The 57,671-nt window shown below is 59.7% G+C and carries 44 protein-coding genes and 2 riboswitches (1 of these 46 running past the window's edge); of the genes, 28 read left to right on the top strand and 16 right to left on the bottom strand.

Translation table 11 applies throughout. The annotated features are described in order from the left end of the window. A protein-coding gene (gene cobW, locus GBC55_RS21430; RefSeq protein WP_162439334.1) for a cobalamin biosynthesis protein CobW crosses the window boundary here: on the bottom strand, nt 1-779 show its 5' portion. 283 nt of this gene lie to the left of the window's left edge; the window shows 779 of its 1,062 coding nt (coding positions 1-779); its start codon is at nt 777-779; its stop codon lies beyond the left edge, outside the window. 97 nt (nt 780-876) lie between these two features. Then, a riboswitch (cobalamin riboswitch) is annotated at nt 877-1,092 on the bottom strand. Between the two features lie 237 nt (nt 1,093-1,329). Beyond that, nucleotides 1,330-1,557: riboswitch (cobalamin riboswitch) on the top strand. A gap of 118 nt (nt 1,558-1,675) precedes the next feature. On the opposite strand from cobW, the gene GBC55_RS21425 reads away from it, so the two are divergent. The 4 genes from GBC55_RS21425 (at nt 1,676) to cobM (ending at nt 3,824) form a co-directional block, all read left to right on the top strand. Then, complete coding sequence (locus GBC55_RS21425) at nt 1,676-1,867, top strand: CbtB-domain containing protein (protein WP_162439333.1); 192 nt, start codon at nt 1,676-1,678, stop codon at nt 1,865-1,867. Between the two features lie 11 nt (nt 1,868-1,878). Beyond that, on the top strand, nt 1,879-2,586 hold the full coding sequence (locus GBC55_RS21420; RefSeq protein WP_162439332.1) for a CbtA family protein: 708 nt from the start codon (nt 1,879-1,881) through the stop codon (nt 2,584-2,586). Then, nucleotides 2,583-2,996 carry a cobalamin biosynthesis protein gene (locus GBC55_RS21415; RefSeq protein WP_162439331.1) on the top strand — a complete coding sequence of 138 codons (414 nt, stop codon included), beginning with the start codon at nt 2,583-2,585 and terminating at the stop codon, nt 2,994-2,996. Before GBC55_RS21420 ends, GBC55_RS21415 begins: the two co-directional genes overlap by 4 nt. Nucleotides 2,997-3,077: 81 nt before the next feature. Next, a complete protein-coding gene (gene cobM / locus GBC55_RS21410) occupies nt 3,078-3,824 on the top strand; it encodes a precorrin-4 C(11)-methyltransferase (RefSeq protein WP_162439330.1) in 747 nt (248 codons plus the stop codon). A gap of 138 nt (nt 3,825-3,962) precedes the next feature. On the opposite strand, the gene nfuA is transcribed toward cobM, so the two are convergent. From nfuA to GBC55_RS21395, 3 genes are all read right to left on the bottom strand, one after another. Then, nucleotides 3,963-4,547, bottom strand: a complete 585-nt coding sequence (gene nfuA / locus GBC55_RS21405; protein WP_045057579.1) for a Fe-S biogenesis protein NfuA — start codon at nt 4,545-4,547, stop codon at nt 3,963-3,965. A 57-nt stretch (nt 4,548-4,604) separates the two neighbouring features. Next, on the bottom strand, nt 4,605-5,639 hold the full coding sequence (locus GBC55_RS21400) for an acyltransferase (protein WP_162439329.1): 1,035 nt from the start codon (nt 5,637-5,639) through the stop codon (nt 4,605-4,607). A 114-nt stretch (nt 5,640-5,753) separates the two neighbouring features. Continuing rightward, on the bottom strand, nt 5,754-8,066 hold the full coding sequence (locus tag GBC55_RS21395; protein WP_162439328.1) for a fatty acid cis/trans isomerase: 2,313 nt from the start codon (nt 8,064-8,066) through the stop codon (nt 5,754-5,756). Nucleotides 8,067-8,221: 155 nt separating this feature from the next. Here GBC55_RS21395 and metH point away from each other — a divergent pair, with 155 nt between their 5' ends. After that, the gene (metH, locus tag GBC55_RS21390) at nt 8,222-11,932 is read left to right on the top strand and encodes a methionine synthase (protein WP_162439327.1); all 3,711 of its coding nucleotides are present in this window, start codon (nt 8,222-8,224) and stop codon (nt 11,930-11,932) included. 139 nt (nt 11,933-12,071) lie between these two features. On the opposite strand, the gene GBC55_RS21385 is transcribed toward metH, so the two are convergent. Continuing rightward, complete coding sequence (locus tag GBC55_RS21385) at nt 12,072-19,301, bottom strand: NEL-type E3 ubiquitin ligase domain-containing protein (protein ID WP_162439326.1); 7,230 nt, start codon at nt 19,299-19,301, stop codon at nt 12,072-12,074. A 149-nt stretch (nt 19,302-19,450) separates the two neighbouring features. Here GBC55_RS21385 and GBC55_RS21380 point away from each other — a divergent pair, with 149 nt between their 5' ends. Then, the gene (locus GBC55_RS21380; RefSeq protein ID WP_162439339.1) at nt 19,451-19,669 is read left to right on the top strand and encodes a DUF2970 domain-containing protein; all 219 of its coding nucleotides are present in this window, start codon (nt 19,451-19,453) and stop codon (nt 19,667-19,669) included. A 7-nt stretch (nt 19,670-19,676) separates the two neighbouring features. Here GBC55_RS21380 and GBC55_RS21375 read toward each other — a convergent pair whose 3' ends face one another. Beyond that, entirely contained in the window at nt 19,677-20,750 is a 1,074-nt protein-coding gene (locus GBC55_RS21375) for an ABC transporter substrate-binding protein (protein ID WP_162439325.1), read from the bottom strand. A gap of 522 nt (nt 20,751-21,272) precedes the next feature. On the opposite strand from GBC55_RS21375, the gene GBC55_RS21370 reads away from it, so the two are divergent. Next, complete coding sequence (locus tag GBC55_RS21370; RefSeq protein ID WP_162439324.1) at nt 21,273-22,931, top strand: nitrite/sulfite reductase; 1,659 nt, start codon at nt 21,273-21,275, stop codon at nt 22,929-22,931. Next, the gene (locus GBC55_RS21365) at nt 22,915-23,409 is read left to right on the top strand and encodes a DUF934 domain-containing protein (RefSeq protein ID WP_162439323.1); all 495 of its coding nucleotides are present in this window, start codon (nt 22,915-22,917) and stop codon (nt 23,407-23,409) included. Before GBC55_RS21370 ends, GBC55_RS21365 begins: the two co-directional genes overlap by 17 nt. 41 nt (nt 23,410-23,450) lie before the next feature. On the opposite strand, the gene GBC55_RS21360 is transcribed toward GBC55_RS21365, so the two are convergent. Next, a complete protein-coding gene (locus GBC55_RS21360; RefSeq protein WP_162439322.1) occupies nt 23,451-27,314 on the bottom strand; it encodes a DUF6543 domain-containing protein in 3,864 nt (1,287 codons plus the stop codon). A gap of 235 nt (nt 27,315-27,549) precedes the next feature. After that, nucleotides 27,550-28,572, bottom strand: coding sequence for a protease SohB (gene sohB, locus GBC55_RS21355; protein ID WP_162439321.1), 1,023 nt, complete (start codon nt 28,570-28,572; stop codon nt 27,550-27,552). A 203-nt stretch (nt 28,573-28,775) separates the two neighbouring features. On the opposite strand from sohB, the gene GBC55_RS21350 reads away from it, so the two are divergent. From GBC55_RS21350 to GBC55_RS21340, 3 genes are all read left to right on the top strand, one after another. Next, nucleotides 28,776-29,486 carry a histidine phosphatase family protein gene (locus tag GBC55_RS21350; RefSeq protein ID WP_162439320.1) on the top strand — a complete coding sequence of 237 codons (711 nt, stop codon included), beginning with the start codon at nt 28,776-28,778 and terminating at the stop codon, nt 29,484-29,486. Nucleotides 29,487-29,550: 64 nt separating this feature from the next. Further along, entirely contained in the window at nt 29,551-29,865 is a 315-nt protein-coding gene (locus tag GBC55_RS21345; protein WP_162439319.1) for an SCP2 sterol-binding domain-containing protein, read from the top strand. Between the two features lie 293 nt (nt 29,866-30,158). Next, on the top strand, nt 30,159-32,006 hold the full coding sequence (locus GBC55_RS21340) for an amidohydrolase (RefSeq protein ID WP_162439338.1): 1,848 nt from the start codon (nt 30,159-30,161) through the stop codon (nt 32,004-32,006). A gap of 151 nt (nt 32,007-32,157) precedes the next feature. Here the strand turns inward: GBC55_RS21340 and GBC55_RS21335 are convergent, their stop codons facing one another. Beyond that, nucleotides 32,158-32,370 (bottom strand): hypothetical protein, encoded by a 213-nt coding sequence (locus GBC55_RS21335; RefSeq protein ID WP_162439297.1) that lies wholly within the window; start codon nt 32,368-32,370, stop codon nt 32,158-32,160. 34 nt (nt 32,371-32,404) lie between these two features. Here GBC55_RS21335 and GBC55_RS21330 point away from each other — a divergent pair, with 34 nt between their 5' ends. The 3 genes from GBC55_RS21330 to GBC55_RS21320 all read left to right on the top strand — a co-directional run bounded on the left by GBC55_RS21330 (nt 32,405) and on the right by GBC55_RS21320 (nt 35,609). Beyond that, the gene (locus GBC55_RS21330) at nt 32,405-33,268 is read left to right on the top strand and encodes a LysR family transcriptional regulator (protein ID WP_162439318.1); all 864 of its coding nucleotides are present in this window, start codon (nt 32,405-32,407) and stop codon (nt 33,266-33,268) included. 107 nt (nt 33,269-33,375) lie between these two features. After that, nucleotides 33,376-34,521, top strand: coding sequence for an SRPBCC family protein (locus GBC55_RS21325; RefSeq protein ID WP_162439317.1), 1,146 nt, complete (start codon nt 33,376-33,378; stop codon nt 34,519-34,521). After that, nucleotides 34,518-35,609 (top strand): SMP-30/gluconolactonase/LRE family protein, encoded by a 1,092-nt coding sequence (locus GBC55_RS21320; protein ID WP_162439316.1) that lies wholly within the window; start codon nt 34,518-34,520, stop codon nt 35,607-35,609. Before GBC55_RS21325 ends, GBC55_RS21320 begins: the two co-directional genes overlap by 4 nt. 234 nt (nt 35,610-35,843) lie before the next feature. On the opposite strand, the gene GBC55_RS21315 is transcribed toward GBC55_RS21320, so the two are convergent. Beyond that, a complete protein-coding gene (locus tag GBC55_RS21315; protein ID WP_162439315.1) occupies nt 35,844-36,086 on the bottom strand; it encodes a hypothetical protein in 243 nt (80 codons plus the stop codon). Nucleotides 36,087-36,195: 109 nt separating this feature from the next. Continuing rightward, nucleotides 36,196-36,438, bottom strand: coding sequence for a YdcH family protein (locus GBC55_RS21310; protein ID WP_162439314.1), 243 nt, complete (start codon nt 36,436-36,438; stop codon nt 36,196-36,198). A 206-nt stretch (nt 36,439-36,644) separates the two neighbouring features. Between GBC55_RS21310 and GBC55_RS21305 the strand changes: the two genes are divergently transcribed. Continuing rightward, nucleotides 36,645-37,166, top strand: coding sequence for a DUF4142 domain-containing protein (locus tag GBC55_RS21305; RefSeq protein ID WP_162439313.1), 522 nt, complete (start codon nt 36,645-36,647; stop codon nt 37,164-37,166). A 69-nt stretch (nt 37,167-37,235) separates the two neighbouring features. On the opposite strand, the gene GBC55_RS21300 is transcribed toward GBC55_RS21305, so the two are convergent. Next, complete coding sequence (locus GBC55_RS21300) at nt 37,236-37,496, bottom strand: hypothetical protein (protein ID WP_162439312.1); 261 nt, start codon at nt 37,494-37,496, stop codon at nt 37,236-37,238. A gap of 261 nt (nt 37,497-37,757) precedes the next feature. Between GBC55_RS21300 and GBC55_RS21295 the strand changes: the two genes are divergently transcribed. Genes GBC55_RS21295 through GBC55_RS21270 form a run of 6 tightly spaced genes read left to right on the top strand, consistent with a single transcriptional unit; the run spans nt 37,758 to nt 43,185 of the window. Beyond that, nucleotides 37,758-38,609, top strand: a complete 852-nt coding sequence (locus GBC55_RS21295; RefSeq protein ID WP_162439311.1) for an STAS domain-containing protein — start codon at nt 37,758-37,760, stop codon at nt 38,607-38,609. Between the two features lie 4 nt (nt 38,610-38,613). Then, complete coding sequence (locus GBC55_RS21290; RefSeq protein ID WP_162439310.1) at nt 38,614-38,976, top strand: STAS domain-containing protein; 363 nt, start codon at nt 38,614-38,616, stop codon at nt 38,974-38,976. Then, nucleotides 38,973-39,377, top strand: coding sequence for an anti-sigma regulatory factor (locus GBC55_RS21285; RefSeq protein ID WP_162439309.1), 405 nt, complete (start codon nt 38,973-38,975; stop codon nt 39,375-39,377). Before GBC55_RS21290 ends, GBC55_RS21285 begins: the two co-directional genes overlap by 4 nt. Further along, nucleotides 39,374-40,384: an ATP-binding protein gene (locus GBC55_RS21280; protein ID WP_162439337.1), complete on the top strand. Its 1,011-nt coding sequence runs from the start codon at nt 39,374-39,376 to the stop codon at nt 40,382-40,384. Before GBC55_RS21285 ends, GBC55_RS21280 begins: the two co-directional genes overlap by 4 nt. Further along, complete coding sequence (locus GBC55_RS21275; protein ID WP_162439308.1) at nt 40,377-41,252, top strand: ATP-binding protein; 876 nt, start codon at nt 40,377-40,379, stop codon at nt 41,250-41,252. The genes GBC55_RS21280 and GBC55_RS21275 overlap by 8 nt, the downstream gene beginning before the upstream one ends. Continuing rightward, nucleotides 41,242-43,185 (top strand): response regulator, encoded by a 1,944-nt coding sequence (locus GBC55_RS21270; RefSeq protein WP_162439307.1) that lies wholly within the window; start codon nt 41,242-41,244, stop codon nt 43,183-43,185. The genes GBC55_RS21275 and GBC55_RS21270 overlap by 11 nt, the downstream gene beginning before the upstream one ends. A gap of 255 nt (nt 43,186-43,440) precedes the next feature. Here GBC55_RS21270 and GBC55_RS21265 read toward each other — a convergent pair whose 3' ends face one another. The 3 genes from GBC55_RS21265 to GBC55_RS21255 form a co-directional block, all read right to left on the bottom strand. After that, nucleotides 43,441-46,062 (bottom strand): excinuclease ABC subunit UvrA, encoded by a 2,622-nt coding sequence (locus GBC55_RS21265; RefSeq protein WP_162439306.1) that lies wholly within the window; start codon nt 46,060-46,062, stop codon nt 43,441-43,443. A 142-nt stretch (nt 46,063-46,204) separates the two neighbouring features. Then, nucleotides 46,205-48,316, bottom strand: coding sequence for an ATP-binding protein (locus tag GBC55_RS21260; protein ID WP_162439305.1), 2,112 nt, complete (start codon nt 48,314-48,316; stop codon nt 46,205-46,207). Between the two features lie 300 nt (nt 48,317-48,616). Then, the gene (locus tag GBC55_RS21255) at nt 48,617-49,306 is read right to left on the bottom strand and encodes a GntR family transcriptional regulator (RefSeq protein WP_162439304.1); all 690 of its coding nucleotides are present in this window, start codon (nt 49,304-49,306) and stop codon (nt 48,617-48,619) included. Nucleotides 49,307-49,446: 140 nt separating this feature from the next. Between GBC55_RS21255 and GBC55_RS21250 the strand changes: the two genes are divergently transcribed. The 7 genes from GBC55_RS21250 to GBC55_RS21220 all read left to right on the top strand — a co-directional run bounded on the left by GBC55_RS21250 (nt 49,447) and on the right by GBC55_RS21220 (nt 56,900). Continuing rightward, nucleotides 49,447-50,532: an ABC transporter ATP-binding protein gene (locus GBC55_RS21250; protein WP_162439303.1), complete on the top strand. Its 1,086-nt coding sequence runs from the start codon at nt 49,447-49,449 to the stop codon at nt 50,530-50,532. Between the two features lies 1 nt (nt 50,533). Then, the gene (locus tag GBC55_RS21245) at nt 50,534-51,451 is read left to right on the top strand and encodes an ABC transporter permease (RefSeq protein WP_162439302.1); all 918 of its coding nucleotides are present in this window, start codon (nt 50,534-50,536) and stop codon (nt 51,449-51,451) included. After that, a complete protein-coding gene (locus GBC55_RS21240) occupies nt 51,448-52,236 on the top strand; it encodes an ABC transporter permease (protein ID WP_008031524.1) in 789 nt (262 codons plus the stop codon). The genes GBC55_RS21245 and GBC55_RS21240 overlap by 4 nt, the downstream gene beginning before the upstream one ends. A 26-nt stretch (nt 52,237-52,262) precedes the next feature. Further along, the gene (locus GBC55_RS21235) at nt 52,263-53,324 is read left to right on the top strand and encodes an extracellular solute-binding protein (RefSeq protein WP_162439301.1); all 1,062 of its coding nucleotides are present in this window, start codon (nt 52,263-52,265) and stop codon (nt 53,322-53,324) included. 205 nt (nt 53,325-53,529) lie between these two features. Next, entirely contained in the window at nt 53,530-54,726 is a 1,197-nt protein-coding gene (locus GBC55_RS21230; RefSeq protein WP_162439300.1) for an amidohydrolase family protein, read from the top strand. Beyond that, nucleotides 54,723-56,225 (top strand): amidohydrolase family protein, encoded by a 1,503-nt coding sequence (locus GBC55_RS21225; protein WP_162439299.1) that lies wholly within the window; start codon nt 54,723-54,725, stop codon nt 56,223-56,225. Before GBC55_RS21230 ends, GBC55_RS21225 begins: the two co-directional genes overlap by 4 nt. Nucleotides 56,226-56,237: 12 nt before the next feature. Next, nucleotides 56,238-56,900, top strand: a complete 663-nt coding sequence (locus GBC55_RS21220; RefSeq protein ID WP_162439298.1) for a flavin reductase family protein — start codon at nt 56,238-56,240, stop codon at nt 56,898-56,900. Between the two features lie 331 nt (nt 56,901-57,231). On the opposite strand, the gene GBC55_RS21215 is transcribed toward GBC55_RS21220, so the two are convergent. Then, nucleotides 57,232-57,671, bottom strand: a 440-nt coding sequence (locus GBC55_RS21215) for an OB-fold nucleic acid binding domain-containing protein (protein WP_247266963.1), incomplete at its 5' end; no start/stop codon positions are given.

Here is a 57,671-nt window from a genome sequence, read left to right as displayed (position 1 = left end):
AAGGCGTCGTGATCGTGGTCGTCTTCACCTTCATGGTGGTGATCGTGATGGCTGTGGCGGCTGTCGATGTGTTCTTCGGAACCGGCGCCGAGGCCAATCAGCACGTCCAGAGGCACGCGACCGCTGCTGGCTTCGATGACCTTGACTGCAGGCGGCAGTTCTTCGGCGACTTCGAGGCGCACACGGGCAAGGTCTTCAGGGCTGATCAGGTCAGCCTTGTTGAGGATCACCAGGTCGGCGCTGGCCAGTTGGTCGGCGAACAGTTCGTGCAGCGGGGACTCGTGATCCAGGTTCGGGTCGAGTTTGCGCTGGGCGTCGACCTGGTCCGGGAAAGCGGCAAAGGTGCCGGCCGCCACGGCCGGGCTGTCGACCACGGTGATCACCGCGTCAACGGTGCAGGCGCTGCGGATTTCCGGCCACTGGAAGGCTTGCACCAATGGCTTGGGCAGTGCCAGGCCGGAGGTTTCAATAAGGATGTGGTCGAGGTCACCACGACGGGCAACCAATTCGCGCATGACCGGGAAAAATTCTTCCTGGACGGTGCAGCACAGGCAACCGTTGGCCAGTTCATAGACGCGGCCGTTGGCTTCTTCTTCGGTGCAGCCGATGGCGCACTGCTTGAGAATTTCACCGTCAATGCCCAGCTCGCCAAACTCGTTGACGATGACGGCGATGCGCCGGCCCTGAGCGTTGTCGAGCATGTGCCGCAGCAAGGTGGTCTTGCCCGAGCCGAGGAAGCCGGTAACGATGGTGACGGGGAGTTTGGCCAGTGTTTTCATCGGATGCCCTTTGGCAAGGTGGCGGGCATGCGGGACGACAATCGCTGCGACAGGCGCGCGCGGAAGAGTTCGCCACCGGATCACCCCGCCCGGTTGTAGTGAGAATCTGTTTCGAGGCAGGTCTCCTGGCTGACGGGGTGCCTGGCGGTTTCGCCTGGCATTCGCTGCGCCTTCCCGCGAACCCGTTGGACAGGGCTTGCAGTGGCGTGGCAGCGAACATCACCGTTCACAGTTGCGGGGGCAGCCGCGGCTTGAACCGCGTTCCCTTCTTAGCTTCGGCTAATGCCGAAGAACCTCGAATGCGCAAGGCTACGCATGGTCTTGGGGCCGGTCAATGTTCGTGAGGCAACACGGCCCCTGTGGCGAGGGAGTTTACTCCCGCTCGGCGGCGAAGCCGACGCCATACCTGCTGGCGAAGTATGCCTGCAGAATTGTCGGGGTCGCTTCGCAACCCAGCGGGAGTAAACTCCCTCGCCACAGGTAAACCCCTCTCATTCGATACCAAGTTGAGAACCCTTGCCAATTGACGCCAAACCCCCGCCCATGCTCTCCTACACGCCTTGTTACGGGTGCCCTTCACAGGGTGAAACGGGAAACCGGTGAATCATGTGCTTTACTCAAGGCCATGTCAGTCCGGTGCTGCCCCCGCAACGGTAAGCGAGTGAAGAATCGAATCCACTGTGCCAGCAGTTCGGCATGGGAAGGTGATTCTTGCAGGTTGAGGCGAAGCCCCAGCCCCTCGTGAGCCCGGAGACCGGCCCGCAACACACAGTGATTTTCACCTTCACTGAATAACAAACCCGCGGTGGGCGGGCGCTGTTGCATCTCTGCGTGCCCGATTCGCAGGGATCTTCCATGCGCTCTATTCACCCGCTGACAGACCAGAGGGAAGCGCCATGTCGACCATCAGCACCACCGGCAGCAACACCGCCAGCAGCACCACGACCCTGACTCAACGCCTGACCGCCGCCTTGTGTGCGTCGATTCTGGGCGCATGCCTTGTGTACTTTGCCGGGTTCTCCCACATCGAAGCGGTGCACAACGCCGCCCACGATACCCGTCACAGCTCCGCATTCCCGTGCCATTGAGACCTGCCGACATGATCAAGCGTATTGCGCAAACCGCAGGTTTCACCGGGCTGCTGGCCGCCCTGCTGCTGACCCTGCTGCAGAGCTTCTGGGTAGCTCCGCTGATTATGCAGGCCGAGACCTACGAAAAATCAGAGCCTGCCGCCGTTGAGATCCATGAGCATACCGGCACCGCCATGGCCGCTCATGCCCACGATGCCGAAGCCTGGGAGCCGGAAGACGGCTGGCAGCGCGTGCTGTCCACCACCGGTGGCAACCTGGTTGTAGCGGTTGGTTTCGCCTTGATGCTCGCTGGCCTCTACACTCTGCGTGCGCCCAAGAGCACCGCGCAAGGCTTGCTGTGGGGCCTGGCCGGTTACGCCACGTTCGTGCTCGCGCCAACCCTGGGCCTGCCGCCTGAATTGCCCGGCACAGCCGCTGCCGACCTGGCGCAACGCCAGATCTGGTGGATCGGCACCGCCGCCTCTACCGCCGTCGGTATCGCATTGATCGTGTTCAGCCGTCACTGGCTGATGAAAGTCCTGGGCGTGGCGATCCTGGCCGTTCCCCACGTGATCGGCGCACCGCAACCGGAAGTGCACTCTATGCTCGCCCCGGAAGCGCTGGAAGCTCAATTCAAAATCGCTTCGCAGTTGACCAACGTCGCATTCTGGCTGGCCCTGGGCCTGATCAGCGCCTGGTTGTTCCGCCGCAAAGGTGAAGGCCAATACCGCGCATGACCCATGCCAGCACAGCGCCGACGCTCGTGGTCGGCCTGGGCTGCCAACGCGGCTGCCCTGTCAGCACGTTGCGGGCGCTGCTCGATCAGGCTCTGCAGGCTCATCAGATTGAATTTCACCAGATCAAGGCACTTGCCAGCATCGACCTGAAACGTGATGAACCGGGCCTGATCGCACTCGCCGAACAGCTGGAGCTACCGATCGTGTACTTCAGCAGTGAGCAGTTGGCGGGTTATCACGGACAGCTCAGCCATCATTCGGACATCGCCTTTGAGCGCACGGGTTGCTATGGCATCGCCGAAAGCGCCGCCCTGGCCCTCGCCGAACAGCTGGCTGACGCACCGGCAAAGCTGCTGATTTCGCGGCAAAAATACGCTCAGGCGACCCTCGCATTGGCGTGTGCCGCTTAAAATCTTCGATAATCCCCACCCCGATCATGAGCAATCTTCATCTGAAGGTGTGCCTCGCCCCTTTTTTCACAGGATACGACGATGACCGTCTTCTTCATTGGCGCAGGCCCCGGCGACCCGGAACTGATCACCGTCAAAGGCCAGCGGCTGATTCGCAGCTGTCCTGTAATCATCTATGCAGGGTCTCTGGTCCCCGCTGCAGTCTTGGAGGGGCATCACGCCGAAACGGTGGTGAACAGCGCCGAACTGCATCTGGAACAGATCATTGAATTGATCAAAACCGCCCATAGAGAAGGCAAGGATGTGGCGCGGGTGCATTCCGGTGATCCGAGCCTGTACGGCGCGATTGGCGAGCAGATCCGCTACTTGCGGGAGCTCGACATCCCGTTTGAAATCATTCCCGGCGTGACCGCAACCGCGGCTTGCGCAGCGCTGTTGGGGGCTGAACTGACGCTGCCGGATATCTCCCAAAGCGTGATTCTGACCCGTTATGCCGACAAGACCGTGATGCCCGCTGGCGAAGAACTCGCCAGCCTGGCGCAGCACAAGGCGACCATGGCGATCCATTTGGGGGTCAATCACCTTGAAAAAATCCTCGCCGAATTGCTTCCCCATTACGGCGCCGACTGCCCGATCGCGGTGATCCATCGCGCGACATGGCCGGATCAGGATTGGGTGGTGGGGACGATTGAGGACATTGCCGGGAAGGTTGAGGCGAAGGGGTTCAGGCGTACGGCATTGATTCTGGTGGGTCGGGTGCTGGGGAGTGATCAGTTCAGCGAGTCATCGCTATACCGTGCGGGGCATGCACATTTGTATCGCCCCTAAGATCAAAACATCGCAGCCTTCGGCAGCTCCTACAGGAGAGCTCATTCCCCTGTAGCTGCCGAAGGCTGCGATCTTTTAGCTTTACCCATAAAAAAACGGCACTCACGGGTGCCGTTTTTTCATTTCGCAGCGAACGCCTTAGTAGTAGGCGTTTTCTTTCTGCGTGTGGTCGGTCACGTCCCGCACACCTTTGAGCTCGGGAACGCGCTCGAGCAAGGTGCGCTCAATGCCTTCACGCAGGGTAACGTCCGCCTGGCCACAGCCCTGGCAACCGCCGCCGAATTTGAGAACGGCGATACCGTCGTCAACCACGTCTATCAGGCTGACCTGACCGCCGTGGCTGGCAAGCCCCGGGTTGATCTCGGTCTGCAGGTAATAGTTGATCCGCTCGTTGATCGGGCTGTCGGCGTTGACCATTGGTACTTTGGCGTTTGGCGCCTTGATGGTCAGTTGGCCGCCCATACGGTCGGTGGCGTAGTCGACAACCGCATCATCCAGGAAGGCTTCGCTGAACGAATCGATGTAGGCCGTGAAGCTTTTCAGCCCCAGAGCGGTGTCTTCAGGCTTTTCTTCGCCCGGCTTGCAGTAAGCAATGCAGGTTTCGGCGTACTGGGTGCCAGGCTGGGTGATAAAGACGCGGATGCCGATACCCGGGGTGTTCTGCTTGGACAGCAGATCGGCCAGGTAATCGTGTGCGGCGTCGGTGATGGTAATAGCGGTCATGGAAACTCCTCGCAGGCTTGGGCGCAGTTTACGCCAATCAACGCGCCGCACAAAGTCCTAGTATTTTTGTCGGGAAAGCGTCGGGGCCGTCTCTGGGGCTGTCGAGTCATCAATTCGGGCTTTAAGCCACCGATAGCTGCGTTTTTCCACCCATTCGTAACTGGCCCATGAACCCACGCCGATGGCCAGCACGCACATGGCAAACATCACATAAGGGTTCACGCCATAACGTTGCGCAACGAAACCACCGGCGGACAGCACCAGCACGTGCATCAGGTACACCGAGTAGGAACAATCGCCCAGCAGTTTCAGCACCCGATTGTGTTCGAAGTACCGTTCCAGCGACATGCTCGCCATCACCAGTACCGCGCTGGGCAGGCCCCAGGTCAACAATCGGGGTTGCGGTGCAAGGTGATAGATCGCCAGCAATGCGCCCCCAATACTTAACAGCGGCAACCACAAGCCGGGTTTGATCCAGCCACGACGGTAGATCATGCCGATGGCGATCCCCAGCAAAAACTCATAGACGATGTCTGAACGATAGAACTCACTGATCCAGCCATACCCCGTCCACGCCTGGCACACCGCAAACAGCAGCGCCGCAACGATCATCAACCTGACTTGCAAGCGAAACAACAACGCCCAGGCAAACACCACGTAAAAGAGCATTTCGAAGTTCAGCGTCCAGCCGACATTCAGCGTCGGATAAATCCCGTAGCCGCCGGGGTTTTCGGTAGGAATGAACAACAGCGACAGCAGGAAGTGCGACCAGTCGACCGTCTGATCCGGCAACACAGGCTGCGCGAACACCACCACCAGTGCCATGAGCACCGTGTATAGCCAGTACGCCGGAACAATGCGAAACAGCCGATACAGCAGGAATCGACCTGGCGGCAGCGATTTGCCCTCGGTGGACAGAAAAATCACCAGACCACTGATAACGAAAAACACATCCACGCCCACGGCGCCCTTGTCGATGAAAAACTGCCCCACCGGGCCGCGGGCCTGGAAGTCGAAGAAAATCTGCATGAAATGGTGGCCGACCACCGCCCAGGCCGCGAGTGCTCGCAATGCCTGCACTGAAATCAACATTGATGGCCCTCCGATCTAAAAATCCACCACCTCCCTGTTGCAGGAGCAAAGCTTGCTCCTGCAGGGATCAGCGGTGCTTGATAGATCGGACACCCGCCACCGCTCAAAGGTCGATCAAAGATTCTCGTACCGATTCATATCCAGCACGCCCTCCTCCAGCGGATCGGTTTCGTGCACGTAGCGGCTCAGATCGTGGAAGTAGAACCAGAACTGCGGATGGCTGCGACGAATCCCCCAACGCTCGACGATTTTCTCGAAGCGATTGGCGTCCTTGGCGTTTTCCATGGCGGCAACGAACGCCGGCACCTGATCGGCGGGAATGTTGAACATGAAATTCGGATAGCTGCTGAGCACGCCCGGGTAGATAGTCAGCGTATCGAGCCCCGGCTGATAGCGCAGCGATTCCCCCAGCAGAAACGCCACATTGCTGTGCGCCCGGTTGCGCAGCAGGCTGTAAACCGCACGTTTGCCACTCGCGGTTTCGATACGCAGCATCGTCGCCTCCGGCAATTGATCGATCACCCTCAACCCCGCCGCCGGACGGGACGTCAGGTTACTCAAGGCCTGTTCGGCATTCTGTAAATCAGGATCGATGTTGGGGCGCGAGCAATACGCACCGTCGCAGCGATTGATCGGATCGGGGCTGGCATTGAGGTCGCCGTACCGGGCCAGCAACTGCATGGAAAAATCGCGCTTGGGGTCTTTTGCGTCAAGCTTCAGCGCGGTGTCTTTGTCATTGTCGATGGACTCGTAATCCAGCCACATCTTGATTTTGCCGCCGTTCTGATACCAGTCATCCAGGTAACCCTCCCGGGAATCGGCCGGCATCAAGCGCAGGAAGTTCTGCTCCGCACCGTTACGAATCAAGTCGAAATACAGCCGCGTCTGCGCCTGATGGCTGACATTGCCGAATACGTCAAAGTTAACCGCCAGCTGATAATAGGTGCGCTCCAGCAACGGGAAGTCGAACAGCCACATTGTCTGAGGCACTTCGCCGATCAGGCCTTTGTTCACCGAAGCGCTGTCGAAATGCCGGAAGATACTCAGCAATGCATTGTCGTTTCCGGCCCACAAGGTCGACCAACTCGGCGCCGGCGCGTCGGCGTAGCTGTCACGGCGCAGTGCCTCGTACTCGTTACGCTTGTTGCGGTAGTCATGCCACAGGGTCAACACGCTACCGACGTCATCGTTCTGCCCCGGCATTGCCAGTAAAGGCGTGGCCTGGCCGCGATAATTCGGGTCGGTGATGTAGAGGTCGTGTTCGGGGGCCTGGAACAATGCCCAGAAGTTATCGCGAATCACGTCGGTGGCGATCTGGCCACGACAAACCGGCCCACGAATGAACGTGCGCACAAAGTATTCAGCGTTATCGAGCATGAACTGATAGCGCGCCTGCGCCGGAATCGCATCGAAAGTGGAGAACGGATTGGCTCGACGTTTCGGCCCGTAACCCGGCAATGCATTGACCTGCCAGTCACCGCTGTAGAAAAGGGTTTTGACCCGCGCCATCTTCGCCGCACTCAACGGATAGGTGATGTGGGTTTTTTGCACAATGACGCCCTGCACAGGCCACAGGCGGTAATACACCTGAGTCCCTGGATCGTCATTGGGACGGCGCGTCTGGATCAGGTCAATGGGCTGTCCGGTAGGCGTACGCGAGCGCACCCACTGGAAGAAATGCCCCGGTTCACCGTCCTTGAAGTAAACGTGCGCAAGAAACCAGTGCTCGAACAACCACCGCCCCACCAGGCTTTCCCGCGCACCGGGCGCATTGAGCAGGTTCTCCCATTGCACCACCTGTAACGCTTCCTGCGCCGACGGCACCAGGCCTTGCTCATCGATTGGCGCGCCGGAGGCCAGCCAACGTTGCAGGGTCTGGTATTGCTGGTCAGTCAGGCCCGTAACGGCCAGCGGCATCCCCTCGTTCGGATGAACGCTGGCGTAACCATCGAATTCGGCCGGCATGGCACACATGTTTTGTCGGTTCATGCCGAGCACGATGCCCTCCGGCAACTTCGCATTGGGCTGCAACGGAGCGTTGTGGCCCAATTCCAGCATCCTCGCCATTAACGACGCCTGACTGGCCTGGCCGTCGAGCACCGGATAGAAACCCTTCTGCTGCCAGGCGTGTTGACCAAAGGCGTCATAAAACAGTCGGGTCGGCGCGGCTGCGCTTCTGCGTTCGCCATCGTAGACCGGGGTCTTGGACGCTCCCCGCGCTGCGCCCTCGCCGCTGCCCAGGTTGAGCTGACAAGCGGCGTCATTGCAGGCGTGGCAGGCCACACACTTTTCAGTGAAGATCGGTTGTATGTCCCGACTGTAGGAAATGGCCGGGGGGGATGATGCAGGAGCAATGACTGGACCTTGCGCCTCGGCGCCCCAGCTTAAACACAGCACAATCATGCTGATGGCGACGCGATACGACATGTCCCTGGTCCCGATCATGAAAAAACGCCGCGATTCTACCGGGCTGCGCCCACCACCAACATGAGCGATATTCATGCAAAACCACGGCATGCTCTAAAAGCGCACAGGTTTGCTATGATCCCGGCCCTTCGTAATGGTCTTTCCGAGTAGTCCACATGTCCGATCGTAGTGTTCGCCTTCAAGCTCTCAAGCACGCCCTCAAAGAGCGCATCCTGATTCTCGATGGCGGCATGGGCACGATGATCCAGAGTTACAAGCTCGAGGAGCAGGATTACCGTGGCAAACGATTCGCCGACTGGCCGAGTGACGTCAAAGGCAACAACGACCTGCTGGTGCTGACCCGCCCGGACGTGATCGGCTCTATTGAAAAGGCTTACCTGGATGCCGGCGCCGACATTCTGGAAACCAACACCTTCAACGCCACCCAGGTTTCCCTGGCCGACTACGGCATGCAAGGCTTGGCGTACGAGTTAAACGTAGAAGGTGCGCGCCTGGCCCGCAAGGTCGCCGACGCCAAGACCCTGGAAACCCCGGACAAGCCGCGCTTTGTTGCCGGCGTGATCGGGCCGACCAGCCGCACCTGCTCGCTGTCGCCCGACGTGAACAACCCCGGCTACCGCAACGTGACCTTCGATGAGCTGGTGGAAAACTACACCGAGGCCGCCAAAGGCCTGATCGAAGGCGGCTCCGACCTGATCCTGATCGAAACCATTTTCGACACTCTCAACGCCAAGGCGGCGATCTTCGCCGTGCAAGGGGTGTTCGAAGAACTGGGCTTCGAACTGCCAATCATGATTTCCGGCACCATCACCGACGCCTCTGGCCGCACCCTGTCCGGCCAGACCACCGAAGCGTTCTGGAACTCCGTGGCCCACGCCAAGCCGATCTCGGTCGGCCTGAACTGCGCCCTGGGTGCCAGCGAGCTGCGTCCGTACCTGGAAGAGCTGTCGAACAAGGCCGGCACTCATGTATCGGCGCACCCGAACGCCGGTCTGCCGAACGAATTCGGTGAGTACGACGAATTTCCGTCGCAAACCGCCAAAGTCATCGAGGAGTTCGCGCAAAGCGGCTTCCTGAACATCGTCGGCGGTTGCTGCGGCACCACGCCGGGCCACATTGAAGCCATCGCCAAGGCGGTGGCCGGATACGCGCCGCGCGAGATTCCGGACATTCCCAAGGCCTGCCGCCTCTCGGGCCTGGAACCTTTCACCATCGATCGCAGTTCGCTGTTCGTGAACGTCGGCGAGCGGACCAACATCACCGGTTCCGCCAAGTTTGCCCGCCTGATCCGCGAAGACAACTACACCGAAGCCCTGGAAGTTGCCCTGCAACAGGTTGAAGCCGGTGCGCAGATCATCGACATCAACATGGACGAAGGGATGCTCGATTCGAAGAAGGCCATGGTGACCTTCCTCAATCTGATCGCCGGTGAACCGGACATCTCCCGCGTGCCGATCATGATCGACTCCTCGAAATGGGAAGTGATCGAAGCCGGCCTGAAGTGCATTCAGGGCAAGGGCATCGTCAACTCGATCAGCATGAAAGAAGGCGTCGAGCAGTTCATTCACCACGCCAAACTGTGCAAGCGCTACGGCGCCGCCGTGGTGGTGATGGCGTTCGACGAAGCCGGCCAGGCCGACACCGAAGCGCGCAAGAAAGAAATCTGCAAACGCTCCTACGACATTCTGGTCAACGAAGTGGGCTTCCCGCCGGAAGACATCATCTTCGACCCGAACATCTTCGCCGTGGCCACCGGCATCGAAGAACACAACAACTACGCCGTGGACTTCATCAATGCCTGCGCCTACATCCGCGATGAGCTGCCGTATGCGCTGACGTCCGGCGGCGTGTCCAACGTGTCGTTCTCGTTCCGGGGCAACAACCCGGTGCGCGAAGCGATTCACTCGGTGTTCCTGCTGTACGCGATCCGCAACGGCCTGACCATGGGTATCGTCAACGCCGGCCAGCTGGAGATCTACGACCAGATCCCGGCCGAGCTGCGTGACGCCGTGGAAGACGTGGTGCTCAACCGCACCCCGGAAGGCACCGACGCCCTCCTCGCCATTGCCGACAAGTACAAGGGCGATGGCAGCGTCAAGGAAGCCGAGACCGAAGAATGGCGCGGCTGGCCGGTCAACAAGCGCCTGGAACATGCGCTGGTCAAAGGCATCACCACGCACATCGTTGAAGACACTGAAGAGTCGCGCCAATCGTTCGCCCGTCCGATCGAAGTGATCGAAGGCCCGCTGATGTCCGGCATGAACATCGTTGGCGACCTGTTCGGCGCCGGCAAAATGTTCCTCCCGCAAGTGGTGAAATCCGCCCGCGTGATGAAACAGGCAGTGGCCCACCTGATCCCGTTCATCGAACTGGAAAAAGGCGACAAGCCTGAAGCCAAGGGCAAGATCCTGATGGCCACGGTCAAGGGTGACGTGCACGACATCGGCAAGAACATCGTCGGCGTGGTGTTGGGTTGCAACGGCTACGACATCGTCGACCTCGGCGTGATGGTGCCGGCGGAGAAAATCCTGCAAGTGGCCAAGGAGCAGAAGTGCGACATCATCGGCCTGTCCGGTCTGATCACCCCTTCGCTGGATGAAATGGTCCACGTGGCCCGCGAGATGCAGCGCCAGGATTTCCACCTGCCACTGATGATCGGTGGCGCGACCACTTCCAAGGCGCACACGGCGGTGAAGATCGAACCCAAGTACAGCAACGATGCAGTGATCTACGTGACCGACGCTTCCCGCGCGGTGGGCGTGGCGACGCAGTTGCTGTCCAAGGAATTGAAACCGGCGTTCGTCGAGAAAACCCGCCTGGAATACGTCGAGGTTCGCGAGCGTACCGCCAACCGCAGCGCCCGTACCGAACGCCTGAGCTACCCGGCCGCCATCGCCAAGAAGCCGCAGTTCGACTGGAGTGCTTATACGCCGGTCAAACCGACCTTCACTGGCGCCAAGGTGCTGGACAACATCGATCTGAAAGTCCTGGCCGAATACATCGACTGGACACCGTTTTTCATCTCCTGGGACCTGGCCGGCAAGTTCCCGCGCATCCTCACCGATGAAGTGGTCGGTGAAGCCGCTACGTCGCTGTACGCCGACGCACAGGAAATGCTCGCCAAACTGATCGACGAGAAGCTTATCAGTGCCCGCGCAGTGTTCGGTTTCTGGCCGGCCAATCAGGTGCGTGACGACGACATTGAAGTCTACGGTGATGACGGCAAGCCGCTGGCCAAGCTGCATCACCTGCGCCAGCAAATCATCAAGACCGACGGCAAGCCGAATTTCTCCCTGGCCGACTTTGTCGCGCCAAAGGACAGCGAAATCACCGACTACGTCGGCGGTTTCATCACCACCGCCGGCATCGGCGCCGAGGAAGTGGCAAAGGCCTATCAGGACGCTGGCGACGATTACAACTCGATCATGGTCAAGGCCCTGGCCGACCGTTTGGCCGAGGCCTGCGCCGAGTGGCTGCACCAGCAGGTGCGTAAGGACTATTGGGGTTACGCCAAGGACGAAACGCTCGACAACGAGGCATTGATCAAAGAGCAATACACCGGCATTCGCCCTGCTCCGGGCTACCCGGCCTGCCCCGATCACACCGAGAAAGGCACGCTGTTTACCCTGCTCGATCCCGAAGCCAGCGAAATGCAGGCCGGGCGCAGCGGTGTGTTCCTCACCGAGCATTACGCGATGTTCCCGGCGGCAGCGGTCAGCGGCTGGTACTTCGCTCACCCGCAGGCGCAGTACTTCGCCGTGGGCAAGATCGACAAGGATCAGGTGCAGAGCTACACGTCGCGCAAGGGTCAGGAGTTGAGTGTGACCGAGCGGTGGCTGGCGCCGAACCTGGGTTACGACAACTGAGGCTGTATCGATTACGGGAAGGGGCCTGCCCCTACCCGTGAGAGCAAGGCTTGCCCGCGAAGTTTCTGGCGTATCTGAGGACGCCTTCGCGGGCGAATCTTGCTACAGGTTCTACTGACTCAGGGTGGCACAATCGAGATCAGTTACGTCGTGACGGTCCTGGCTGGGGTGAAAGGGTTCCCGGCACTTCCGTCTCACCGGCCAGAGCCTGAAGCGCCTGTATTGCCCTTCGGGACAATTCGATCAGTTTCTGCGTGCGTCTGGTCTGGGTTTGCTTGCCCAGTTCAACCACGTCCTTCTCGTACTCCTGATCGGCGATCGCCCCATTCGATCTACGGTCCTCCAATTCACTCAGTTGTTGCAGGCGCTCTTCGCCAAGTGCTTCCTCGATGGCAGAGATCTCGTCGGGATACCGCTCCTGCAGGTACTCCGTCCAGTAATCCCTGGCGACCATACTGTGCAGTAACGCATCGGAACGCTCGGCGGCAAGGATCGATGCCCGGGTATCCGCCAACAGTTGGCCTCTGATGGGTCTGTCGAACGCCATGTGCGCGGGCTGCCCCGGCAGCTCCAACCCGTCTTCCCAGCCGCCCGCCAAACCAATGCGATAACGCAGGCGCACCTCGGCTCTATCGCGGCGTTGTGCGGCTGCCTCCGCTATCGTTTCGACTCTCTCCAGCCTGAACAGCTGCCGTGACAGCTGCAACAGGGCCCGGCCTCGCTGCAGGGGGCGTCCTGGGGGAATGTCACGCAAGGCGCGGTACACATACACGCGAACTTCCAGCTCGCTGAACGTCAGAATTCGCCCGTCGATACAGGTGCCGTGGGTCTCGGCGTTATGGAACAGCAATTCCCGCAGTTCGGTATTTTCGGCGGCGGCATCCATGACATCCCACAGCCGTCGTGTCAGGTCAGCGCGTACGAATCTGAATTCATCGGTATCACGCAACAGCGTAATCAACTGGAAGAAGCGTTCATGATTGTCCTCCTGGGCCAGGCGCCTCCAGATATCACGCCTTAGCGTTGCCAGTTCAGTGCTTGTATTGGCAAGCCAGGGCTCTAATGCCGGTGCTGCCGTATCGAGCCCAGGACGATAAAGGGGTTCGACGGGCCGAACGGTGGCATCCGCGTCAGGACGATCGTCACCCTCAGAATCATCGTCATAATCATCGCTATCATCCGATATATTCTCGGAACCGCTCCCATCATCGCTTAGCGGGTCTTCAATTCTCCGGTTCAACTCCTCTCGTGATATCCCCATCACGCTCCCGCCCCCGTTTGCATCGCTGTAGCCCCTGATGCGCTCAAGGGTTGGAAGTGAAAGATCAAGGTTGTCACCCATGTCCGTGCCGGCTACCAATTCGTCATGATTGCCGCTCAACAGTGCTTCTGGGACGTCAGTGATCGAGTTGCCTGTCAGGTCCAATGCGCGCAGATGCCGAGCTTCCAGCGCCCCCTGCGGCCATTGGGTGAGTGAGTTGTAGCCAAGCTCCAGTGTTTCCAGATGAGAGAAGGGGCGGCAATCGAAGGTGGCCAGGATGTTTTGCCTCAGATCAATCCACCGCAGGCGCTCGTTGCCCTGACGTTGATACAAGGGTCCAAGACTGGAGAATTGATTGCCCGACAGCTCCAATCGTTCAAGCTGGCCCATGTGTTGGATGGCATCGGGTAATGCCGGCAACTCATTGCCGTTGATCGACAAGCTCTTCAGTTGAGGGAATGCGTTTAGAAAGCCATTGGACCCCTGCGCGGACATTCTCACGCCCGACAAATCCAGGCGGGTCACTTGGGGCAGTTGCGCCACAAGTTCAGGCAAATCACCTGTGACCAGGCCATTAAAGCTCAACTCTTTTCCTGCTCCACCGGAGCCATCCAGCAGTCCCTCCCGCCACACATCGCGAAGGCGCAATGCGGCGAGCGAGCGGGCTTGCGAAGATACGATCGCTCGGCGCATCGGCACTTCCCGGGAATACAACCAGCCATTGAGTTGACGGGTCAGTGATTCACAGGTCTGGTGCCAGGTGTTGATCTGCGCATCAATGTGGACATCGTTCATTCCATCGTTGCGCAGTTGCTGGATCCTTTTCAGGGCTTGCTCCCCGGTCATGACCGGGTTCAAACGCTGCAAGCGTTCGGCAAACCCGCCAGCACCAGGAGTGACAGGCGTTCGTTCGGGCAGTGATAACAGGTGGCTGGCAATAGACCAGCCCGTCTCCGTCGGCGGGAATTGCGCAGGTACTGCTTCCTGGGCAAATCGCTCCAGCGTTCCCTCGGGCAGGCCCTTGGCGGCTTCAATACGCCGCCGCGCCGCTTCCAGGGCGGCCGCGCCTGTAGTGCTGAATTCGTTACCGGTCAACTGGGTTTTCATCAGCGCGTCGTCGTCGGACAACGCCTCCTGCGAGAGCGACGACAGCTCGTTGTCACGCAAGTCGAGCCACGATAACTTCGGCAATTTTTCGGCACCGGTTGGCCACGCCTGTAACGTCGTCCCCCGCAGATTGAGTGCCTTTAGCCGAGTCAGCGCGCTGACATCCAGGTGGCCCAACGGATTATTGCCAAGGTTCAAGTACTCAAGGTTCAACAATCCATTGAATTGATTCTGGACGGCTGTCGTAACGGCAATATTGTTGTTGTGCAGATCGAGCCGGGTTAACTCAGGCAAGGCACCGGGTGCAATCGGCAGTTCCGTGAAACCATTGCTGGTAATTTCAAGGGTACGCGCGCCGCTGAACGCACTGATAAAGCCGCGGACCTGCTCGACAGGCGCGTCCAGCCATCCCAGACGCAGGGTTTGAACATGGGAAAAACTGCCCGCTGGCAACCGTGGAAGCTGAACGATTTTCCCATCGCGGAGCATTTCAGACATCTGCAACCCCATGTCCGGTAATTCAAACACTGATACATCCGCGGGCAAGCCATAGCGTTGGCGCACTGCCCCGCGCCAGCTTTTCTCAAGCGCATGAAACACGCCGGCGTTATGACCCGACACCGACTCGATAGTCCGCTGCGCCTTACGCAATCCCAGGCCCGAGACCGGTTCTTGATAGAAGGTTCGGAAAATCCCCGCATGTTCCGCGCTCAGGGCTTCAATAGCCGCCAGGCGGGTTCGAGGTGTATTCCAGAGGCCCATGATTTCTGGCTGTAATGGACGATCCGTGAAATTTGGAAGGCCCGTCAGGAAGGTCAGTTCGCCGCGTGCGTACTCATTCACCATCTGATGCACATCACTCAAGTGCCCCAGCGGTCCCGAATAGTTTTGTACGTATTCAAAGGCCGGTTTAAAGGCCTCATGGGAAAACCTCGACCAATCCAGCGACAACCCGAACCAAAGCTTTTCGTGCCCGCTATAAAGCCAATCGGGAACGTGATTGATCGAGGTCTTTGCGAGGTCCAGCCGTTCAAGCTGCTTCAGGTTCCGCACGTACTCCGGCCACTCCATCGCGGCGAAAGAGGCGTCGATTCGCAATGACTTCAATTCGCTCAACGCTGTCAAATCGAGCCCGCTAAGCGCATTCGAATTGAAACCGGTGTAGTCGAGGTACAACGTTTTCAGATTCGTCAACGCGGTCAGGCGCGTGGGGAAATCAGCTGCAAAGGTGTGCGCGCCTGAAGACAACGTCAAATTCGTCAGCTGCTGCATCTCGGTGACGGTTTTCGGCAGTGACGTGAGCGGTTGGCTTCTGGATGCGAGCCTGGCAAAAGAACGGCCCTCGCCGCCTATCGAGAGTTTTCGGACATTAGGGAAGCGCGTCAGAAAGGCATCGGCATTGGCGTCTGTGAGGCCGCGCCCCGCTACGGTCAAATCATGTACATGGGAAAAATCCGCATCGATCCCTGGTAACGGCTCATCACAAAAAAGCGTTAAGCGGCCCGCTTCGGGCACCTCGGCTGATAGTGGTGCGTTTCGCCAACTGGCCTTGAGCGCCTGGGCGATTTGAGTTCTGTGGTGAAAACTGGAACTCCCGGGAGTTCCTGTCCATTGATCAAGTGTCCAGTTCAGTGCCTGCCAATCACGCGTACGTGTTTCCAGAACACTGTAGATTTGCTTGTTGGTCTTACCCACCTGCTGTCGGATAAAGGCATCGGCCTGTGCTTGCGCGGGATACAGCACCTCTACCCTTGAAGTCAGGGATGGGTCCAGCCCTCTGCCGCGCCCACTGGCGTAATAGCCCAACAGTTGGTCGTTGACCCGCACCGGGGGCTTGAACCGTCCGGCTTGTGGCTCGAGCATGCGTCCTGCCTGACTGCGATGAGCGTCCGCATACGCGATGATTGTCCTTTGCAACTCGCTCGCCTGACTGACGTGGGGCAAGTCAAGGGCGGAACGGGCGTCATCGGGCAAGGCGTGCATGATGGAGGCGTAAAAGTTGTCGCCTTCCCTGGGAACGCTGTTGAGCGTTTCTCCTCGCTCATTGAAGGCCTGGTAGCGAGGGCCATTTTTGACCAGGTACTTTTTGACGGGTGCGTTCTCGTCGCCGATGCTATCAAGCAACGTCCCCGTATCACTTCCCTCCCGAACCTCCAAACGCAATGTATCCGGCCAACCCGGCAGATTTTCCAGGGCATTCAATGCCAGCCGTCGACTGTCCGCCGAGGCAATGTTCTCACTGCGCAAACCTGCGTATGCACGAGTCTGCCGTCCTTGGCGCGCATACCATCGAGCTTCTTCGAGCAGTTTCAAAGGGGGCCGTTTCGTCACTTCAAAACGAGTGAGGTCATCGGCACTGCCATGGGCCAGAACCTCCTGCGCGGCGGCCTCACTGAGACCAGGGCACTCGCGCTGCAACTGTTTGATCCGGGCATCGACCGGTTCGTTGCCCTTGTAAAGCGCGTCAAAAATCGCTGACTGGCGGGATTGAGCGTAATCGGCAAATTGCTTGCCCAGCTCTTCGGCTCTTGATGCGCGCACACGTGCACCCTCTGCCCCCAGCAGGCGGGTGATTTCAGATTCATTCAGCGCTGCCAGAATGCGAGTGGGCAATTCACCTTTCAAGACATCCGCCTGGCTCACCTTGATCACCGGTTTGCCCCCATCACCACGCCACGCACGCTCGGTGCCGAATTTGATCGACTTACCCGACAGGCCGGGGCCTTCAAAGACTTCCAGCACCCGAGCCTCCGGCCATCTCGGCATCCGAATCACCAACGGCAATGCCTGTAAGTAACGATTGTCGATCGACCTCGTCCCGCGCAGCTGCTCAAGCACCTGCAGCGCCCCCGAGTCAGCGTTAAACAGGCGCATGGCATCTGTCAGCTCGGGCGGAGGCGCGGCATGATCCATGTGCATTTTTCTCAGGGCGTTATCGGTGACGCCACTGACATCGGCGACCTGCAGCAGTGCTTCATCCGAGAACGCCTCGGTTTCATGCCCCATGCGTCGCAACAAATCCAGACGATCCCACTGCATCGGGCGCTCAAGCGTGTGGCGCCAGGCACCGCGACCGTTGCCTTCGAGAATAGGTTGATAGGCATTGGTGTCGGTCGGATGCCGGATGCGCCATTTCTGGATCGACCTGTCAAAGAACGTTTCGTAAACCTTGCCGCCTGGACGAATGTAGGTTTTACCGCCCACGACGTGGTGGCCCAAGGCGTTCGGCCCGGTACTCGCGTCCAGAGAAACGCGGCTTTCATAAGCGCTCAAGTCCGGCTTCCACAGACGTATTTGCCCATTGGGCAGCGTGACAGGATGCAGGTTTTCAATCACAGGCTCTGGCTTGACCGCTGTCAGCTTGCCGACCCCCACCCCGACACCCGCCATCACCCCGATCAACGCCAGGTTCTCTGCCACATCGACCAGATGCGCCTTGGCCGCTCTTTTATCGCCTTCGCTCCATTCAATCGCCCCTTCCAGGGACTCGTACAACAACTGCCCGGCCATCACCACCATCATCACTTCGCCCAGCACCGGAATGAACATCGACACCATGTTCACTCCCAGCAAGCCGACCTGAAGGAGATGGGCCAGTTTTGCCTCCCGCGCCTTAACGTCAACTTCATCAGAAGAAACCGCATGGCTGCGGGCATCGGCGATGACCTTGTCGCGGTGCTGTTCGTAAAGATACGTCCAGAGATCCACGTTCTCAGCCCAGATACCTCGTCCTTTACGGGTGACGGTCGAGGGTGCGATGTACAGATCAGGCACCGGCTCCATTTTGCCGGGACGCTCTGGCGGCAACTCCCTGATGTAAGTCAGGGATGAAGCGGGACTGATGAATTCGACGATTGTTAGCCAGGGCGATCTGAAGAAGTCGCTCGGGGAGTCGGCTGACTTTTGAGTAAACTGGCTGAAGTAATAGGGCCGCTGATCGTAGGGTACGAATTGACTGTAGAAGCGCTGGTAGCTGGTCGGGCCCGTAGCACCCGGCTCCATGCCGTCCCGGTCCAGGAACAGACGCTTGAACTCCTGCTTCATTCGCGATCCGCTGTACCGCTTGAGCGGGTGCGCCGGATCGTTGGGGATATAGAGAATTACCTCGTCGTTATAACGATACTTTTCACAGATCACGAATCCCACGCAACCGGTCATTCGGTGCTTCATCAAACCCATGTCGTGAAACCAGACTTGCTTGTCGCCCATCCAGGGATGGTTCTCTCCATTGATGACCGACAGGATCATCGCGTAGTCCCCGGGTTCAATGTCCTTGGTTAACAACGCCTGTTCTGCAGCGGCTCGCATGGCTGCTTTTTGGCTGGCGATGAAATCCTGTCGAAGTGTCGCTTCGACTCTTGTGTCCGCAGGATGAAAAAATGACTTCAGATAGGCCTGGTATTTCGCCCCGATATCAAGACGTCGACACAGGGTCGTGAACTGGCTGATGGTCAGGTTCACGGCCACTGGCGCGTACGTGCCGGGGGTGGCGGTACTCACCATGAATCCGGATGTTTGATGGTATGCCCCAGGCTTGCACTCCCAGGCTTCGAAGTTATGCAACGCGGCTTGCAACATCGTCAGCTTCAAAAATTCGAACGACGAAAGTTCCACTGCAAGAACACCAACCTCCAAAGGCCGCCTCAGACACATGAGAGTCGTGTTGACATCCACTTCCACCGCGTACTGGTCCTTCAGTGCCTTGAGCAGCAGCGGTTCGGCAAAGGTGTCGATGTCTTTGAAGGTCGACATCGTTTTATCCAGCCGGGCCTGGGCGGTGGCACTGGCGTTGAAGCTCTGATTAAGGTCCTGTCGTTGTTCGGGGGTGGCATTCAGGTACCAATCCGGCAAAACCGTTCCAGCGTCCTTGATCGCCTTCCTTCTTTGCGGTGCTGCGTCGACAAGCCACTGAGGAATGGACTTTTCAAGAAAATCGCCATGGATACTGTCAGTGGCCGAAGGCTTTTGGTTTTTGGCGGGGTCGTGCGATTGCGAAGACATGAGTCACTCCTGTTAATAGGGAGCAACAGCACATCACTTAAGGCGACCCCGACTGCGGTACATAAATAATGTCCGCGAAGTGCGCAATGACGGCACTCGTTGGCGAATTGTCTATGCTCTGTAAACGTGACTTTCGTAACGAGGGATTTATGGACGATCCGGTCGACAATAAACCGCCCAGCTTCTGGCAGATGCTCCACAGCGTAATGGCCGCGGCGTTCGGGGTGCAAAGCGGAAAGAATCGCGCCCGCGACTTCACCCATGGCAAACCGAGCCACTTTGTCATTCTGGGAATTTTGTTCACAGCGGTGTTCGCGTTGACGCTGTTTGCCATCGTCAAACTGATTCTGCATCTGGCAGGCGTATGACGCGGCGTTAACGCATCAACGTTTGCAAGGTGAATGGATAGCGGTAGGAAGTCGGCTTACCTTTCGCGGACAGGCGGCGGAAATCGACGCCGTAATCTGTCGATGTCTTCATGGCCAGCAATCGCCGCGCCTGCGTCTTGTCAATCACCTGTAACAGCGAGATCTTTCGATCACGGCCACCGTACTGGCTCAGGTCGACCCCCTGATCAAGGTCATGCAACTCCACCAGCGCCCAGCCACCCAACGTGAAATGCCCCCCCAGCAACGCGCTCAGGCGCCCGTCGATCTTTGCCTGCAACGCCTCGGGCGAGGTGTTTACCGCGCTGAACAGCGCGTCCTTGCCCGGCACGCCCCCCGCCTCCGAAAACGCCTGCATGGCGCCAAACGCCATTTCATCATTGGCCGACCATACCAGCGACACCTTCGGATAGCGCTGAAACAGCAGCTTGGCCTGTTCATGCGCCCGTTCCCGGGTCCAACCGCTGTAAACCAGCTGGCGCAACCGCACCTCAGGGTGTTCGGCCAGGGCGCGCTGCATGCCTCGTTCGCGCAATTGTGCCGACGGTGTGATCTTCAGGCCAGAGAACGCCAGCAATTCGATCACCTGGCCAGGCGCCACGGGTGGATGCTGGCGAATCAGCTCTTTGAGCATCAGGTAGCCGCCCTCCTCGTCGTTAGGGACCAGGCTACCCAACAAATCAGGCCGCTGGCCCACCAGGTTCAACTGATCAGGCGTCAACGACGCATTGACCATGAACAGCTTCACGCCGCTGCCTTGGGCCATGCGCATGATTTGAGGGGCGACATATTGTTCGTTGACGAAGACCAGATAGTCCGGACGATCGGGGCCTTGCAGTGCCTGGCGCGCTTGCGCCAGCGTCCGCTCCGGCATGCGCTCGGCATAGAGGGTTTGCAGATCGATGCCCAAATCATCGGCGGCCGCCTGCATGAACTGCGTATAGGTGACCCAGAACGTTTCATCAGTGGCCCCCGGGTTCAGGAACAGCACCGACTCGGCTCGCGCAACCTGACCGTAGACTGCAAGGGTCAGCAGCAGGAAGGTGTAGAAATATTTGAGCATTGATCGTCCGGGCCCCGAAAATCCGCCGGGCATTATAGCCGGCGGACTCCCGTAAAACGGCGCTCACTACGGTTTTTGTCCAACAATCGTCGGAACAAGGCCCGGACGAGGTCGTTTACTGATGACTGACCCAGAAAATCGCAGTGCCCACGACCAGGATAATCAGGAACAAAATGGCCCAGGCATCCACTGTGCTATCGGGTTTCGAAGCTTTTGTAGGGTTGCTCATTGCATCGCCTCTTGTCGGTTTTATCGGTGATTGCACGAAGACTCGATCACAGTTAAGACGATGATTGCCCACACCACAAACGCGGGTTTATCAACAACGATCCTCGTTAGTCGTTTTGGTTCTTTACATATACTCAAACATCACTTTTGCGCATAACTGCAAACTGGTATCTTGCCCCGGCTCCGTTGGGAGTGCGCGGCCGTGCGCGCAGAATTGCCGAGGCAGTATCGGACTTCAGCAAGTCACTAAAAGCCGCTGGAACCGACCGGCCCAAGCCTGAGAACAGGACTTATATGTACGTATACGACGAGTACGATCAGCGGATCATCGAGGACCGCGTCAAGCAGTTCCGAGATCAGACCCGACGCTATCTGGCAGGCGAGCTGAGCGAAGAAGAATTCCGCCCCCTGCGCCTGCAAAATGGCCTTTACATCCAGCGTTTCGCGCCGATGTTGCGGGTCGCGGTGCCTTACGGCCAGCTGACTTCGCGCCAGACGCGGATGATGGCCAAGATTGCCCGTGACTTCGACAAGGGCTATGCCCATATCAGTACCCGGCAGAACGTGCAGTTCAACTGGCCAGCACTGGAAGATATTCCGGACATCCTGGCTGAACTGGCTACCGTGCAGATGCACGCTATCCAGACCAGCGGCAACTGCCTGCGCAACGTCACCACCGACCAGTTCGCCGGTGTCGCTGCCGACGAACTGATCGATCCGCGCCCCTGGTGCGAGATCGTCCGCCAGTGGACGACGTTCCACCCGGAATTCGCGTACCTGCCGCGCAAGTTCAAGATCGCCATCAACGGGTCGACCTCGGACCGCGCCGCCATCGAAGTCCATGACATCGGCCTTGAGCCGGTGCACAACGCCGCAGGCGAACTGGGTTTCCGCGTTCTGGTCGGTGGTGGCCTGGGCCGTACGCCAGTGGTGGGCGCGTTCATCAACGAATTCCTGCCGTGGCAAGACCTGTTGAGCTACCTCGACGCCATCCTGCGTGTGTACAACCGCTATGGCCGTCGCGACAACAAGTACAAAGCCCGGATCAAGATTCTGGTCAAGGCGCTCACGCCGGAAGTGTTCGCGCAAAAAGTCGACGCGGAAATGGAACACCTTCGCGGTGGCCAGACCACGCTGACCGACGCCGAAGTGCACCGTGTCGCCAAACACTTCGTCGACCCGGACTACAAGTCGCTGGACAACCTGTCCGCCGAACTGGCCGAACTCGACCAGCAGCACCCAGGCTTCGCTCGCTGGCGCACACGCAACACCCTGGCCCACAAGAAGCCGGGTTATGTCGCCGTGACCCTGTCCCTGAAGCCGACCGGTGTTGCCCCAGGCGATATCACCGACAAGCAGCTCGACGCCGTGGCCGACCTGGCCGATCGTTACAGCTTCGGTCAACTGCGTACGTCCCACGAGCAGAACATCATTCTGGCCGACGTTGAACAGAGCCAATTGTTCGCGATGTGGGGCGAATTGCGCGAGCAAGGTTTCGCCACACCAAACATCGGCTTGCTGACTGACATCATCTGCTGCCCGGGCGGTGATTTCTGCTCCCTGGCCAACGCCAAGTCGATCCCGATTGCCGAGTCGATCCAGCGTCGTTTCGACAATCTGGACTACCTGTTCGACATCGGCGAACTGGACCTGAACATCTCGGGCTGCATGAACGCCTGTGGTCACCACCATGTGGGCCACATCGGCATTCTCGGGGTGGACAAGAAAGGCGAAGAGTTCTACCAGGTCTCCCTGGGTGGCAGCGCCAGTCGCGATGCGAGCCTGGGCAAGATCCTCGGCCCGTCCTTCGCCCAGGACGCCATGCCCGATGTGATCGAGAAGCTGATCAACGTGTACGTGGAACAACGTACCGAAGACGAGCGCTTCATCGACACCTATCAACGTATTGGCATCGACCTCTTCAAGGAACGCGTCTATGCAGCGAATAATTAAGAACAACGAAGTCGTCGACGAAACCTGGCACTTGCTGCCCAAGGATTTCAATATCGACGAGATCAGCAACTGCGACGACCTGATCGTCCCGCTGACGCTGTGGCGCGAACACGCCCGGATGCTCAAGGCTCGCGACGGCGGCCTGGGCGTTTGGCTGGATGCCGATGAAGAAGCCGAAGAAATCGGTGAAGACGTGGACAACTTTCAGGTCATCGCCCTGAACTTCCCTGCCTTCACCGACGGTCGCAACTACTCCAATGCGCGCCTCCTGCGTGACCGTTACGGTTTCAAAGGTGAGTTGCGGGCGATTGGCGATGTCCTGCGCGACCAGTTGTTCTATCTGCGTCGCTGCGGTTTTGACGCCTTTGCATTGCGCGCCGATAAAGACCCTTACGAAGCACTGGAAAGCCTCCAGGACTTCTCGGTGACCTATCAGGCCGCCACTGACGAACCGCTGCCACTGTTCCGTCGCCGCTGATCGTCAAACCTTGAACCCCGCCCGGGGTTCAAGGCCCCCTCCTATTCCGCGTTTAACGGAAACGGGCGTCCCATGGACACCCAGTCCCGGTAAAGCCTCGCCCGATTTTCCAGCGCCATGAAAATCGCAAACGGATTATCGGCATCCGCTTCGCTCACCTCCACATCCTGAGCCAGCTGAGTCCACAACGCTTGCGACGCATCGGCTTCACCCAGCAAACGCCAGACTCGTGCCTGAAGCGTCAGGTAATCCACCCGAAAGTCCGCCGTCAAACTCAGGCCGCTGATGGTTCTCAAAAAGCGTGAGCCAAACCGCTTGTCTTCCAACCGTAACCAGATCGAAAGCCTGGCGTGGCGTTGTTCTTCGTCGGCGACCTGCAACCACTCCTCGACGTCCCCATAGTTGGGCCCCGGCTCGCCCAGCCAGAGGTTGATGCCGGTTTGTTGGCGATGCTCCACCAGGCGCAACAAGGTGTCTTCCTCGGTCAATGGATTGCCCTGCAACAACACACGCTCCGGTGTGATGGCCTGGTTCAGGATGGCCGGTGGCACCCTGGCGATCTGATTGTGTCGCAGGTCCAGCAGGTCCATATGCGGTCGGTCCATGATCCCTATCGGGCATGAGGTGATCTGGGTATTCCTCAGGTTCAACCAGCGCAAGTCTTCCATGCCCACTATCAAGGGCGGAACCCCCAGCGGGTTGTCACTCAAATCCAGTCGTTGCAACAGCTTCAGCTCGCTCAGCCGAGAGGCCATTGTTTCGGTGAATGCCAGATGAGTGGACCTGAGATTCAACGACGTTAGCTGTCGCAACTTAAACAGTGTGGGTGGAAAGGTGCTGACAAGATTTCCGCCTTCACCGAAAAGACGAAGGTCCACACTTTCAAGACTCAACGTGCGCAAGTTTGGAAAAGCCTCGAGAAAATCACTCAAAGTCTCGCGCTCGAACACGTGAAAACCCCGCATCGACAGCTCGGTCACATCGTCAAGTCGAATGTTCAGCGCCGGTAAACGATGGAAATCCTCGAACTCCAGATCGATCTTGAAGCCCGTCAAATGGCTGCCTGAATAATGCGCCTGTTCTTGCGGCGCGCGCTTTTGCCAGATGGCTATCAATTCATCCGCCAGTTCGGCCCTGGTTTCTCGTTCGTAGCGCACTGTGTCCTGGAGCAACGCCAGGTTATGCGCCTCAACCTCCATGGGGGTCATTCCCTGCGCCTCTGCATCTCCGACTTCCAGAAAGTCCAGGTCCATGTCTTCGACATCGTCGGCTGATTCATCGATCCAGCCGATCAAATCGCTGTTCAATTGCTGAAACTGCTGCTGCAATCCATCGATATGCGCCTGGGCGCGTGGACCCACTCGATGCAGCACTTCATCGACCTCTGCAGTGGAAAATTCAGGGTAAATGTCCTTGAGCTGCAGTCGCATCATTTCATGCGTCATAGCCCCGGCCTGAGGCGTATCGGGAAAACCACCGCCTCTGAGCCCCTGGGCCTCAAAGGGAAGTTGACTGTCCATCCTTGCCTTGCCGAGCATGAATTGCGACCGGGACAGGGCGTGATCACCTATCTTGAGCCTTAGCTCACTGGCCTGATCCAGCGATGTGAGGCGCATCGCTGCGCGCTCACTGTCAGACAACACCCCGAGAATGGCGCCGTAAAAATCCGTTTGCAGGGCGTTGTCCTGATAGTGGTTTCCTGTCTTGATCAGGCGCCGGACATCCGGAGCATCGAGTGGGCCTGTACGATCGAGCACTCGCCCGACAGCGGACTGGTCCAGGACGTCGACCCGAAGATTATCCGGCCAGCCGGGAAGATTTTTGAGCGAGTGCAAGGCCAGCGTATCCGACTCAGGGTTGAGCATCGAACGAAGGTACAGGCCCTCATACGCTCGATTGAGCCGAACGTGCTGCTGATACTGACGAGCTTTGCTGTCCAGTCGCTTGAATACGTGCAGTGCTTCGTCAGCCTTGGGTGGTTCCAGAACATCCACACCATAGCGATCAAGCATTTGTTCGATCGCGCTTTTGGGCAGGTCCGGGTACTCACGTTGAAACAACCGGACCCATTCATGCTCCGACTGTTGAAGTGCTTGATAACGGCTGTTGAACAGCTCCGGGCGTCCTGCCAGCCCCAGGTCCTGATCGATCCGAAAACGGCTGATCGTATCCGCCAGTAACGGCGTTGGCGGGCGTCCGGTTTGCATCAGGCGCAGCATGTCATCATCAACGGCGCTGACCTTGCCGATCTGTGCCAGCATTTCATCACTGAAGGTGGCGACCGACGGGCCGACGCCCCGCAGCAGTACCAGGCGAGTCGGTATCGTGGGAGTCAGACCCGCGGGGATATGCGGCGCACTCGGGGCGACAGAAGGTTCGCCGGCGCGGTGATCGGTTTTCGCCAACACTTCAATATCAATCCCATCACCCTTGGCCAAGGCCGCGCCCCCGGCGATCGGCAGTGCATTGAGCAAGCCGAACACGGTGCGCGTCACACCTTCGGAACGCTCGCTTGCCGTTTCGCCGTTGATGGCCTGATCCAGACCATAGCCAGCATCGATCAGCCCCGCCAACGCAAGCAGGCCTTCGCCCCCCGGAACGAACAAGGCCAGGGGACCAAACCGGTTGATCCATTGCACGATCGGCTCGACCACAGCGCTCAAATTATCGCGATTGACCTGGGCATCGTCACGAATGGTCTTGATGCTGGCCAACGCTGCCTGCTTCATGGACAACACCAGCTGCGCAAACGGATCGGTGTCTGCGTCGGCGTCATCAAAGCCGATGTAATCGGCAGGGTCCCAGTAGCCATCATTGTTGAAGAAGCCGGCTTCTTTGCTGAGCCGGTGTTCTTTCGGGTACATCGCCATACCCTCCAGCGCCGTCAGAACGCCGGCGTGGAAGCTACCGTCGATGCGATCTTCATCGGTAAAGTGCGCCGCCAGTGCCTGTTTCGTTTCGCCAGCGCGGCCCTGCGCCACCACCCATTGGCGCAGATGCGCGGCGTCGGTGAAGTCATGCAATGGCGATGAATTGCCGGGGATGTACATCAAGAGCCGGGCGCTGGACTGGCTGCGCAAGACCCAGATATCGCGCGCGGTATATCGATAGAGCTTCAAGCGACGCGCCGTGACTGCACCGCGGGCCAAAGTGGGTGCCTGCAGCTGATCGACCGTTAATGTTTCCCAAAGTTGATCAGGCGATAACCCGGCGGCCTGCAGGGCCATTTCCAGCCCCTTTTTGGTCAACCGTCGTTCACCGCGCTGCAGCCAGGCACTCATCACAAAAGCGGCCTTGATCGAGGTCCTCAAAGCGTAAGGCGCAGGCGCCAGCAGCACCTCGTCTGATGGCCACGCTTGATCAACGTATGCGCTGTACAGGTCCTGCAACTCCAGTTCCCAGACCCACTTCTTGAAATCAGCCGGCCTCAGGGCCAATTGCGTTTCGGGTCCGTAGGTCTGCGGAACGGTTTGCCGATAGATGCCCTCATAGGTTTGGTGGTTACCGCTACCGTGGTAGGCGAACTCCTCGACCTTTTCCACGATCCGAACCTGCGGGCCAACCTCCGGAGGAGTGTAGAGGCCGAACGCTGTCTCCCCGAAGCGTCCGTCACCGACAGTCTGGTAATTGAGCAGCAGTACCTGAAGAAGCGATTGTGAGTTTGCGACCTGCCCCTGATGAATTGCGCCCTGAGCAGGATGCCCGTTGTAATCGTAATCGAGTGTTACCAGCAAGGTGGTCTGTGGGTCGATGCCCTGCCCCCATTTTTCCTTGATCTGCTGCTCACCGAACTGGTCAGGGGTTTGCGGCAACGCAAGGTCAACGATGCCTTTCAGATCGTTGCGCATTTGCCAGGTTGGGGAAGGATGGGGTCCGGCGACATCATCATGCGGGAGCTTGCTCATAGTGCATTCCATTGCAATTCATTGAGCGTTCACACTACTTCAGCACGTACTGTGCAAAAGCAGGAAAGAGCGGAAAACTCGCTCGGAAAAATCCTCAGTGAATACAGAAACCGGCTACCAGACACGAAAAAACCGGGTGTGCCCCGGTTTCGTTGTTCCAGACAATGGATAGACAGGCAACCACTCAAAGGGCCTTGTACCCGTACACGGTATCAAGGCCCTTGCAGCGTGTGATTTACCAGAAACGTTGTTGAGTCAACCGGCTCCACCAGGTCAGCAAGACACGGTCAACTGAACCGCTGGCCGCCATGCCAATGCGCTCTTGCAGCGTTTTACGTTCGGCGTAGTGCAGGTGATACAGCTCGGATTTTTTGGCCCGCTCGGCGAGGTATTCATCGCTGGTCTTGAGTTCGTCCACCAGTTGCATGTCCAGCGCTGCGATACCCAGCCAGATTTCGCCCGTGGCCACTTCGTCGATGGCCAACTGAGGACGGTAGCGGGACACGAAGTTCTTGAACAACTGATGGGTAACGTCCAGGTCTTCCTGGAACTTCTCGCGACCCTTATCGGTGTTCTCGCCGAACACGGTCAAGGTGCGCTTGTATTCACCGGCGGTCAGCACTTCGAAGTCGATGTCGTGCTTTCTCAACAGGCGATTGACGTTGGGCAGCTGCGCAACCACACCGATGGAACCCAGGATCGCAAAGGGTGCGCTGATAATCTTCTCGCCGATGCACGCCATCATGTAGCCGCCGCTGGCTGCGACCTTGTCGATGCACACCGTCAGCGGCACGCCCGCGTCACGGATCCGCGCCAGCTGCGAGGAGGCCAGACCGTAGCTGTGCACCATGCCGCCGCCGCTTTCCAGGCGGAGCACGACTTCGTCCTTGGGCGTGGCCAATGTCAGCAACGCGGTAATCTCGTGCCGCAGGCTTTCAGTGGCTGATGCCTTGATGTCGCCGTCGAAATCGAGCACAAACACCCGGGGTTTGACTTCAGGCTTCTTCTTTTGCTTCTTCTCGGTCTTGGCCTGGGATTTGCGCAGGGCCTTGAGCTGGTCCTTGTCGAGCAACGTCTGCTCCAGGCGGTCACGCAGGCCCTTGTAGAAATCATTGAGCTTGCTGACCTGCAATTGGCCGGCCGATTTGCGTCGGCCTTTGCTGCGCAACGCCGCGAAGCTGGCCATGACCACCAGAATGGCGACCACCAGTGTCACGGTCTTGGCCAGAAAACTGGCGTACTCGGCAAAAAACTCCACAGGGACTCCTTCAATACTAGGCGCGGCTTAAACAGGCGCGGGATATGTCCAGCATACCCATGCGCCGGCTTGTCGACCAGCCGCGAAACCTCTGGCAACAGGCCTGCAACGGGCATTTCAAACAAGCGTATGTTTTTTCATTGACAGCTCATCGCCATCCTCATAACCTCGCCAAACCTTCAACGTAGCGGGATGACGTGGACGTGGGCAGCATCTATCTGATTCGACATGGCCAGGCCTCCTTTGGTGCAGACGACTATGACGTCCTGTCGCCGACCGGTATTCGCCAGGCAGAAATCCTCGGCCAACACCTGGCGGAGCTCGGTATCAGCTTCGATCGCTGCCTCTCGGGCGACTTGCGTCGCCAGCAACACACGGCCAGCAGTGCGCTTGAGCAGTTCGCTGCCGTGGGCTTGCCCGTCCCGATCCTGGAAACCGATGCCGCATTCAACGAATTCGACGCCGATGCGGTGATCCGCGCCCTGCTGCCGGCCATGTTGGAGGATGAACCTGAAGCCCTGCATGTCCTGCGCAACGCCGCGCAAAACCGCGCCGAGTTCCAGCGCATCTTCGCTTTGATCATCGAGCGCTGGCTGGCCGGCACCTACGACACGCCAGGACTCGAAAGCTGGCTGGGGTTCGTCGAGCGCGTGCAAGCGGGTTTGCAGCGCATCCTTGAACAGGCTGACAACACCCAGAAAATCGCCGTGTTTACCTCCGGCGGCACCATCACCGCCCTGCTCCACCTCATTACGCAAATGCCTGCCCGCCAGGCCTTTGAATTGAACTGGCAAATCGTCAACACCTCGCTCAACCACCTGAAGTTTCGTGGTCGCGAGGTGGCCCTGGCTTCCTTCAACAACCATGCACACCTGCAACTGTTGAAGGCCCCGGACCTCATCACGTTTCGTTGAGTCCGGACTATTGTGACCCTGGCTGTAATCACCCAGCTCTAATTACCCAAGAAAGGATCGAACCATGACCTCCGTAGCTGACGCCGTACAAGCAATGAAAGCCAAGTTCAACCCAGCCGCTGCAGCCGGCCTGGACCTGGTATTCGGTTTCCGCATTGACGACACCAAGAACTTCTCGCTGATCGTCAAAGACAGCACCTGCGAACTGAAAGAAGGCGAAAACCCTGACGCCCAGGTGACATTGGTGATGGACGGCGAGACGCTGCAAGGTATCGTCGACGGTTCGACCGACGGCATGCAAGCCTTCATGGGCGGCAAACTGCGCGCCGAAGGCGACATGATGCTGGCCATGAAACTGTCCGAGCTGTTCCCGGCCTAAGCACGCCGCTCCCGACCTTCGGGGGCACGTCTGGCTGCAAACGAATCCCGCCCTTCGAGGCGGGATTCGTCGTTTTTCGTCCCGTTAAAACGCTGTCTGTGGATTTGCCGTCTATATTCCTTCTGGCCGCTCGCGTCAGACATCGGCCGCTTGCCCCCGATCGTTTTACGCGGAGCACTGCCATGAGCCCACCTGATGATCACGATGGCTACAACCGCCGACGTGTACTGCAAGGCCTGTCGGCGGGTGCCGTCGGTGCCTGGATCAGCCCGCTATTCGCAGGGAGTAAAACCATGCCTGATGCCCCGGCCGACCTCATTCTGTACAACGGACGCTTGCACACAGTCGATCGCAAGAAACCCCAGGCCAGCGCCGTCGCGATCAAGGACGGACGTTTCGTGGTGGTCGGCAGCGACGCCCAGGCCATGGCCCTGCAAGGTCCCGGCACACAAATCGTCGACCTCCACGGTCGCACGGTGATTCCCGGTCTCAACGACTCGCACCTGCACTTGATACGAGGAGGGCTCAATTACAACCTTGAACTGCGCTGGGAAGGCGTACCCTCCCTTGCCGACGCCCTGCGCCTGCTCAAGGACCAGGCGGACCGCACACCAACGCCGCAATGGGTGCGGGTGGTCGGTGGCTGGAACGAGTTCCAGTTCGCCGAAAAACGCCTGCCGACCATTGAAGAACTGAACAAAGCCGCACCGGACACCCCCGTATTCGTCCTGCACCTCTACGACCGCGCCCTGCTCAACCGCGCGGCATTGAAAGTGGTGGGCTACACCCGAGACACCCCGAATCCGCCTGGCGGCGAGATCCAGCGCGACGCCAACGGTGAGCCGACGGGCATGCTGATCGCCCGCCCCAACGCGATGATTCTGTACTCGACCCTCGCCAAAGGCCCGAAATTGCCCCTGGAGTATCAGGTCAATTCCACCCGCCAGTTCATGCGCGAACTCAATCGCCTGGGGGTCACCAGCGCCATCGATGCCGGCGGCGGTTATCAGAACTACCCGGACGATTATCAGGTCATCCAGCAACTGGCCAGGGACAAGCAACTGACCGTCCGCATTGCCTACAACCTGTTCACCCAAAAACCCAAGGAAGAGCTGACCGACTTCAAAAACTGGACCAGCACTTCCCGTTACGGTCAGGGCGATGACTTTTTACGACACAACGGCGCCGGGGAGATGCTGGTGTTCTCGGCGGCGGATTTCGAGGATTTCCTCGAACCTCGTCCCGACCTGCCGCACACCATGGAACAGGAACTGGAACCGGTGGTGCGGCATCTGGTGGAACAACGCTGGCCGTTCCGCCTGCACGCCACTTACAACGAATCCATCAGCCGCATGCTCGACGTCTTCGAGAAGGTCAATCGCGATATACCATTCGATGGTTTGCCGTGGTTCTTCGACCATGCCGAAACCATCACCCCGCAGAACATCGAACGTGTCAAAGCCCTCGGCGGCGGCATTGCGATCCAGGATCGCATGGCATTTCAGGGCGAGTATTTCGTTGACCGGTACGGCGCCAAAGCGGCCGAGCACACGCCTCCCATTGCGCGCATGCTTGCCGAAGGTATTCCGGTCGGCGCCGGCACCGATGCCACGCGGGTGTCCAGTTACAACCCGTGGACCTCCCTCTACTGGCTGGTCAGCGGCCGTACCGTCGGCGGCCTGGAGCTGTATCCCCAGGGCTTGAGCCGCGACACGGCGCTGGAGTTGTTCACCCATGGCAGCGCCTGGTTTTCGTCCGAACAAGGCAAGAAAGGCCAGATCAAAACCGGGCAACTGGCGGACCTGATCGCGCTGTCTGCCGACTATTTCCACATCGAGGATGAAGCCGTCAAATGGATCGAGTCGGTGCTGACGATCGTGGATGGCAAGATTGTCTACGGCACGGCGGAGTTCGAAAAACTCGGGCCACCGCCAGTGCCGGTCGTGCCGGAATGGTCGCCGGTGGTCAACGTGCCGGGACACTGGAAACCCCTGGCGCCGATGACGGCGCAAGTTCATCACTGCGTCGGGGCATGTGCGGTGCACGCCCACAGCCATGAACGGGCGCGATTATCCTCAGCGCCGGTCAGCGATTTCCAAGGATTCTGGGGAGCGTTCGGCTGTTCGTGCTTCGCGTTTTGAACGGCTACTGCCAGATAACTGAAGCCCCCTGTGGGAGCAAAGCTTGCTCGCGAAAACGATGGCACAGGCAATATCAATGTTGAATGATAAATCGTCATCGCGAGCAAGCTTTGCTCCCACAGGTGAACTCTGTGGCAGCGAAGTGGATGCTTTACCGCTGCAACAACAACGCCACCAACGCCGGCCACCCCGTTTGATGACTCGCCCCCAACCCGCGCCCGGTCGCCCCATGACAATACGCATGGAACAACACAAGGCAGGCGCTGGCAGGCGACTGCTGCGCCGCCGGACGGGGTGGTGCGGCATTCCGATAAATCTCCTCGCCACAGGGTTCGCCATCGGCTACACGAGTGTGGATTAACATTTACACTCTGCCCACCTCCCACACCGGCCACCCCATGGACATCGAACTCGCCCGCACCTTTCTGGAAATCGTCCGTCACGGCAGCCTCGCGGCAGCGGCGGAAAAACTCCACGTCACCCAGACCGCCATCACCGCGCGGGTGCAAAAACTCGAAACCCGGCTGGGCAGCACCTTGTTTGTACGCAATCGCGCCGGTGCCCGCCTCACAGCCAATGGCGAAGCGTTCGTGGTGTACGCCAACCAACTGGTGGAAACCTGGGAAGCCGCCCGCCGGGATTTGCCGTTGCCCGAGGGCTACCACAACGTGTTGCATATCGGTGGTGAGGTCAGCCTGTGCAACCCGCTGATGCTCAGTTGGGCCGGCGAACTGCGGGAGAAGATTCCCAGCCACGCGCTGAGACTGGAAATTCGCGACGGTGAGAACCTGTTGCGCCAACTGGAACTGGGCGTCCTGGACGCGGCGCTGGTCTTCCAGCCTGAGTATTGGCCACGGCTGCAAGTCGAGCAGGTGCTGGAAGAAAAACTCATCCTTGTGCGTCTGGTCGCCAGGCCCGACCCCTATGTCTACATCGATTGGGGCCCGGATTTTCGCCGCCAGCACGATGCGGCGCTACCGGACAAGGCCAAGGCAGCATTGAGCTTCAACCTCGGCCCGTTGGCGTTGCAGTTCATTCTGGAACACGGCGGCAGCGGCTATTTCCGTACCCGGGTCGTCCAGAGCTATCTGGAAAGCGGCGTGATGGAGAAGGTGCCAAAGGCCCCGGAATTCAACTATCCGACCTATCTGGTGTACTCCCGTGATCGTGATTCGGCGACGTTGCAGCAAGCGTTCGAACTCCTGCGCGAAGTCATCAAGAACGACGATGACTGGTCGCAACGCTGGGACCCGCTGACCTGATGACGGTTTGCACCGGAGCATGGCGTTTGTGGCCTGAAGGTTGGTAAAGCCGAATGGCTGAAATCGGCTAATCTGCTGGGTGATAACCGTTAGATCAGGTGATTGCAGTGAGGCAGACCACCGATACATTCCGCAGCCGCTACCGAGCCGACATTCACCCGCGCTACAACCCCTGGTTGCACGGCACCTTCGTGTTGTTGTTCGGCGGCTTGGCCGTCGGCGGGTTCTGGAGCACCGTGCATCAGGTTCAGCCGCTGGAATGGCTGGCCGTGCCAATCGCCCTGCTGTTCTTCAACTTCGGTGTGTACATGGTCCATCGCCACCTGGGGCACCACAAAAAAAGTTTCGCGCGGATGTTTTACGCACGCCACGCCGGCGACCATCACAGCTTTTTCACCCCAGGCCACATGACCTACGACAGTGCCCGGGACTGGCGGGTGATTCTGTTTCCGGCGTGGCTGATCGTGGTCCACACCGTCGTCATCACCCTGCCCTTGTGTTGGCTTGTTTCACAGCTCAACGCCAACGTGGCCGGGTTGTTGGGTGGCTGCCTGGTGCTCGGTTACCTCCTGTATGAAGTGTTCCATGCCTGCGAACATTTGCCTCCAGGCAACCCGGTCACACGCCTGCCGTGGATTCGCCAGATGCGCCGCCTGCACGAATTGCATCATCGCCGCGAAGTCATGCAGGAACGCAATTTCAATATCGTTTTTCCGTTGATGGATTACCTGTTTGGCACCCTCTATTGGGAGCCGGAAGACACCACCACAGACTCGACGAGAATCGCCATGACGCGCATGCAGCACCAGATCGACATCGCCGGAAACCCGATTGCCGTACTCGCGTACGCCAGCACGGTGACCCGCTGGCCGGAGTGGCACCCTTCCTCCCTCAATGTCGATGGCCAAAGCGGCCCGCTGCATGCCGGCTCGCGATTTGAGGAAGACATTCGCGCCGGCGGGCGTGAGGGGCATTTGAGCTGGGTGGTCGATGAGTATCTGCCGGGACGTCGCTGGCGCGCTCGGGCACAAGGTGATCACGGGCTGTCGCTGGTGCTGACCTACGAGTGCGAAGCATCGGGCAGTGACACGCGTTTTGTGCGCACGCTGGAATATCAGTTCAGCGGATGGGTCATGCGCATGGCCAACCGGCTGGTGCTCAAGCAGCGCATTGATCGCGAGTCTGCGGAGTCCATGCGCGCGTTGCGTGAAATGGCACAAAAACAGCTGGTACCGACAGGAGTCATCGTGTGAGTCGAGTGGTCAGGTTTCGTCATGTGGTGTTGCTGGTCATCGTCGCCATCGCCGCTTTTTTGCTATTGATGCCCACCAGGGTCAAACCCGTGGCCTGGACACCGCCACCCGCACCGTCACTCACCAGCGGCATCTATGCCGACAACCAACGCCTCAAGGGTCTCGAACGGGTAGGTGCGGCCAACATCGAAGGGCCGGAAGCTTTGCTGCTGGAGGAAGATTTCCTGATCACCGGCCTGCATGACGGCCGAGTGATCCGCACCAGCCTTGATGGCAAGACCACCAAGGTACTGGCCGATACCGGCGGACGCCCGTTGGGCCTGGCCCGACATCCGAATGGCCTGTTGGTGATCGCCGACGGGGTCAAGGGCCTGCTGTCCCTGGACGCTCAGGGGCAATTGATTCCTTTGACCACCACCGCCAACGGCGTGCCCTTCGGTTTCACCGACGACGTGGCCATCGACAAGTCCGGGCACTACGCCTACTTCAGCGACGCATCCGGCCGGTTTGGCTACGGCAAGGACGGCGAGGCCATCCTTGAACACGGAGGCGATGGCCGCTTGCTGCGTTATGACTTCCAGACCGGCAAGACGGCCGTGCTGCTGGACGCGCTGGAGTTTGCCAACGGTGTGACGCTGGGGCCGGACGATGCCTTTGTGCTGGTCAACGAAACCGGTGCTTATCGCATCACTCGTTACTGGCTGACAGGGCCGAAAGCCGGCACTCACGACCTGTTCATCGATAACCTGCCCGGTCTGCCGGACAACCTGTCATTTAACGGTCAGATGCGCTTTTGGGTCGCTCTTTATTCCCCGCGCAATGCCCTGCTGGACGCCACCGCACCTCACCCGTTCGTGCGCAAGATGATCGTGCGGGCGATGATGGTTTTACCTAAACCCGTCGAGAAGCGGGCCTTCGTTCTGGGACTGGATCTGGACGGTAAGGTGATTGCAAATCTGCAGGACGCGAGCAGCAATAACTACTCACCGATTACCACCGTGCGTGAATACGGGGACTGGTTGTACTTCGGGTCGCTGAAGGCAGATCACATGGCGCGATTGCCGCTGGGCAAGGCGCTGGAGAAGTAATGCGATGGCCGGACGGGAGTGATCCTCCTCCAGCGATTTACATCGCCTGACACGGCCTCATCGCGAGCAGGCTCACTCCTACCTTTGATCAGTGGTGAACACGAGTCCGCGTCGAACCCAAATCCTGTAGGAGTGAGCCTGCTCGCGATGACGGTGGGACATTCAACATCGATGTCGCCTGGTATCACCTCATCGCGGGCAAGCCCGCTCCCACAGGGGGCTGTATGGCGCCCATCAGCGAGGGTCTATCTGACCATCGCGCACCGCATTATCGGTTTCTTCACGCACACGCTCAGGATCGATGGCGGTGGCGTCGTCTTCGTCAATCGGCCGTACGCCTTCGTTATCCGGTAGTTCGTCGACGCCCGGTTCGTCTTCCGGGTTAACGGTCGTGCGTCCCGGACTCAACGGTTCGGGATGGGTCGGAATCGGGTCATACCCGCCCTGCTCTTCACTGGGGAATTTTGGTTCGTTCATAAGGCACCTCGAATGGAGCCGCGAATGGGACTCTGTTCATTCGAGGTGCTGGTATTTGTCCCCGTTCCAATTTTTCAGTCACCGGTCGTCGGTGGCCTGGTAAGGCAGGTCAGGACGGTGTCTGAAGTTGTTGAACGATCTTGTCCTTGACCTGCAAGCGGCGCTCCTTGAGCTTCTTCAGCGCATCATCACTGGGCGCATCCGACTTCGCAGTCTCGGCTTTGACAACTTCGGCGTCCGCCTGAACATACTTGTTGATCAGTGAATCCAGTAACGGATCCTTGGTGCGTTTTTGCTGGATATCTTCCTTTGAAAACTTGAGATCCTGATAAAGGTCGTGTGGCACCGGCATGGAACACCTCCGTTTGTTAATCGGTGGCAAGTGCGATCGATTGCGCTCACCAACCATCAGAATGGCCTCGGTTGGACGGTTCTGTCGAGGCCGGTGATGTCCGTTCGTCGCCCTGCCGGCAATGCGATAAAACCTTTATCCATCCAACAGCCTCCACTTAATAACGATCACTGGATCGCCTATAAAACCTGTGTGGAGAATGACCAATGGACGGATTCACCCTGCGTAACCTCGCCCTGGCCGTAGCCTTGAGCACCAGCATGGGCACGGCGTTCGCCGCTACTTCGAATGATTTCGTCGACAACGCTGCCAAAGGTGGCATCGCGGAAGTCGAGACCAGCAAACTGGCGCTGGAGAAGAGCTCATCCGCTGACATCAAGGCATTCGCCAACATGATGATCACTGATCACACCAAGGCGAACACCCAACTGGAGGCACTGGCGAAAAAGAACGACATCGAGGTGCCGGACACCACAACGTTCGTCAAGCAGGCCAAGGAAAAGATCCTCGAAATGCGCGATGAATCCTTCGATGCGGCCTATGCCAACAATCAGGTCAAGGCCCACGAAGAAACCATCGAGCTATTCAAGAAAGAAGCCGGCACCGTCACTGACGACAAAGTAAAAGGCGCGACCGAACTGAAAGCGTTTGCGCAGGAAATGTTGCCAGCGCTGGAAAAACACCTGGATATGGCGAAAAAACTGCAAGCCGCCCACCCAAGTAAATAATCGCTGCACCCATGAAAAAGGCCGCATCCCGGGATGCGGCCTTTTTTATTGTGCTCGAGAGCGCTCAACCTAGCCGCCGTCGGTATCAATGTCCGCGTCAGTGTCCTCACCGGGTTTGGCCCGATCAGGTTCCGGCTCGAAGCCCGGACTGAACTCGTTGTCGTTTTCGGTATGCTGGTTTTTCTGATCGACTGCGGTGTCAGCACTTTCCGGCTTGGCGGTTTGCTGCTGTTGCCCGGCGTCGCTTGTACCCGGCGTCTGCGGATCAATGGCCGGATCATTTCGATCAACCGCCTGGTCCTGCCCTTGCGTCATTGAATCGTCTTTCATGATCACCTCGTTAAACAGTACAAATGCACAGCTGAAGCAGCCGGGCCTTGTAGATTCGAAGCCTTCTCTGACCGCAAGGTTCCATTGGATAATCACCTGCAGAAGTTGATCTCCTCCTCGGGTTGATCTCCTCCTACACTCGACTGTGTTTGAGATAAAAATTCCTGTGCAAGCGAACAACTATTTTGCACGGCAAATGTCACTGACTTGCGCCGATCAACATTTACGGAATCGGCCAACACTTTCAAGGAGTTCAGGCACATGGCGGCACTGCAGACCAGCACACTCGATGCGATGAAAAACAACCAGGCGCAACTGTTGAATGATTGGACTCATCGCCTCGAAGCCAACGGTGCGACGCGCAACCTTAAAGAGCAGGACCTCAAGCAACAGACCACGGAACTCCTGCACCTGATCGTCTCGGGACTTGAAAGCGGCAACGGCCAGAATGTGGCGGCGCCGGGCTGGGACGAGATCCGTCTGTTTCTCGAAAAGCTCTCCCACAGCCGCGCCCTGTTGGGCCAGGACTCGCACCAGACCGCCAGCTTCATCTTCTCGCTCAAAGGCCCGATGTTTTCGATGCTGCAGAATCACTACCAGGACAACCCTGCGCTGCTCGCCGAACAACTCTGGGAGATCTCCGAACTGCTCGACGCCCTGGGCATGCACACCATCCGCACCTTCCAGAAATCCCGCGAAGCGGTGATCAAGCGTCAGCAGGAAGAACTGCTGGAACTCTCGACCCCGGTGGTCAAGTTGTGGGATGGCGTACTTGCGTTGCCGATGATTGGCACCCTCGACTCGCAGCGTACTCAGGTGGTGATGGAATCGCTGTTGCAGCGCATCGTCGACACCGGCTCTGAAATCGCCATTATCGACATCACTGGCGTGCCAACCGTCGACACCCTGGTGGCACAGCATCTGCTCAAAACCGTTACTGCCATTCGCCTGATGGGTGCCGACTGCATCATCAGCGGCGTGCGACCGCAAATCGCCCAAACCATCGTGCACCTGGGGCTGGACCTGCAAGGCGTGGTCACCAAAGCCAACCTGGCCGACGCACTGAAACTGGCCCTTACCCGACTGGGCCTGTCCGTCAACAAGGCGGGCTGAGCCTATGGATCGCATCCCTATTTTGCAGATGGGCGACTTTCTGCTGGTGACCATTCAGGTCGACATGCATGACCAGTTGGCCTTGACGCTTCAGGACGACCTGTCCGAGCGCATCAGCCGAACCTCCGCCCGAGGCGTGTTGATTGATATTTCAGCGCTGGACATGGTCGACTCGTTCATCGGACGGATGATCGGCACCATTTCCGGCTTGTCGAAAATCATGGATGCACAGACCGTGCTGGTCGGCATGCAGCCCGCCGTCGCCATCACCCTCGTTGAATTGGGGCTGACGTTGCCAGGCGTTAGCACCGCACTGAACGTCGAGCGCGGGATGAAACTGCTGCAGGATCGAGTACGCGAGCAATGAACGTGCGCAGCAGCGGCAGCCAACCTATCAACATCGAGCAGGACGTCGTCCTGGCGCGCCAGACGGCGCGCAAGCTGGCCACCGAGTGCGGCATGCGCCTGATCGACCTGACCAAACTGGTGACCGCCGTCAGCGAGCTGGCGCGCAACACCATGGTCTATGGCGGTGGCGGCGACATGGACTGGCAGATCCTCGAGGACAACGCCCGCACCGGTCTGCGCCTGATTTTCCGCGATGAAGGCCCGGGCATTCCCGACCTGAAGCTGGCCATGACCGACGGCTGGACCTCCGGCGGCGGCCTTGGGCTCGGTCTGACGGGGGCGAAGCGCCTGGTAGAAGAGTTCGAACTCGAAACCGAGCCTGGCAAGGGCACTCGAATAACGATTACGCGATGGGCATGACGATCAGCGGTTCGATGACGCAGGTATTACCCATCGAAGACAGCAGCCAGATCGGCCACGCACGCCGTACCGTCCAGCAACTCGCGGAGAGAAATGGCTTCGACGCGACCGATTGCGGGCGCGTGGCGCTGGTGGCCACCGAGCTGGCGAGCAACATTCTCAAACATGCGACCCGCGGCGAATTGCACTTGCGAATACTGCCCAGGGCCTCAGGCGCCGGCATTGAAATGATCGCCGTGGATCGCGCCGGTGGCTTCGACGTGGACGCCTGCCTTGCCGACGGGTTTTCCACCCGGGGCACTCAGGGCATCGGGCTCGGGGCGGTGTCGCGCCAGACTGAAGTGTTCGACGTCTACGCGGATGCCCGGGGCGCCGTGCTGTTGGCACGCCTGTATCCACGCGGCGACAAGGCGCCGGATCAGCGGTTTGGTGTCAGCCAGCACTCGCTGCACAACGACCCGGCCTGCGGCGATGTCTGGCACCTGGCGTTTGACGGGCCCTGCATCAGCGCGCTGGTGATCGACGGTTTGGGCCATGGCGAAGACGCCGAACGAGCGGGCCGCGCCGGTGAGATAGCTTTCGCGCAGGCACCGTTTTCGACGCCGGTGCATCTTGTGGAAGACATCCATCGCGACATGCTCGGCACCCGGGGCGGCGCGCTGGCCATCGCGCAGTTCGACAGCCACCGGGATGCGCTGAGATTCGTCGGTATCGGTAACATTGGCGCCAGCCTGATAGAACCTGGAAAATCACGCGGCCTGGCCTCCCACCCCGGCATCGTCGGTGGCCAATATCGAAAGGCGCAACCCTTTGACTATGCTCAAGTGAACGGACAACTATTGATCATGTACAGCGACGGCCTGCAGTCCCGATGGAACCTGCAAGATTACCCCGGCCTGGTGCATCGCCATCCCGCCGTGATTGCGGCCATTCTGCACCGGGATTTTTGCCGGGGACGCGATGACGTCACGGTGGTGGTAATTGCTCTGGAGGCCGCCCATGGCTGATACACCCATGAGTCAGTTGGACGAGCAAACGGCACTGGTTGCACGCTTGCAAAGCGAAGCCAACGCCCTGCGCGAAGAGCTGGATGAAACCAACCAGGGCGTGTTGGCGCTGTACGCCGAGCTCGACAACCAGGCCGAAGAGCTGCGCCAGGCCTCGGACCTGAAAAGCCGTTTCCTGTCGTACATGAGCCATGAATTCCGCACGCCGCTGGGCTCGATCCTGAGCATCACCGGCCTGTTGACCGACGAGCTCGATGGCCCTTTGAGTGCCGAGCAACACAAGCAGGTGGCGTTCGTCAGCACTGCTGCGCGGGAACTCAGCGACATGGTCGACGACCTGCTGGACCTGGCGAAGATCGAAGCCGGGCGTATCAGCATTTCCCCGGCCTGGTTCGACATGTTCGACCTGTTTGCGGCCCTGCGCGGCATGTTCCGGCCGATTGTCGACGCCAGCGCCGTGGACCTGATCTTCGAAGAGCCGGTGGGCTTGCCCAGGTTGTATACCGACGACAAGAAACTCGCGCAGATCCTGCGCAACTTCATATCCAACTCGTTGAAGTTCACCACACGCGGCGAAGTAAGGGTTTCCGCGCGGCTCGAGGGCGACGCTCACGTACGCTTTGCGGTCAGCGATACCGGAATAGGTATCGCGCCGGAGCTACATGGCGCATTGTTCGAGGACTTCTCTCAGGTTGACTCCCCCTTGCAGAAACGTCTTCGCGGTACCGGACTCGGGCTATCCTTGTGCAAACGCTTTGCTGCGTTGTTGGGTGGCGAAGTGGGGCTCGAAAGCAAACCCGGCGCAGGTTCGACCTTTTTCGTGATCATCCCGCTGGCCATTGCCATGGAGCCTGCCGATGAAACGTGACATCCGCTTGCTGATCGTCGATGACAACGTGGCTACGCGCTATGCCTTGCGCCGGCGCCTGGAAAGCCACGGCTACGAGGTGCTGGAAGCAGGTACGGGTGGCGAGGGGCTGGACCTGATCGACAACGTCGAGCTTGATGCGTTGATCCTCGACGTCAACCTGCCGGACATGAGCGGTTTCGACATCGTGCGCAAACTGCGCTCCGAAAGCGCGACTGCGCTGTTGCCGGTGATTCACGTGTCTGCGGCGTCGATCCAGACGGGCGACATCATCACCGGTCTCGACGCCGGCGCCGATGCCTACCTGATTCACCCGGTCGACCCGGATGTACTGCTGGCGACCCTGCGCACCTTGCTGCGGGTGCGCGAAACCGAAAATGCCCTGCGTGAAAGCGAGGCGCGCTTTCGCGAGATCTTCGTCAATGTGTCCGCCCCCATCGCGGTGCTGGATGCACAACTCAACGTCCACGAATGCAACCATGCGTTTGCTCAGCTGATTCAGGACAACCTCGATCCAGACACCTTGCGCGAATGCTTCGCGCCGGACCAGGGCGCCGTCATCGACGAACTGCGCCTGCGTCTGGCCTACGGCGAACGCTGGAGAGGCACCCTGAACATGCGCGTCCAGGGTGAGGTCCGTGAGGCCGAATGGCAGATTTCACCTTACCGCACCCCCGAATTGAGCCTGGTGTTCGTCGAAGACGTCACCGAGCACCGCCACCGCGAACGCTCGCATCTGGCTCGTCTCGATGACGCCACGACCCAGTTGGCCAAGGAAGTCGCCGAACGCGTGCGCACCGAGGCCCAATTGCTGCAAGTGCAGAAAATGGATGCCTTGGGCAAGCTGACGGGCGGCATCGCCCACGACTTCAACAACTTACTGACCGGCATCATCACCAGCCTCGAACTGATCCAGAAACGCGTCGCCGACTCCCGCACCGACAAGGTTCAGTTCTATGCCGAAGCGGCGTTGAACTCGGCCATGAGCGCAGCCTCCCTGACCCATCGCCTGCTGGCCTTCGCCCGTCAGCAGCCGCTGGATACCCGGCCCGTGGACATCAACGAGCACGTTCGCTCCCTTGAGGAATTGCTGGCGCGCACCATGGGTGAACGCATTGCCCTGAAGCTGGAGCTGACCTCCAAACCCGCCATCGCGCTGGTCGATCCGATCCAGCTTGAAAGTGCCGTGCTCAATCTGGTGATCAACGCCCGCGACGCGCTGCCACAGGGTGGCAATGTCTGGGTCAGCACCTACGCCGCCTACTCCCACGGCGACCCTAATCTGGCGGATGGCGCCTACGTCGCCCTGTCCGTACGCGATGACGGGACCGGCATCGACCACAGCGTCATCGACAAGGTTTTCGATCCATTCTTCACCACCAAGCCGTTAGGCCAGGGCACAGGGCTGGGGCTGTCGACCATCTACGGCTTCGCCCGTCAATCCGGCGGCGATGCGCACATCCGCAGCGTGGCCCGACGGGGCACCGAAGTCACCATCATGCTGCCGGCCAGCTCCGACCCGACCATCAGCAAGGTGGCTCCAACCCTCGTCGACGCTCAGGGTGAGGGTGAACATGTGTTGATCGTCGAGGACATGCCGTCGGTGCGCATGTTCGTGGCAGAAGTGTTGGTGGATGCCGGTTACCGATGCACCCAGGTGGGAGACATCGAAGGCGCGCTGGAACGCTTGCAGAACGACCCGTCCATCGACCTGCTGCTGACCGATGTCGGCCTGCCCCGCATGACCGGCCGGGAGCTGGCGGACGTGGCGCGGGACTGGCGCGAGAAGTTGCCGATCCTGTTCATGACCGGCTACGCGGAAAACGCGATCAATCGTCAGGTATTTCTTGGCGATGGCATGGAGATGCTGGTCAAGCCGTTCCAGATCAGTGAACTGCTGGACAAGGTACGACGCACGCTTGATGGTGCCTGACAGGCCTCATCGCGAGCAGTCTCGCTCCCGCATTAGACTGCGTCGCTTCGGACAAACCGGTCATCTGTGGGAGCTGGCTTGCCAGCGATGCGGTCGTGTCAGGCGACATCTCAGCAACATGTCAGGCCGCCATCGCTGGCAAGCCAGCTCCCACAGTGATTCGGGTCGTTCGCGAATTTGGGTACAGCCACTGAACCTGTGTCCAGGCTTGCCCCGGCGGCGTTCCGACAATAGGACCCGTTAGCTAACCCGCTTTCACATGCCAAGCACCCTAGCCAAAAACGGCGCGGTCTTGCTTTTCTTGCTACCGGCGACCTTCTTCGGCACCCCCGCCACGACAATTTTCCCGCCCTGATCCCCCGCTCCCGGCCCGATATCAATCACCCAGTCACTCTGCGCAACCACGCGCATTTCGTGCTCGACAACAATCACCGTGTGCCCCGCCGTCACCAGGGTATTCAATTGTTCCATCAACCGGTCAACGTCCCTTGGATGCAGCCCGGTGGTGGGTTCGTCGAGCACGTACAACGTCGCCCCGCGCTGATTGCGCTGCAGTTCGGTGGCCAGTTTGATACGTTGCGCTTCACCGCCTGACAGCTCTGTCGCCGGCTGGCCGAGACGCAGGTAACCCAGGCCGATATCGCGCAGCACCTCCAGCGAACGACGAATCCCCGCTTGCTCGGCGAACACCTCGACCGCTTCGTCCACCGTCAACTGCAACACCTGGGCGATGTTCAAGCCCTGCCAGGTGATGGCCAGTGTCTCGGGGTTGTAGCGCGCGCCGTGGCAGGTCGGGCATGGCGCATAAACGCTGGGCATGAACAGCAACTCGACACTGACAAAACCTTCGCCTTCACACGTCGGGCACCGGCCCTTGGCAACGTTGAAAGAAAATTGCCCGGCGTCGTAGTGCTTCTTCCGCGCCTCGTCCGTCGCGGCGTAAAGCTTGCGCACGTTGTCGAACAGACCGGTATACGTCGCCAGGTTCGAGCGCGGCGTGCGGCCGATGGGTTTCTGGTCGACCTGCACCAGACGCTTGATCGACCCCAGCCCCGCTGTAACCTGGCCGCCGCTGACTTGCGGCGCGTCGTCTTCAAGGCTCGGCTCTGGCGCATCGTTGTCACTCACCACACGGCCGAGGTGCGCGCCCACCAGTTCCAGCAATGCCTGGCTGACCAGGCTGGACTTTCCGGAGCCGGACACCCCGGTGACCGAGGTAAAACAGCCCAGCGGAAACTCGACGCTGACGTTGTTCAGGTTGTTGCGAGTGATGCCCTCCAGGCGCAACCAGTCGGACGGCTTGCGGCTGTCTCGTGGCTGGACGACCTGCGCTGCGAACAAGTAATCACGGGTCTGCGATTCCACTACGTTCGCCAGGCCCGCAGGCGGCCCGCTGTACAAGATGCGGCCGCCAAGCTCGCCCGCCGCGGGACCGACATCGATCAGCCAGTCAGCGCGGCGCATCGTTTCCAGGTCATGCTCGACCACGAACAAGGTATTGCCGGAGGCTTTCAGGCGTTGCAGTGCGTCGAACAGCGCCTCGCCATCCGCCGGGTGCAGGCCGGCCGATGGTTCGTCCAGCACGTAAATCACCCCGAACAATTGCGAACCCAATTGAGTCGCCAGGCGCAATCGCTGCAACTCGCCGGAGGACAGGGTCGGCGTGCTGCGTTCCAGCGCCAGATACCCCAGCCCCAGGTCCGTGAGCGTACTGACCCGTTCCAGCAGATCCTGGGCAATGCGCTGCGCCGCCAGGCGTTTTTCCACGGACAGATTGGGCGTGTGGCGCACATCCGGCGCATTGGCGTGACCACTGGCGCCATGGGCCACACGCTGCTCACGGGCTTCGCGGGTCTGCACGTGCGTCAACACGTCGCCCGCCTCGTCCGCCTGTTCGAGGTAGCTGTGCGCCGCCACCGGTTTCAACACCTCGGCGACTTGCAGCAACGGCATCTGCGACAACTCGCCAATGTCGTATCCGGCAAAGGTCACCGACAACGCCTCACGCTTCAGCCGCTTGCCCTCGCACAACGGACACGGGCTGCCGAGCATGAATTGCGAGACGCGCTTCTTCATCAGCGCGCTTTGAGAGTGAGTGAAGGTATGCAGGATGTAGCGCCGGGCACCGGTGAACGTGCCCTGGTAACTGGGTTCCATTTTGCGCTTGAGCGCGACTTTGGTTTCGTCAGGCGTGAGGCCAGCGTACACCGGCACCGTCGGCGTCTCTTCGGTGAAGAGAATCCAGTCGCGCTGCTTTTTCGGCAGATCGCGCCATGGCTTGTCGACGTCGTACCCCAGGGTCACGAGGATGTCCCGCAGGTTCTGTCCCTGCCACGCCATGGGCCATGACGCGACGGCACGCTGGCGGATGGTCAGGCTCGGGTCCGGGACCATCAGCGCTTCGGTGACTTCATAGACCCGGCCAAGACCGTGGCATTGCGGGCAAGCGCCTTGTGGCGTGTTGGGGGAGAAATCTTCGGCGTACAACATCGGCTGGCCCGGCGGGTAACTGCCGGCGCGGGAATAGAGCATGCGGATCAGGCTCGACAGGGTCGTCACACTGCCCACTGAAGAGCGTGTGCTCGGTGTGCCGCGCTGTTGCTGCAAGGCCACGGCCGGCGGCAAGCCCTCTATGGAGTCGACATCCGGCACGCCGACCTGATCGATCAGACGTCGCGCATAAGGCGCCACGGATTCGAAATAGCGGCGCTGCGATTCGGCATAGAGCGTCGAAAACGCCAGGGAGGATTTCCCCGAGCCCGACACACCGGTGAACATCACCAGGGCGTCACGGGGAATGTCGACATCGACATTCTTGAGATTGTGCTCCCGGGCACCCCGCACCCTGACCATGCCGGAGGTTGGATTGGAAGTCATAGGCCGCCTTGATCAATTTGGAATGCGATCCCCTGTAGGAGCTGCCGAAGGCTGCGATCTTTTGATCTTTGTTTGGCGATCTCACCCGAAAAATCAAGATCAAAAGATCGCAGCCTTCGGCAGCTCCTACAGGGGTATGTATTCAGCCGCTGAGCACGCTGCGCACCATGCGGGTGAGCGCGTCCGGCCCGTAGGGTTTACTCAGCAGAAAGGTATCAGCGCTGAGCTGGTGATTGCGCGAAATGATGTCGCGGGTATGCCCCGACGTGAACAACACGGCCACCGGCGGCTTCTGCACCTTGGCCCATGCCGCCAGATCCGAACTCTTGATCAGCCCCGGCATGACCACGTCGGTGAAAATCAGGTCTACCTCCCAACCCTCCAGCAGCATCTGCATGGCCGCATCGCCGTTGGCGGCCGTCAGGACCGTGTAACCCTCTTCCTGCAGCAACTCCACTGCGGCGACGCGCACCGCTTCGTTATCCTCGACCACCAGAATGGTTTCATGACCGCCAAGAGAGTGTGCCTCCTGGGTGATCGTTTCACTCTGCGGTGCACGCAGGCTGCGCGGGAAATACAGCTGCACCCGCGTGCCCTGCCCTTCGACGCTGGTCATTTCGATATGGCCGCCGCTCTGCTTGACGAAGCCGAACACCATGCTCAGCCCAAGCCCCGTGCCCTGGCCATCAGCCTTGGTGGTGAAGAACGGCTCGAATGCCTGGGCAAGGACGTCGGGCGACATGCCGACGCCGCTGTCGACCACGGCAACACGCACATAGTCACCGGGCACAATGCCTTTGCCGGCACAGAACTCGCGATCGAGAACAATGTTCTCGGCGCTCAGCTCCAGGATACCTTCACCCTGCATGGCATCGCGGGCGTTGATCGCCAGGTTGAGGATGGCGTTTTCCAGTTGATTGCGGTCCACGTGCAAGTACCAGGAATCCAGCGGCATCCGCACCGCGATCTGCAGTGTTTCTCCGAGCGTGCGTTGCAACAGTTCACCGAGGCTTTCGAAGATCTGCCGGGGGTGATGGACCGCAGGCGACAGCGGCTGGCGGCGGGCAAACGCCAGCAACTGCGAGGACAGTTTGGCGCCGCGTTCAACCGCAACAATCGACGCCTTGACCCGGCGTTGAACGTTGGAATTGTCCGGCTCATGCCGCGCCAGCAAATGCAGGTTGCCAGCGATGACCTGCAGCAGATTATTGAAGTCGTGGGCCACGCCGCCAGTCAGGCCTCCGATGGCTTCGAGCTTCTGCGATTGACGCAGTTGCTCTTCCGCCGCCAGGCGCGCCTCGACCTCCTCAGCCACGCGCTGCTCCAGGTTGCGAGTGAACCGCAGCAAGGATTCTTCAGCGTTCTTGCGCTCGTTGATGTCGATCAGCACGCCGGGAAAGCGCAGCGGTTTGCCCTGTTCATCGAACTCGCAACAACCGCTCGCCAGTACCCACAGGTAACTGCCGTCAGGGCGACGTACGCGGTATTCGGCGTTAAACGGTTCACCGGTTTTCACCGCTTGTTTAACCTGGTCCTGAACCCAGCTGAAATCGTCCGGATGAATCCGCGACTCGGCGATGTCCATGGGCAAGTTGACCAGGTCCTGGTCAGTCGGGTAGGTGAATGTTCGGGCGAAACGTTCATCACCGGAGAGCACGTTGTCCTTGATGTCCCAGACAAACGAGCCCAGCAATGCCCCGGCATTGAGCGCCAGGCGTACCCGCTCGTTGTCGGCGCGATAGGCGTCTTCGGCAGCCTGTCGCCGGCGTTCGGAAATCACATGGTCGGTGGTTTCGACCACCATCGCGATGACGCCGGCAGGACACCCGGTATCATCGGCGACCGGGCTGTAATACAGGTCGAGCCAGACGTCCTCGGGTACACCGTTGCGAAGCAGCACCAGTTCTTTATTGCGATAGGACAAGGTCCCGCCGGCGAGGCAGGTATCCACTACATGGCGGTTGAAGTCGGCGACTTCCGGCCAGCCCAGCTCCACCGGCGAACCCAGCAGATAAGGGTGCCGGCCACCGGCGAATTCGGAGTACGCATCGTTGTAGACCATGTACCCGGCCCGCCCCCAGAGCATCACGATTGGCAGTGGCGAGGCGAGCATCATCTGCACGGCACTGCGCAGGCTTTTGGGCCAGGCGTCAAAGCTTCCAAGGTCGGTCAGACTCCAGTCGAAAGCACGAATGCGTCCGGCCATTTCGCCGTTCCATCCGGCACACCCGTGGCTATCGTCTAGAAACTGCATTGACTGACTCTTTTGTCCCTGAAATGACACCTGTTTGCTTCGAGCACTTGGGGCGCCAATGGTTTCATTAAGGTATGACCATCCGTTCCTTTGTGACCTTGTAGCAGCTGGCGAGGCACGAGGCTGCGTTGCGTGTCCGCAGGACCGCCCCCGGGGGCCGCTTTGCAGATTCTGTAGCAGCTGCCGAGGTACGAGGCTGCGTTGGGTTGCGAAGCGACCCCTGGGCGGTCCTGCGGACACGCAACGCAGCCTCGTACCTCGGCAGCTGCTACAAGGTGGGTGGCGGCTATGGATCGAGCGTCACACCTCAATCAAATGCTTAAACGGATGGTAGCCAGTTTTCAGCGTGGCCGCGACGTCGAGGATGGCCTTTTCGATGCCGTTCAAATGCAGGCAGGTGAGTTCGATCGCCGCGCTCTGGTTACCCGCCTCGATGTACTCGATCAAACGCAGGTGTTCGTCGTCACGGCAGGCTTCGTGGCTGTCGTCATCCAGCGCTGCCGCATACAGCGAGGCACGGGAAATCAGCTTCTGAAACCAGTCGAGCAGCACCGGGTTGTTCAGGCTGCGCGCGAGCTTGATGTGGAACTCGCCCAACAAATGAATCAGCCGTTCGTGGTCACCGCTTTGATGCGCTTCATCTTCCAGCAACAAGTGATCGCGCAGGTCCCGGGTTACGGAAGTGTCCCGCCGACGGCACAGTTCACTGACGATGCCGATCTCGACCAGGCGCCGGGTTTCAAACAACGAACGGATCTCCTCGTCACTCGGCAACGACACCGACGCACCTTTATTGGGCTCGGTCGTGACCAGCCCATCCGCCTCCAATTGCTTGAGCGCGGCACGAACCGACGTCCGGCTGACATTAAAAAGTTCGGCCAGTGACGCCTCGCCCAGCTTCATGCCCGGGCGTAAAGAACGTTTGCTGATCGCCTCGTAAACCCCTTGGTAGACGCGGTCGACGGTCGTCTCGAGTTTTTTGTCGGTCATCTGAACACTCCTGATGCGCTGAGCAACCAGCCCCTGGCGATGAGCAGCCATTGAAAAAGGGGGTTGCACAGGCAGATTAATCCGGTTATTTCTAGATTGCATCCAGATATTGCATACAATAATTAGAGGAATGCACCATTATGGGTCATCCAGTCGCGATTGAAGTGCGTAACGTTTCCAAGCGGTATTCCGACGATCCCGGGCTGGCGCCCGCCCTCGACAATGTCTCTGTAGACATTGCCGACAACGAATTCTTCACCCTGCTCGGCCCCTCCGGCTGCGGTAAAACCACCCTGCTGCGCACCATTGCCGGTTTCGAGCACGTCAGCGACGGCGAGATCCGCCTGGCTGGCGAACCGGTCAACCACTTGCCGCCCTTCAAACGTCGGGTCAATACGGTGTTCCAGAGTTACGCGCTGTTTCCACACATGAGTGTCGCGCAGAATATCGCCTTCGGCCTCGAGATGCAGGGTCTTGATCGCAAGCAGACGGCCCAGCGAGTGGAAGAGATGCTCGCCCTGGTGCAAATGCAGCACCTGGCTCAACGCAAACCCGCCGAATTGTCCGGCGGCCAGCAGCAGCGTGTCGCGCTGGCACGGGCATTGGCGCCGAAACCGAAAGTGTTGTTGCTGGATGAGCCCTTGTCGGCCCTCGACCTCAAGTTGCGCAAAGAGATGCAGGTCGAACTCAAGCGCGTGCAGAAGGAAGCCGGGATCACGTTCATTTTCGTGACCCACGATCAGGAGGAAGCCCTGACCCTGTCCGATCGCATTGCCGTGATGTCCGCCGGCAAGATCCTGCAGATCGGTACTCCGAACGACATCTACGAACGCCCGCAACATCAATTCGTGGCGCAGTTCATCGGCGACATCAACTTCCTTCCCGGCCACCTCAAGCGCGGCCTGCACAACGAAAACCTGTTCATCCCCAACGGCATGCCGGTGGAAATCCCCTGTGCGCCTCAAGGGGTCGACAGCGCCAAGGTGCAATTGGCCTTCCGCCCGGAACGTTCGCAACTGGTCGACCCGACGCAACCCCATCACCTGCGTGGCGTGATCGAAGCGGTGCTGTATGTCGGCACCGCGACGCTCTATCAATGCCGTTTGAACAACGACATCAAGGTCATGCTGCGCGAGAACAACGAAGGCCTCAACCGTGGCCGGCTGGTCGGTGATCGCGTCGCGGTCAATCTGCCGCCCCATGCCTGCCTGTTGATGGAGGCCTGAGATGAGCGTCAGCAGCACTTCCCCCGCCCTCAACCGTGCGCTGTTGCTCAGCCCGGTGGTTCTGACCCTGCTGGCCCTGATCGCCATCCCGCTGGGGATCATGGGCTATATCAGCCTGTTACCTCGCAACGTCTATGGCGGTGTCGACTGGCAGGCCAACTGGCAATTGCAAAGCTATGTGCAGCTGTTTTACCAGGAAGGTTTCGACGGTGAACTCGAGCTCAACTGGGTCTACGCCCAGGCATTGTTACGCTCGGTTTTCCAGGCCGGCGGCACCACGGTGTTGTGTTTCCTGTTCGGCTTTCCGGTGGCGTTGTGGATGTCGAGCCTCACCCCCCGCCGACGTAACCTCATGGTCTTGCTGATCACCATTCCATTCTGGACCAACCTGCTGATCCGCAACTACGCCTGGCTGATCATCCTGCGCGAGCACGGCTGGGTGGCGCAAAGCCTCAACGCGCTGTTCCCCCAGGCCGGTGGCATCACCCTGCTTTACAACGACTTCGCGGTCAGCGTCGGGCTGGTCTACAGCTTCCTGCCGTTCATGATTTTACCGATCTACTCGACCCTGGAAAAACTCGACTGGCGGCTTGTCGAAGCCGCCTACGACCTGGGTGCCAATCGCTGGCATGCGCTGAAGCGGATCATCCTGCCGCTGTCGATGCCGGGGGTGATTGCCGGTGCGCTGCTGGTGTTTGTGCCGAGCCTCGGCGCGTTCATCACCCCGGCGATTCTCGGCGGCGGCAAGACGCTGATGATCGGCAACCTGATCCAGCAGCAGTTCGGCACGGCGCGCAACTGGCCGCTGGGCAGCTCGCTGTCATTTCTGCTGCTGGGGATTCTGTTGCTGTCGCTGGTGCTGTACGCCCTCTATAGCCGCAGCGCCGCCAAAACTCTTCGTCGGGGAGCCACCGCATGATCGCCCTGCACCTGAAAAAACTGCCGCTCACCCGCGAAGTCAGCCTGCTGATCCTGGCCTATCTGTACGTGCCGATCTTCGTGCTGATCGCCTACAGCTTCAATGCCAACCGTTCGGCGACGGTGTGGACCGAGTTTTCCTTCGCCTGGTACGGGCGGATCCTGGCCAACCCGTCGATACAGACCGCCGCACTGAACTCGATCATCGTTGCCAGCATCGCCACGGTCTGCGCCACGGCGATTGCCTTGCTCGCAGCGCTGGCGACCTACCGGCCTTTTTATGGACAGAAGATGGTCGAGGGCGGGATCAACCTGCCGCTGATCCTGCCGGAGATCGTCACCGCCGTCGCCACCCTGCTGCTGTTCATGGCACTGGGGATCAAGCTCGGTTTGCTTACGGTGATCGTGGCGCACGTCGGCTTCTGCATTCCCTTTGCCTACCTGCCCATCCGTGCCCGGCTCAATGATCTGGACAAGAGCCTGCTGGAGGCGGCGAACGACTTGTACGCCAATCCGTGGCAGGTGTTCCGTCGGGTCACGTTGCCGTTGCTGTGGCCTGCGGTGTTGTCCGGTTCGGTGCTGGCGTTCGTGGTCAGCCTCGACGATTTCATCATGACGTTCTTCGTTGCCGGCCCTGGTTCCACGACCTTGCCGGTGTACATCTTCTCGGCCATCAAGGCCGGCGTGACGCCGGAGATCAACGCGATCTCGACCCTGATGCTGGTGATCTCCATCGTGCTGGTGGTGCTGGCCTTCTGGCTGGGACAGCGCGGCAAAAACCAATGAGTCCTTTTCCCTCTGGAGCGTTCTCGATGAAAAATAAAAGCATGCGTTGCGGCGTCGCCGGCCTGGCCCTCAGTTGCTTCACCGCACTCACTGCGTTCGGCGCACAGGCCGCCGAGCCCAAAGAATTGTTCTTCTACAACTGGACCGATTACTACCCGGTCGAGCTGCTGGCCAAGTTCGAAAAAGAGACCGGCATCAAGGTCACCATGGACGGCTACGACAGCAACGAAACCCTGCTGGCCAAATTGCAGGCCGGCGGTGCGGCCTATGACGTGATCGTGCCGTCGCAGTCGATCATGCAAACCCTGATCAAACAGGACCTGCTGCTGGAAATCGACGCGTCGGCCCTGCCCAACTTCCAGTACGTCAAACCGGCGTTCCGCGACCCGAGCTTCGACCCCGGCCGCAAGTTCTCGGCGCCGTACCTGTGGGGCACCACCGGATTCTCCTATGACAGTGCGCGGGTGCCTGGCGGCAAGCTGGACGATTCCTGGAAGGAGTTCTTCGAGCCGCGCAAGGAACTGCAAGGCCAACTGGCGGCGCTCGACACCTCCAGCAGTGTGATCAACGCTGCCAGTCATTACCTGGATGTCGACGAATGCAGCGAAAACCCGCAGGACGCCAAGCGGATTCTGGAGCTGCTGCAAAAACAGAAGCCGTTCCTGAAGATGTACAGCTCGGACAACACCGTCGACCGCATGGCCTCCGGTGAAGTGATCATGATGCAGAACTGGAACGGTTCGACGGCGCGGGCGACCTTGCAAAAGAACACCATCAAGTACGTTTATCCGCGTGAAGGTGTGGCGATGTTCCAGGACAACTTCGCCGTGCCCAAAAGCGCGCCGCACCCTGGCAACGCGAAGGTGTTCATCGACTGGATGATGAAACCGGAAAACGCTGCCGCCGTGTCCAACGCCATTGCCTACGCCAACGGTATCCAGAGCGACAAGCTGCTCGACGCCAAATGGAAGGTCATGGACGCCATCAACATGCCCGACGAATTCGCCTCGCGCCTGCGGCCTGAAAAGGAATGCAGCAACAAGGCGCGGGAACTGCAGGACCGGATCTGGGCGAAGCTTAAAGGCTGATCGTTTGACTTGAAACCAGGTCGCGGCCATCGCTAGCAGGCTAGCTCCCACAGGATTCGGGGTTGCCCCGGATTCTGTGACCCACACAAAACTACTGTGGGGGTTGCCTCAGATTCTGGCCCCACACAAAACCACTGTGGGAGCTAGCCTGCTAGCGATGAGGCCAGCCGGAACACCGCTGATTTAAAGAATGAATGAGGTTTATATGTCCAAACCCCGCTGGCTACGCAACGTGCGCCCCTACGGCGCCACCGCCGAAGACCTGCTGATCGAAAACGGCCGGTTCACCCAACGTCGCCCCGCCTCGACCACCGAGCTGCTGGCCACCGACATTGACGGCCAACACCAGCTCCTCACCCCGGCTCTGGTGGAAAGCCACGTGCACCTCGACAAAACCCTCTGGGGCCAACCCTGGCGTCCCAACAGCGCAGGTCCCACGCTCAAGGACTACATCGCCAACGAGCGCCGCATCCTGCGTGAAGTCGAAACCCCCATCGCCCAACGCGCCGGCGCGCTGCTGGAAAACTGCATCGCCCGTGGCTCGCTGACCCTACGCTGTCACGTCGACATCGACCCGGAATTCGGCCTGCGCCACGTCGAAGCCATGCAGCAATTGCGTGAAAAATACCGTGACCTGATCGACCTGCAACTGGTGGTGTTCCCGCAGACCGGTCTGATCAGCCGTCCCGGCACCGCCGAACTGATGCGCGAAGCCATGGCCCTTGGCGTGGAGAATGTCGGCGGACTGGATCCGTGCGGGATCGACAACGACCCGATCGCACAGCTCGATTTCGTCTTCAAACTGGCCAGCGAATTCGAGCGTGGCGTGGACATTCACCTGCACGACAAAGGTGAGTTGGGCCTGTGGCAAATTTCGCTGATCGCCGATTACACCGAGCGCTTTGGGCGTCAGGGCCGGGTGATGATCAGCCACGCCTACTGCCTCGGCATGCTGCCGTGGAGCCAGGTCAAACCCGTCGCCGAACGTCTGGCGGCCCTGGGTATTTCGTTGATGAGTTCGGCACCGGCCGATTGCGCGGTGCCGCCGTTCCTCGCACTGCGTGAAGCGGGGGTGAATGTGTGCCTGGGTTCGGACGGGATTCGCGATGCCTGGTCGCCCATGGGCAACGGCGACATGCTGGAACGGGCGATGCTGCTGGCGTTTCGTTTCGATTTGAACAAGGACGATGAACTGGCGGCGGCGTTCGAGGCGGCGACGGTGAATGGCGCTCGGGCACTGGGGTGTGAAGGTTATGGTCTGGAGATCGGCCAGCCAGCGGACTTTCTGCTGATGCCGGTGCAGACCCTTGGTGAAGCGGTGGTTTCGCGGCCGCTGCGGCAGGTCTATCGCGCGGGTGTTTTGATCGCCGCCGATGGACGCTTGCTGGAAAGCCGCCTGTGAAACCCGGAGCGGTCAAAACAGTCGGCCTCAAAGCCAGCTGCGTGGTCGGTTTCGATGGCACGCAGCACGTGCTGTGGCGCGATGGCGAGGTGGTCTTTGAAGGTTCGCGCATCCTGTTTGTCGGGCGCGGCTATGGCGGGCCGGTGGATCAGTGGATCGACTACGGCAATGCGCTGATCGGCCCCGGTTTTATCGATCTGGATGCGCTGGGTGATCTCGATTCCACCGTGCTGACCCTGGACAACGGCGACGAGCGTGACATGGGCCGGATGTGGTCTTCGGACTATCTGGCCAGAGGTCCGCGCGAGAGTTACAGCCCGCAGGAAGAGGTCTTCAAGTACCGCTACGCCTTCACTCAGTTGATCCGCAACGGCATCACCACCGCCATGCCGATCACCTCGATGTACTACCGCGAGTGGGCAGAAACCTACGACGAGTTTTCTGCCGTGGCCGGTGTGGCGACCGAGTTGGGCCTGCGCACCTACCTCGGTCCCTGCTACATGAGCGGCATGAGTTACTGGCAGGCCGACGGCACGTTGGCGCACCACTGGGATGAAGCCCGTGGCATGGCCGGGCTCGATGCCGCTGAACGTTTCTTTCGGGATTTCGACGGTGCGAACAACGGCCTGATTCGCGGTGCGTTGCTGCCCGACCGCATCCAGACCTGCACCCCAGCGCTGCTGCAACGCACAGCCGCGCTGAGCCGCGAACTCAACGCGCCGATGCGGCTGCATTGCTGTCAGGGGCTTGGTGAGGTGGCGATGGTCGAGCAACTTCGCGGTGTTTCACCCCTGGGCTGGTTGCAGCAGCTTGGGCTTTTGACCCAGCGCAGCCTGCTGCCCCACGGCATCTACACCCGTGGCGATGATGACCTGCAACGGGTGGTGGACGGCGGTGCGAGCCTGGTGCACTGCCCGGTGGTGTTTGCCCGGGATGGTGAGGCGCTGAATTCGTTTGGTCGCTACCGGGCAAAAGGCATCAACTTCGCCTTGGGCACCGATACCTGGCCGGCGGACTTGCTGGACAACATGCGCCAGGGCTTGAACATCGCTCGATTGATGGAAGGCGATAGCTCTTTGACCCGCGCACTGGACTTTTACAACGCCGCCACCCTCGGCGGCGCCAAAGCCTTGGGTCGTGATGACCTCGGCCGGCTGGCACCGGGGTGCAAGGCCGACATCACTGTGTTCAGCCTGCGGGGTCTGCACCTGGGGCCGCTGTTTGATCCCTTGAAAAACCTGGTGCTGGCCGGGCGCGGTGACGACTGTATCGCCAGCTACATCGATGGCCGCTGCGTGATGCAGGACGGCCAGGTCCAGGGCGTCGACTACCCCGCCCTGCAACGCCAGGCCCAACAACAATTCGAAAAACTGATGCGCAGTCACAGCGACCGGGCCTTTGGCCAACCGGACTGGAAAGGTCTTTTCCAACCGGCCATCCCGTTCGCCGACGACTACAGCGCACACGCGCCATTGAGCGCGATTGATCCTCTCCTTTAGAGTTTTCTGCCTATGCAAAGCTTCGACTTCAGCACATTGAGTGCCCGTGACAAATACAAAATCCTGATCGGCAGTGTGGTGCCACGGCCGATTGCACTGGTGACCACCATCGACGGCGAAGGCCGCATCAACGCCGCGCCGTTCAGCTTCTTCAATGCGCTGTCCGCCGATCCGCCGATCCTTGCGCTGGGCGTGGAAAACTACGGCGACCAAAGCCCCAAGGACACCACGCGCAACATTCAGCTCAACCAGGAATTCACCGTCAACATCGTCAGCGATGCGCTGGTGGAAGCCATGAACGTCTGCGCCGTGCCCTTCGCGCCGGGCTTCGACGAACTGACCGCTGCTGGCCTCACGGCCATCCCCGGCACCACGGTCAAATGCCCACGCATCGGCGAAGCACCGGTAGCGCTTGAATGCCGACGGATGATGGCGCTGTCCATCGGGCAATCCCGGGAGATCATCTTTGGCGAAGTGCTGATGGCCCATGTGCGCGACGAACTGATCGACCCCAAAACCCTGTACATCGATCAACTGGGGCTGGATGCCATTGGACGCATGGGCGGCCATGGTTATGCGCGCACCCGTGATTATTTCGACCTGCCGACACGCTCGTTGCAGGCATGGACAGATGCACCGGGCGGTGGCGAGCGTTTTTGGCCTGACACCAAGTAGGCGCTTCACCCACCACTTGTGGCGAGGGAGTTCACTCCCGCTCGGCTGCGCAGCAGTCGCAAAACCAGACGACTCGGTGTGACTGAAAAAACTTGGGGGCCGCTTCGCAGCCCAGCGGGACGGTGCGACGATTCGACAAGCTCCCTCGCCACAGGTTGGTGATCGCAACAAAACTCGCGGTGTCAGCTATTGGCTACCCAAGTGTTGATCGTTCCCACGCTCTGCGTGGGAACGCAGCCACGGACGCTCCGCGTCCGCTGTGACGCGGAGCGTCACGGGAGGCATTACCACGCGGAGCGTGGGAACGATCAGCACAGGGGGAATGCGGATTTCAACGAAAATCCCGGCTCCGCACGCTGATGCCGTCCAGCAGTTCACTCAGGTCACTCATGCGTCCGGCGATCAAATGCCGGACCTCGCCTTCCTTCTCCCAGCGCCCATCGACCTTGAGCAACTGCGAGCCCACCAGTACTTGCCGTTGCCGCTCGGCCAGGTCGCGCCAGACGATCACGTTGACGTTGCCGAACTCGTCTTCCAGGGTGACGAAGGTCACGCCACTGGCCGTGCCCGGACGTTGTCGGCCGGTCACCAGTCCGGCCACGCTTACCGGTCGCCCATGCTCGACCTCAAGCAGTTCCTTCGAACTGCGGCAGCGCCGGGCCTTCAGCTCAGTGCGCAACAACGCCAGCGGATGTGGCCCGAGGGTGGTGCCGACGCTGTTGTAATCGGCCAGCAGGTCTTCGCCGACCGTGGGCTTGGGCAACGCCACCG

The organism is Pseudomonas sp. TNT3 (assembly GCF_010095445.2).
Taxonomy (GTDB): Bacteria; Pseudomonadota; Gammaproteobacteria; order Pseudomonadales; family Pseudomonadaceae; genus Aquipseudomonas.
This window is presented reverse-complemented; position numbering and strand designations above follow the sequence as displayed.

Coding starts and splice junctions, on each gene's coding strand:
- GBC55_RS21305 (WP_162439313.1), top strand. CDS start 36,645: ATGGACGGATTCACCCTGCGTAACCTCGCCCTGGCCGTAGCCTTGAGC.
- GBC55_RS21245 (WP_162439302.1), top strand. CDS start 50,534: ATGAGCGTCAGCAGCACTTCCCCCGCCCTCAACCGTGCGCTGTTGCTC.
- GBC55_RS21340 (WP_162439338.1), top strand. CDS start 30,159: ATGCCTGATGCCCCGGCCGACCTCATTCTGTACAACGGACGCTTGCAC.
- GBC55_RS21280 (WP_162439337.1), top strand. CDS start 39,374: ATGACGATCAGCGGTTCGATGACGCAGGTATTACCCATCGAAGACAGC.
- GBC55_RS21295 (WP_162439311.1), top strand. CDS start 37,758: ATGGCGGCACTGCAGACCAGCACACTCGATGCGATGAAAAACAACCAG.
- GBC55_RS21300 (WP_162439312.1), bottom strand. CDS start 37,496: ATGAAAGACGATTCAATGACGCAAGGGCAGGACCAGGCGGTTGATCGA.
- GBC55_RS21375 (WP_162439325.1), bottom strand. CDS start 20,750: ATGCTCAAATATTTCTACACCTTCCTGCTGCTGACCCTTGCAGTCTAC.
- GBC55_RS21425 (WP_162439333.1), top strand. CDS start 1,676: ATGTCGACCATCAGCACCACCGGCAGCAACACCGCCAGCAGCACCACG.
- GBC55_RS21395 (WP_162439328.1), bottom strand. CDS start 8,066: ATGTCGTATCGCGTCGCCATCAGCATGATTGTGCTGTGTTTAAGCTGG.
- GBC55_RS21240 (WP_008031524.1), top strand. CDS start 51,448: ATGATCGCCCTGCACCTGAAAAAACTGCCGCTCACCCGCGAAGTCAGC.
- GBC55_RS21400 (WP_162439329.1), bottom strand. CDS start 5,639: ATGTTGATTTCAGTGCAGGCATTGCGAGCACTCGCGGCCTGGGCGGTG.
- GBC55_RS21270 (WP_162439307.1), top strand. CDS start 41,242: ATGAAACGTGACATCCGCTTGCTGATCGTCGATGACAACGTGGCTACG.
- GBC55_RS21255 (WP_162439304.1), bottom strand. CDS start 49,306: ATGACCGACAAAAAACTCGAGACGACCGTCGACCGCGTCTACCAAGGG.
- GBC55_RS21285 (WP_162439309.1), top strand. CDS start 38,973: ATGAACGTGCGCAGCAGCGGCAGCCAACCTATCAACATCGAGCAGGAC.
- GBC55_RS21345 (WP_162439319.1), top strand. CDS start 29,551: ATGACCTCCGTAGCTGACGCCGTACAAGCAATGAAAGCCAAGTTCAAC.
- GBC55_RS21365 (WP_162439323.1), top strand. CDS start 22,915: ATGCAGCGAATAATTAAGAACAACGAAGTCGTCGACGAAACCTGGCAC.
- GBC55_RS21290 (WP_162439310.1), top strand. CDS start 38,614: ATGGATCGCATCCCTATTTTGCAGATGGGCGACTTTCTGCTGGTGACC.
- GBC55_RS21335 (WP_162439297.1), bottom strand. CDS start 32,370: ATGTTAATCCACACTCGTGTAGCCGATGGCGAACCCTGTGGCGAGGAG.
- GBC55_RS21385 (WP_162439326.1), bottom strand. CDS start 19,301: ATGTCTTCGCAATCGCACGACCCCGCCAAAAACCAAAAGCCTTCGGCC.
- GBC55_RS21370 (WP_162439324.1), top strand. CDS start 21,273: ATGTACGTATACGACGAGTACGATCAGCGGATCATCGAGGACCGCGTC.
- nfuA (WP_045057579.1), bottom strand. CDS start 4,547: ATGACCGCTATTACCATCACCGACGCCGCACACGATTACCTGGCCGAT.
- metH (WP_162439327.1), top strand. CDS start 8,222: ATGTCCGATCGTAGTGTTCGCCTTCAAGCTCTCAAGCACGCCCTCAAA.
- GBC55_RS21420 (WP_162439332.1), top strand. CDS start 1,879: ATGATCAAGCGTATTGCGCAAACCGCAGGTTTCACCGGGCTGCTGGCC.
- GBC55_RS21415 (WP_162439331.1), top strand. CDS start 2,583: ATGACCCATGCCAGCACAGCGCCGACGCTCGTGGTCGGCCTGGGCTGC.
- GBC55_RS21250 (WP_162439303.1), top strand. CDS start 49,447: ATGGGTCATCCAGTCGCGATTGAAGTGCGTAACGTTTCCAAGCGGTAT.
- cobM (WP_162439330.1), top strand. CDS start 3,078: ATGACCGTCTTCTTCATTGGCGCAGGCCCCGGCGACCCGGAACTGATC.
- GBC55_RS21310 (WP_162439314.1), bottom strand. CDS start 36,438: ATGCCGGTGCCACACGACCTTTATCAGGATCTCAAGTTTTCAAAGGAA.
- GBC55_RS21380 (WP_162439339.1), top strand. CDS start 19,451: ATGGACGATCCGGTCGACAATAAACCGCCCAGCTTCTGGCAGATGCTC.
- GBC55_RS21360 (WP_162439322.1), bottom strand. CDS start 27,314: ATGAGCAAGCTCCCGCATGATGATGTCGCCGGACCCCATCCTTCCCCA.
- GBC55_RS21265 (WP_162439306.1), bottom strand. CDS start 46,062: ATGACTTCCAATCCAACCTCCGGCATGGTCAGGGTGCGGGGTGCCCGG.
- GBC55_RS21330 (WP_162439318.1), top strand. CDS start 32,405: ATGGACATCGAACTCGCCCGCACCTTTCTGGAAATCGTCCGTCACGGC.
- GBC55_RS21220 (WP_162439298.1), top strand. CDS start 56,238: ATGCAAAGCTTCGACTTCAGCACATTGAGTGCCCGTGACAAATACAAA.
- GBC55_RS21275 (WP_162439308.1), top strand. CDS start 40,377: ATGGCTGATACACCCATGAGTCAGTTGGACGAGCAAACGGCACTGGTT.
- GBC55_RS21235 (WP_162439301.1), top strand. CDS start 52,263: ATGAAAAATAAAAGCATGCGTTGCGGCGTCGCCGGCCTGGCCCTCAGT.
- GBC55_RS21260 (WP_162439305.1), bottom strand. CDS start 48,316: ATGCAGTTTCTAGACGATAGCCACGGGTGTGCCGGATGGAACGGCGAA.
- GBC55_RS21315 (WP_162439315.1), bottom strand. CDS start 36,086: ATGAACGAACCAAAATTCCCCAGTGAAGAGCAGGGCGGGTATGACCCG.
- GBC55_RS21230 (WP_162439300.1), top strand. CDS start 53,530: ATGTCCAAACCCCGCTGGCTACGCAACGTGCGCCCCTACGGCGCCACC.